Raw genomic sequence first — 56,655 nt, 5'->3', positions numbered from 1 at the left:
CCGCAACATCGACAGCTATCACTGTGAGCATGTGTTTGCCCTCGCTGAAGCGCTGTCCGGCGGGGTACTGCCAGGCCCAGTCGCCGGCCTCATCCGCGGTGACGCTGGCAATCGCGACCCCGCCGTCGTAGATGGTCACGAGGCTGCCGGCCTCGGCACGGCCGCTCATAGCCGGACGACTGTCATTTGTAAGGCCAGCGTCATCCGCCGGTAGTGGACCATTAACTCCACCAGAGACGGCATCAATAACCGTACTAATAATAGGCTGGGCGATAACGGTGTCCACGGTGATGATGAAGGGGTCGGAGCCGGCGGAGAGGTTGCCGGCGGCGTCCACGGCCCTGACCGTGAGCGTGTGTTCGCCCTCGCTGAAGCGCTGTCCGGCGGGGTACTGCCAGGCCCAGTTGCCGGCCTCATCCGCGGTGACGCTGGCGATCGCGACCCCGCCGTCGTAGATGGTCACGAGGCTGCCGGCCTCGGCCCGGCCGGAGAGGAGCGGGCGGGCGTCGTTGGTCAGCCCGGTGCCGTCGGCGGGCAGGGGGCCGCTGACGCCGCCGGCGGCGGCGTCGGTGACGCTGGCGATAGCGGGCTGGGCGATAACGGTGTCCACGGTGATGACGAAGGGATCGGAGCCGGCGGAGAGGTTGCCGGCGGCGTCCACGGCCCTGACCGTGAGCGTGTGTTCGCCCTCGCTGAAGCGCTGTCCGGCGGGGTACTGCCAGGCCCAGTCGCCGGCCTCATCCGCGGTGACGCTGGCGATCGCGACCCCGCCGTCGTAGATGGTCACGAGGCTGCCGGCCTCGGCCCGGCCGGACAGGAGCGGGCGGGCGTCGTTTGTAAGACCTACACCATCTTTAGAAAGAAAGCCCTCTGCACCACCTTCTACTGCATCAAACATGGTTTCAATTTGTGGTTTTAATATCTGAGTATCGACTGTAAAGTTAAAAGGCAAGGAGGGGATACTCATATTACCTGCCGGGTCGAACGCGCACATAATAAATTTGTATGGGCCGTCTATTAGAAATGTGTCTGGTTGCCATGACCATTTACCATCTACAGATACTATCACAGATCCAATATTTGTACCATTCAGCGTAAAGTCAATTCGCGTGCCGGGCTCGGCTGTGCCTGAGAATATCGGGCGGTTATCATCAGTGATGCCTCCGTTGGCTATAACGCCTTTATTTACCCCCGTACTATCAATCGCCTGGGTGAGTATAGGCTGCTCCGGTGCAATCAGATCAATATTAAGTTTAAATGGATTTGAAATGTCGCTAACAATACCCTTTACAGAAGTAGCTGTTGCATAGAAATTATGTGAGCCATGAGAAAGAGCAAAATCAGGCATCAAAGACCAGCTACCATCTTCTGCAACAATAGTTGAACCAACAACGATTCCGTCGGCATATAAAGTAATTAATTCACCTGGCTGGCTCAAATGCCCTTCAAATCGTGGTTGAGCGTCATCTGTAACGTTATTACTTTCAAGCATGCCAGTATGGGAACCAACGTTATCAACAGCCTGTATTATAATTGGTGCTGAAGGAGTTGCCTCATCTGGACCACTGTGTTGATTTTGCATAACACGAATTAGCCCACCAATACCAAGTAATCCGGCAAAAGCACTCATCGCCTTCCATGCACTACTGGTTGGTCCAGGTGGTGATGAGGGGGGGGGATTATCACTTAAGCTACTTAAATAAACATAAGCCTCATCGCCTTCATCCAGTTCGGTTGGTTTTTCTTCATTGGCATTAATGATTAAATTATGTACAAATCCATCTTCTCCAATACCTTGCAAGCGTGCTTCATTACTATAGTAATCATATATGATTAAGAGTGGCTCTTCATCGCCAGATAAAGACAGTTGAAGGTTTTTTCCGATGCGCTTTATTAAAAGTTTTCCGGGTTTACCACTCAACTGCGCTTCTGAAATAACTATACGCTGACCATGAGTTGCATTGATGTACATAGTTCCCTTACCCGGCGTCAAGACTAGCGGCTTAGAGGATTTGGTATCAACTGTATTGGTAACTGTTAAGACAGACTGAGACATAAAAGAATTCCTGTGTGAAGTAATAGCTTATCTGAAGAAATGCGGTAATTATCGAATAGTTTCAAAGGGAAAAATGCCAGAAATGTCTTGGAAAATTTCTAAAACACATATTTTTTCACAGCGTTCGAACCACTCGTGTCAGGTTCCACTCGCTAATCTTAGGACTTGTTGCTTAAGTTAAGAGAGCATCGTCTGACGAATGAGTATTAGTGGCTAACCAATCCAACGCACCTCTCTGATTGTTCATGCAAGGGCGTCACAACTTTGTCGATGCTTAAGGTATCGTTAAAAATTTATTAATAGTAAAGAATCTGCCGTAGTCAGAAAACACTTTCCAATTAAAGAGTTTATGTGAAAATAATAATGGCGAATAATTTACATGCATATGCTAATGCCTATATCACATGGCCTATAATTCCAATTAAATTGTTGTTCCTACAAGAAATACGATCCGAGTGGTAATTAGGTATAATTATCTTGAATGATCATGTGCATTAATTTTGATGCTTTAGGAATTTATGCGATGAGAACCTGGAGGGTGGTACTTTCATTCAGTAATCCAAAATAGATGAAGGTGCCTGAGGTTTAACTGCATTATGGGTGTAAACTATACTCTTTCGATTTCCATAGTGTTTTGTAAGTGCGTCTATAGAGCGAGGTAACACATTGATTTTTCTGTTTTTTTCAAGAATGTAAATGCCTATATCAATTATATTTCAGAGTTATTGTTCAGCCAGGCCGAAAAGGGGAAAAGAAAAAAATAATTTACTTTAAAACTCAGGGGGTAATAAATGGGTGGAATGCTTTTTCGCATGTTGATGGAGGGTGACTTAATTTTTTTTGCCTGGTTTCATTAGTTCTTAATGAATTGAAGTAAATCATGTTAGTCATTTGAATGTTTTTAAAAGCTATTTATTGTTTTTATTCGGGTGAGAAATTATATGATCATATAGTAAAGTGTGAAATACTGAAAAGGTGTTATTAAAATTCCTATTCTATTTAATTAACTGAGATTTTAAAATCTTAGGGAGAATTTCTATCCTCATGAATTTATCTCTTTTATGGAATTTCAATGACTCTAATTTATCAGTTAATATTCAACGATTTATTGATAATCAACAGAAAGAAGTATAGAAGAGGCTGCGCGCTATGCTGGTCAGCCATTGAACAGTCATGGATATCGCGCTGCGACTTCTGCCACTAACCGCTTGTTTTTCAGCTGAATATCTCGCCATAAAAACGATGCTAAGCGGTTTATCTGTTGCAAAGTATGAATATGTGCCTGATTGTGCGTATCCATTGGCTATGCTTTAAGCGGGTGTGGCGAAATATTACGCACCTGACCTGACACTGTTTGCGCAGTGAAATGTCTTCACCACCTATGCTCAATACCTGGAGGAAATGATGGCTCAACATCGTGGAGGATCAGGCAACTTCGCGGAAGATCGCGAAAGGGCCGCGGAAGCGGGTCGTAAAGGCGGTAAAAACAGCGGCGGGAATTTCAGAAATGATCCGCAGCGTGCTGCCGAAGCAGGTGAAAAGGGGGGACGCAGCCGCGCGAAAAAATAGTGCGTCTGTGACGGTATCCCCGGCCGCCGGGTACGCCCGGCGGTTACAATGATTGCAATTTGCCCGGCTAATCAGCAAAAATGTGCGCCAGTCCTCTATTCTGGTGCGTTATGTCTGCTTCCACTTCCCGCCTCAGCCTGCGTATTACGCGTCAGGAGCTGGTACTTATTTTTATCACTATGGTCTGGGGTGGCACCTTTCTGGTGGTGCATCGCGCCATGGCGCATTCGGGGCCGTTCTTTTTTGTCGGGCTGCGTTTCGCTACCGCCTCGCTGCTGCTGGCCTTTTTCTTTCGCCGCTATTTGCGTCACATTACCTGGCTGGAAATCAAAGCGGGTGCGCTGATTGGCGTGGCGATTGCCGGCGGTTACGGATTGCAAACCTGGGGTATGCAAACCATTTCCAGCAGCCAGTCGGCGTTTCTGACGGCACTTTACGTGCCGGTGGTGCCGCTGTTGCAATGGCTGTTTCTGCGCCGGCCGCCGGGCCTGATGGCGTGGCTGGGCATTTTGCTGGCGTTCACCGGTCTGGTGCTGGTGGCGGGTCCGCAGGATGGCAGCCTGACGCTGAATGCCGGTGAGATCGCCACGCTGCTCAGCACCCTCGCCATTGCCGCCGAGATCATTCTTATCAGCCGCTACGCCGGGCAGGTCGATGTGCGCCGCGTAACGCTGGTACAGCTGCTGGTGGCTTCGGCCTGCGCCTTCGTGCTGATGCTGCCCAACGGCGAATCTTTACCCACGCTATCGGCGCCGCTGTTGTTCAGCGCGCTGGGCCTCGGCGCGGCCAGCGCGCTGATTCAGGTCACCATGAACTGGGCGCAGCGCAGCGTCTCGCCGACGCGCGCCACAGTGATTTATGCCGGCGAGCCGGTGTGGGCCGGTGTGGTCGGACGTATTGCCGGCGAACGGTTACCGGCCGCGGCGCTGCTGGGCGGCGCACTGATTGTCTGCGGGGTGATTGTCAGTGAACTGCGCCTGCGGCGCAAAAAAGCGGTGCCGGAGCAGGCACCGCAGAAGCCTTAAGGCTGCGGGCGCGCCGCCGGCTGGGTCAGCGCGGCACCGCGCCGCTGCAGAATGGCGTTGAGGATGATGGCACCGAAGGTGGCCGTGCCGATGCCGCCGAGGGTAAAGCTGCCAATCTTCAGCGCAAAATCCCCGGCACCGAGCACCAGCGTGGTCGCCACCATAATCAGATTGCTGTTCTGGCTAAAATCGACATGGTTTTGCACCCAGATACGTGCGCCGGCCACGGCGATTAAGCCAAACACCACAATTGAAGCGCCGCCAATCACCGGGCCGGGAATGGTGTGGATGAGCGCGCCGAACTTAGGCGAAAAGCCCAGCACCAGCGCAATCAGCGCCGCAGCGACAAACGCCAGCGTGGAGTAGACTTTGGTCACCGCCATCACGCCAATGTTTTCGGCATAGGTGGTGACGCCGCTGCCGCCGATGGAGCCGGACAGCATGGTTGCCAGGCCGTCGCCGACGAACGCGCGTCCCATCCACGGATCGAGATTACGCCCGGTCATGCCCGCCACCGCTTTAATATGGCCGAGGTTCTCTGCCACCAGAATAATCGCCACCGGTGCGATCATCACGATTGCCTGCATATCAAATACCGGCGCGGTGGTGTGCGGCAGACCAAACCACGCGGCGCTGGCCACGCGGCTGAAATCCACCGGCTTGCCGAAGCCCATCACATTGGTCAGCAGGGCGTACAGCGCCCAGGCGACAATCAGTCCGACCAGAATCAGCAGCCGCTGCACCATGCCGCGGGTGAACACCGCCACCAGCCCGATGCACAGCACCGTCATCACCGCCATCCAGCTATCAAACATCGAGGCGGAGACGCTGTGCACCGCAATCGGTGCCAGATTAAGGCCGATGGCCATCACTACCGCACCGGTGACCACCGGTGGCATCAGCCGTTCAATCCAGCCGGTACCGACTTTCATCACCACCAGGCCAATCAGCGTGTAGAGCGCGCCGCAGGCAATAACGCCGCCCAGCGCCAGCGCCAGGTTGGGATTGAGCCCCTGACCGTTGAAGCCGGTAATGGCGATCACCACGCCGACAAACGCGGCGCTCGATCCGAGATAACTCGGCACGCGACCACCGGTAATGACAAAGAACAGCAGGGTGCCGATACCGGAAACCAGAATCGCCAGATTGGGGTCCAGCCCCATTAGCAGCGGCATCAGCACCGTTGCGCCAAACATTGCTACCGCATGCTGCAGGCCCAGCACGAACGTCTGCCCGAGCGGCAGGGTTTCGTCGGGGGCAATCAGCCCGTTATCGCTCATGGCTGACTTTTTCTGCCAGCGGGGGAACCAGGAACTCGCCATCGTCTTCTCCAGGGTAGTGGTCGAACCGGGCCGCACGGTGCGGCGTTAGCGGGCGTCCTGCCGTGAAAGGGCATGGTAGCGACGGTCAAACCACATCAGACCGGGCTGGGCATCATGGCGCTCCAGCGCCATCACGTTGCAAAACAGAATGTCGTGTGTCGCCACGCTGACGACCTGCGTGATGGTGCAGTCGAACGCCATCAGCGCCCCCTGCAGCAGCGGGGCGCCGCTGTGCTGCGTGTGCCAGTGGGCGGCGGCAAAACGTTCCGCCATCGGGGTTTTACCGCCAAACAGCGTTGACAGCGATTCCTGGCCAGCGGCCAGCGTGTTCACACACAGCACGCCGTTGTCGCGGAAGATCGGCCACACCGATGCATTACGATTGAGGCAGACCAGCAGCGTCGGCGGCGTATCACTGACGCTGCACACCGCGGTGGCGGTAAAACCGGCGCGTCCGGCCGGCCCGTCGGTGGTGATGATATTGACCGCCGCGCCCAGGCCGGACATGGCATCGCGGAAAGCCTGCTGGCTCACTTCGGGCAGCAGAGGCAGTTCATGTACGCTCATCATCGGCTCCGTGATTAGCTGGCGCGGCGAGCCGGCGTGGCGGTGTCCGCCAGCCAGCGCAGCAGCAGCGCATTAAAGTTGTCGGCATCGGTCACGCTCATGGCATGGCCGCCCCACGGCATCTCAATCAGGCTGCCGTTGGGCAGCGCCTGCGCCAGCTGCGGCGAGCAGCTCCACGGCACCAGCAGGTCATCCTGACTGCATATCGCCAGCACCGGCTGGGTGATTCGCGAGGCGTGCGGACGGAAATCGGCCGATTTCAGCGCGTGCAGACGCCGCAGCAGGTTCTCCATGCCCTGGAAATGCGCCACGTGATGCACATCCTCCGCGCTGATGCGTGACTGATGGCGTGCCAGCCATTCGGCCGGATAAAGAAACAGCGGCTGCGCGCGCACAAACGCTTCAACACCAACGTTGAGCAGCAGATCCTGACGCACCTGGAAGCAGCGTTCGGTGTGGGCATCCAGCGCCAGCCAGCCGTTGATCACCACTACGCGTCCGACGCGCTGCGGATAATCAAGCGCCAGCTGCAGGCCAATCAGCCCGCCAAGCGCATGGCCCACGATGTCATACTGTTCGATGCCGTGCTCCGCCAGCGCGTCGGCCAGTTCCGCTGCCATCATCGCCATGCTGTAACCTTCCGGCAGCGTATCGGGGCTGCGACCGGTGCCGCGCTGATCGTAGGTCACCACGCGATAGTGCGGCGTCAGTGCCGCCAGCTGCGGTTGCCAGAAAGCGGCCACGCCGCCCAGCCCGGACGACAGTACCAGCGTCGGCGCGTCGGGCGCGCTTAATCCCTGAATGTCCAGATGCATTACGCCTCCTGCCGGCCAATGTGTGCCACGCTGGCGATTTCAATCAGCGCATCGGGTTTCACCAGACCGCACTGAATACAGAAGCGCGCCGGTTTGTCGCCGGGAAAATAGTCGGCATACACCTGGTTTACCGCCGCGTAGTTGCTCCAGTCGGTGATGAAAATCGAGTTGAAAGTGACGTCCTGCAGGCTGCCACCGGCGGTCTCGATCACTTTTTTGATGGTTTCCAGCACGTGGCGGGTTTGCGCCGCCGCATCCCCGACGTGCACCACGTTGTTGTCGGCATCGAACGGCAGCGTACCGGAAACGTACACCACGGCATCGGCTAAAGTGCCGGGCACAAACGGAGCGATCGGCGTCGTGGTGCCGGGAGGAATAATCACTGTTTTAGGCATGACTCAGAGTCCTTATTATTAAGCGTGCAGGTGAAACGGCGGTTACGACTTCAGCGCCTCGCAGAAGGTGTCGGTATCGCTGACCCAGCCAAAAAAGGTTTCAATGTTGAACAGCGCCGCCTGCTGAGCAAACGACGGTCCGGCCTGATGGGTGGCATCGGCCAGCACCACGCCGAAATACTCGAGGAAAAAGCCGTCGCGCAGCGTCGATTCCACGCAGACGTTGGTGGCAATGCCGGTAAACACCAGATGACGAATACCGCGGCTGCGCAGCATGCTGTCGAGTGGCGTGTTGAAAAAGCCGCTGTAGCGCGGTTTGGGCAGCACGATATCGCCGGCTTGCGGTACCAGTTCATCCACCAGCGCATAATCCCAGCCGCCTTTTGCCAGCAGCGTGCCGTGCAGCTCCGGCCGCTGGCGCATGGTTTTCAGCGCGTTGGATTTATGGAAATTGGGCGAACCGGCGTCACCGGCTTCGACATACTGATTATCCCAGCCGTTCTGGAACCAGATGATCTGCATCCCTGCCGCGCGGGCGGCGGTGACCGCCTGATGAATCCGGGCGATAACCGGCTGCGTGGCGGAGACATCAAACCCGGCCAGATCGAGATAGCCGCCCTGGCTGGCGTAGGCGTTCTGCATATCCACCACAATCAGCGCGCTTTGCGCCGGCGGCAGGGCGATGGCTTCCGGGCGCGCCGGCAGAGTCACTGCAGGCTGGCTGGTGCTGTGGGCACAAACGACGGTATTCATTATGCAACCTCCTTGTGGGCGTCAATCAGCGCGCGGCGGCACGCCATCAGCGGCTGGATACGTTCACCAAAATCTTCAATGCCCTGCAGGAAATCATCAAAGGTCAGCAGCACGCCTTCGGTGCCTTCCACCAGCGCCACTTCATCCAGCATGCGTGCCACGCTGGCATAGGAACCGACCAGCGTGCCCATATTGATGTTGACGGCAGAGGTCGGATCCGCCATCTGGCGCACATTGGTGTCACTGCCGGATTTGGTGTCCTGCTGGCTCTGCGTGGTGAGCCAGGCGAGGGCTTCCTCGTCTGCGCCGGCTTTGTAGTGTTCCCATTTGGCGCGCGCGGCTTCGTCGCTTTCGGCGGCGATAATCATAAACAGCACGTAGGAACCGACGTCGCGCCCGGTTTTGTCCGCGGCCTGTTTCATGCGTGCGGCAGTGGGTGCAAAGGCGGTCGGGGTATTGACGCCCTTGCCGAAGCAGAAGTTGTAATCAGCGTATTGCGCCGAAAAGGCCATGCCGGCATCACTTTGACCGGCGCAAATCACCTTCATCGGCTTCTGCGGCTGCGGACTGACGCGACAGTCGTTCATGGTGAAGAACTCACCTTTGAAGTCGCTCTGGCCAGTGCCCCACAGGTCGCGCAGCACCGTGACGTACTCCGTCAGGTAGTTGTAGCGGCTGGCAAAATATTCATCGCCCGGCCACAGCCCCATCTGCTCATACTCCGGCTTCTGCCAGCCGGTGACCAGATTGACGCCGAAGCGGCCGCCGGAGATGGAGTCGATGGTGGCGGCCATGCGCGCCACGATGGCGGGCGGCAGCGTCAGGGTGGCGGCGGTGGCGTAGATTTCAATGCGTGAGGTCACCGCGGCCAGCCCGGCCATCAGGGTGAAGGACTCCAGGTTGTGGTCCCAGAATTCGGTTTTGCCGCCGAAGCCGCGCAGCTTAATCATCGACAGGGCAAAGTCGAAGTGATAGTGCTCAGCCTTGAGCACAATCGCTTTGTTGAGCTCAAAGGTCGGCTTGTATTGCGGGGCATGCGTGGAGATGAGCCAGCCATTGTTGCCAATCGGAACGAAAACGCCAATTTTCATGTGAAACCTCTCTGCATTGAACATGGATTGCTTCACGCGCTGCGTTGCTTCCTGCACGCATCCTGCGGGCGGCGCTCGATCACAAAATTGCAAAGCCTGTGCCACAATTTTAAAAGTGATACATAACAATCAGTTAAAATTGGCGACGTAATGAATCCTGAGTGACTGGTCCAAAACAGACCATCTGGTCAAAACAAATTGCACGTTTTTCATGCGTCACCTGAGCGAAAAAGGTGCAGGGCACAGCATTAGGCAGGAAACAGGGCGTTTGTTATGATGCGATTTCGCAGGATGGAAGAGGTAACAGTGTGAAAAGCGATGAAAAAAAGCCAGGACGCCGATCGCGGGCCGTTGCGGCGAAACGGGCAGCTATTCTGGAAGCGGCATTGGCCTTCTTCTCGCAGTTTGGCATTCACGGCACCAGTCTGGATAAGGTGGCTGAGCGCGCGGACGTCTCAAAAACTAACCTGCTTTACTACTATCCGTCAAAAGAAGTGCTGTATGTGGCGGTACTGAAAGAGATTCTTGATGTGTGGCTGGCGCCGCTGCGTGCGCTGCGTCATGACCAGGATCCGCTGGTGGCCATCCGCAACTATATTCGTCTCAAGCTGGAAGTGTCGCGTGACCACCCGCAGGCATCGCGCCTGTTCTGTCTGGAGATGCTGCAGGGCGCGCCGCTGCTGAAGGGCGAGCTGGCGGGGGATTTAAAAGCGCTAGTGGATGACAAAGCGGCGATTATCGAAAAGTGGATCGCCGAAGGGCGTATTGCCGGCGTGCAGCCGCAGCATCTGTTCTTTCTGCTATGGGCGACCACGCAGCACTACGCTGATTTCGCGTCCCAGGTGGAAGCCATCACCGGCCAGACGCTAAACGATGCGGAATTTTTTGCCCAGACGCTGGATAACGTTCAGCGCATGATTATTGAAGGGATCCGCGTGCGCTGATCCCCGTGGCTGACCAGGAGAGTGCATGGATTCGCTATCACAACTAACGCTGGGCGCGGCGGTGACCGTGGCCGTAATGGGCAAACGTGTGCCGCTGTGGCAGGCGGCGCTGGCGGGGGCGGTCGCGGGCACGTTGCCAGACCTCGACGTGTTTATCGACCACGGCGATGCCATTCGCAACATGACGCTGCACCGCACCGAGAGCCACGCGCTGCTGTGGCTGACACTGGTGGCACCGTTACCCGGCTGGCTGGTGGCCGGCGCGACGCGCAGCCGGCAGCACTGGCGCGCCTGGTGCCTCGCCATCTGGCTGGCATTGATCACGCATCCGCTGCTGGACCTGACCACGGTGTACGGCACGCAGCTCGGGCTGCCGCTGACCGATTACCCGTTCGCCATCGGCAGCATGTTCATCATCGATCCGCTCTATACGCTGCCGCTGCTGTTCGCCCTGATCGTCGCACTGTGGCGGCGGGATGCGTGCGGGCTACGCTGGAATCAGGCCGGATTGCTCATCAGCACACTGTACCTGGGCTGGAGTATGGTGGCGCAAAGTATTGCTACCCGGCATATTGAGCACCAGCTGACGCAGCAGGACGTGCAGCCGCAGCAACTGCTGGTGACGCCCACCGCGTTTAATACGCTGGTGTGGCGCACGGTGATTATCACGCCGCAGCGCTACGGGGAAGCCTGGTGGTCGCTACTGTCGCCCGATCGTCCCTTACAGATCCGCTGGTACGATCGCCATCCCGCGCTTTTTGCGCCGTTTAAAGGCCAGTGGCACGCGGAACGCGTTGCGTGGTTCAGCCATGGATTTTATGCCATGCGCCAGCAGGGCAACGATACGCTGATTGTGGATTTGCGCATGGGGGAAGAGCCGGATTACACCTTTACCTTTAATCTCGGTTCCGCCGCAGCGCCGGCAGCAGCACCACAGCGGGAAGATTCGCTGCGGCCGTCGCTGGCGCAGGCGTGGCACAAATTCACAGAGCGCTTATAACGAAAAAGGCCCGGATAACCTGGCCTTTTCGTTTAGGTGGATCAGGCTTTACGCCGGCGTAGCAGCCAGCCCATGGTCAGCACCACAAACCACAGTGGCGTCACCATCAGCGCCTGGCGGGTATCTTCCTGCAGGGTCAGCAGCACCAGCACAAAGGCAAAGAAAGCCATGCACACCCAGCACATCAGCTTGCCAAGTGGCATTTTGAAGCGTGACGCCGCATGACGCTGCGGATGCTGTTTGCGGTAGGCCAGGTAGCTGCACAGGATAATGGTCCAGACAAACATGAACAGAATCGCCGAAACCGTGGTCACCATGGTGAAGACCGTCATCACATCCGGAATCAGATAGATCAACGCCACGCCCGCCAGCAGACACAGGCAGGAGAAGAACAGGCCGGTGGTTGGCACCGCGCGCGCTGAGAGGCGACCAAACGCTTTATGCGCCACGCCCTGTTCCGCCAGGCCATACAGCATGCGGCTGGTGGAGAAGATGCCGCTGTTGGCTGAGGAGGCTGCGGAGGTCAGCACCACAAAGTTAACGATGCTGGCAGCGGCCGGCAGGCCAATCAGCACAAACATTTCAACGAACGGACTGCGATCCGGCATGACCTGGTTCCACGGCGTCACCGCCATGATCACCAGCAGCGCCAGCACGTAGAACATGATGATGCGCAGCGGGATCGCGTTGATGGCGCGCGGCAGAACTTTATGCGGATCTTTGGTCTCCGCCGCCGCCGTACCCACCAGTTCAATGCCGACAAAGGCAAACACCGCAATCTGGAAGCCGGCAAAGAAACCGCTCAGCCCTTTCGGGAACATGCCGCCGTGATCCCAGATATTGCTCAGCGCCGCGTGGCTCCCGTTCGGCGAAGGGTAGTGCAGGCTGACCAGCACAATCCCGGTGATGATTAACGCCACGATGGCGACAATTTTGATAATGGCGAACCAGAACTCCATCTCGCCAAACAGTTTTACCGTGGCGATGTTCAGGGCAAGGAAAACAAACACGCACAGCAGCGCGCTCATCCAGATCGAGAAGTCCGGGAACCACAGCTGGAAATAGGCGCTGATCGCCACCACGTCGGCGATGCCGGTCACCACCCAGCAGAACCAGTAAGTCCAGCCGGTGAAATAACCGGCCCACGGCCCGAGCAGGTCGGCGGCAAAGTCGCTGAAGGATTTGTACTCAAGGTTGGAGAGCAGCAGCTCACCCATGGCGCGCATCACAAAGAACAGCATAAAACCGATGATCATATAAACGAAGATGATCGACGGACCCGCCAGGCTGATGGTTTTACCGGAGCCCATGAACAGACCGGTGCCAATGGCACCGCCGATGGCGATAAGCTGGATGTGACGGTTATGCAGGTTGCGCCGGAGTTTTTCCGGCTGTTCGGCCTCAATGGGCGCCGCTTTAGATTGATCAACCATAAAAATATCTTTCCTGTCTTGATGTTGTGTCAGCTCTGCTGGCTGTTGAATAACGTGCTGTTGCACAGGGCAAGAGGGCATAAGATAGAGGAAAGGCGGCCACTCTCGGTAATGGTTTTTAAACCTTTGTGCCCTTTTGCGTGCTTTACCGTGTCAGTAAATATTTACATGGCGCGCCGTGCCGTCATTTTGCGTAAATGTTCTGCAAATGAGCCGCTTGCACCACGCAGCGCTGCGCAGGGTTCTACACTTGTCATTTCGATGAACCCGGAAAAAGTGAGGCAGCGTGCGCGCATTGCTCGCGATAGTGCTGCTGGCCCTGTGCGGCTGGTGGAGTTTACCCTGGCTGAAAACGCATCTGCCGCCACAGTGGAATCCGTTTATACCGCTCCAGGTTACCGATCCGCCGGGCTGGATGACGCGCTACAAGCTGCAGCGGCTGAGCAGCGATCCGGCCGCGTGTCTGGCGGTGATGCGTGCGGCCAGCGCGCAGGGCAGAGTCAGTTTCCGTGAGGTGCCGCCGCTGCAGGGCGATTGTCCGATTGATCAACCGCTGCGCATCAGCCGCTTCGGTGAGGTCACGCTGAGCAGCAGTTTTCTTGCCAGCTGTCCAATGGCGGTGGCCAGCACGCTGTATGTTACGCGCAGCAATGCGGCGCTGCAGCAGGCCGGCATTACCTCGCCGCTGCGCCGCATCGCGCACGTTGGCAGTTACGCCTGCCGCAATATTTATCACCGCCAGGAAGGACGCCGCAGTGAACACGCGACGGCGGAGGCGTGGGACATCACGGGGTTTCAGCTGGCGGACGGGCGCTGGCTACAGGTAGGCAAAAACTGGCAGCAACCGCCGCAGGCCGCTGCCGGTTTGCACGCGTTATGGCGCAACGGCTGTGCCAGCTTCGGTAATGCGCTGGGGCCGGATTACAATGCGGCGCATGCCAGCCATTTCCACCTTGGCATGCGCGGCGCAGGCTTTTGTCGCTAAACTACACCGCCGGGTTTAATCCGCGTTTGATGAGGAAATGATTTGCCGGCCAGGAGAAAATAAATCCGGTGAGCATCGCCAGCTGTAACATAAACCAGAAGGCGCTGAGCAGGGGATTGAGCTGTTGATTAAGCACATATTTTAGGGCCAGCGTCATAAAGATAAAGATTCCCGTTTGATAAATCAGCAGCGGAAAGGTTTCTGTTTTCAGCGCTAATAATAACGTACGGACAATAGAAAGTTGTTCCCGCTGGCGAATGGCCAGAAACTGAAAAAATAATCCCGCCAGTAACGAAATCATCACGCAAATAACCGCCTGTAACCACAGCGCGGGGCTAATTGCAAAATGCTTGAGCAGAGTGACTATTGGCAGGGTGATGATGTCGCCGAATATACAGGCGGCGGCAGAGAGCGAGGTGGAAATAAAAATGGTTTGCCAGCTGGCATAACCGGTTAATCCGGATGGCAGCAGCAGCGCCAGTTTTCGCTGACGTGACGGTTTACGCCCGAGATACCACCATGCCAGCCAGCCGAAAAACGGCATGTACAGCCCGGTGAGCGGCCAGATGATATTCATGACCGCCAGCGGATGCGGGTGACGCAACAGATCTTTAGCGATCATCAGGGCGGTACACACGCCCACGACCAGAAAGGGTAATGCCAGCTGGTTTAACATAGTCAGTCCCACTCAGTTTGCTGAAATCGCGCCAGCCTGCGGAGCTATGCTGGTGCCTGCCACCTTGCGCCTCTGCTAAAGCGTAGCTGGAAAAGACGGTGCCGGAAATGTCTGCCACAGGGGCACGGCAGGGAAACACTGCAGAAATAACTGGAATTAAGCCGCGCTGCGGACTTAATCAGCAGGAAGATTATGACGGGCGGTATAAAAAAGGGGAATGGCAAAGATAATAGCGATTAATGATGAGGCGAATGTTTTATCTGCGAAGTCTGGCGTTTAATCAACAGGACGATTGAAAATTCTTCAGAAAAATCTTATTCTGATTCGCACGACTTATCATCCTGATGGTGCCGCTGGCAAACGCACCATAGTTTAATTTCTCATTTGGGTAACATATTGACAACAAGGTAGTTATCACTTTTTGCCCGCAATGCCGCTCTGGTTTCAATCAATATTTTTTCTCTGGTTAATTTATTTTTTACATTAATCGGCACAGATATCCTGTTATGAATAAGGCGTGAAACAGCGCCAGGGCAATAATGACCATCGATAATTATTTCGTCTGGCGAGGCGAAACTGAAAAAGAATTTCAGGCGCTTTCCGAAGTGCTGCAATTGAAATCGCTGCTGCAAAAACATGTTGAGGCCCTTGGATTTGATGCTTTTGCCTTTTTGGTACAGCATCCGGTGCCTTTTACCCGACCGCGTATTTTTCTCTTTAGCACCTATCCGCAGAGCTGGGTGAAACGCTACGAGAGTGAAAATTACTATGCGGTGGATCCGGTGTTAATGCTCTGCCAGCAGCCCGGTCGCGGCGTGGAGTGGACGCGTGATTTATTTACCGGCGCAGGCAATTTATGGGCAGAAGCCAATGCCGCAGGGCTGGTAAGTGGCTTTTCATGCTCGGCAATGGCGCTAAATCGTGCCATTGGTATATTATCTATAGCATCGCAACAACCCAGCCAGACCCAGCACAGACGCGTTGAGCTGGAGGTGCAACTGCACTTCCTGGCGGAGCTGAGTTTGCGTGTGCTGGACCGTCTGAATGACGGCTCAATGGTGGTGTTATCGAATGATTTTAGTCAGCGCGAGCTGGAAATATTGAAATGGACAGCGGAGGGGAAAACCTCAGCCGAAATTTCCCTTATTCTGGCTATTTCTGAACACACGGTAAATTTTCACCAAAAGAATATGCAAAAGCGTTTTAATGTTTCCAATAAAACGCAGATTGCCTGTTATGCCGCAGCCATCGGCCTGATATAGCGAAAAGGCAACTACTAATTTTAGTAGTTCCTAAGCCGCAGTCAGTTGTCTACCCTGCGCCGGAAACTCCGCCAGGCTGGCGCTTAATAAATCATTGCAAACATGGGGATGTCAGGGGCGCATGATGAAAATAATTCAAACACAGCTAAAGGATATGCCGTCCTCTTTGCTGGCCGAGTTGGGCACCTATCGTTACAGCGTCTTTGCGCGTGGCGAGGGCTGGTCAATTCCGCCGCGACTCAGCACGCCGGGACAGGAGTATGATCGCTTCGATCGTTCCGATGTCACCTGGCTGATTGCCTGGACTGCGCGTCAGGGCATTTGTGGCTGCGCACGTCTGCTACCGTGGCACGAGCCGGAAGTGCCGGAGGGCATGGTGCTGCCTTTTGATCAGCAAAAAGTGTGGGAAATGTCGCGCTATTCGGCCCGCCTTGAAGTGGATGCCGAGCTGCCGCTGAACATCTTATGGCATTCGGTACAGCTGGCAGAGCTGAGCGGGATGGAGTATTTGATCAGTTCGGCCACGCCGATGCTGGAGAAGATGTTTGAGCAGCATCAGGTGGTGTACGAGCCGCTCTCGCCGGGACTGATCCAGTCAGAAGACAATCTGTTTGCCATTCGTATTCCGGTGCAGCAGCCGGCGCTGGCGGAGAAGTATCGCGGCACGCGTCGCTTCAGTCCGGAAGAAGTGCTGCCCTCGCTGGGCGTGTCGGTCAACTGGCAGTCACACAGCTAACGCCCCGCGCAGGATGCGCAGGGCACGCCGCTTACTGACGGTAGGCGGTTTTAATCTGGCGGATGGTGTTGCTGAACACCTCGGCCTGCGGTTTATCGGCCAGCGCGGACTGAACGTAGCGCTCCATGTTGATGATCACCTTACCGGCATCAGCCTGGCCCATACCTTTCAGGATCAGCGTCACCATCATTTTCAGGCAGGCAACTTCATCCGCCAGCGCCTGGGTATCGCGCGATGTTACGAAATCTTCATCACTCATCATTATCTCCTTTGTGGAATGACCTTGTGCGCACACATTCTTCCCGTGCATAAAAAACAGAGTATATCATACGCTTGATGGAAGAATTTAGGCCACATCATCGACCCGCGCGCAGACGGTTAATTAATTGCGCCGTTCGTTATTTTTTGTGCGCAAAAAACTTCCACGGAAAGATTATTTTTAGGTGCTGCCGGCGGGAAGAAGCGAAGGCGGGTTATAAATTATAACTTAATGATATTAGTCACATTTTAACAATTTTATTCCAGTATGGTATTGCATCAGCTAAAAAAAACAATCACCGCTGCCTGCTATTTGACATGGGTCATTGGTTTTGAGATTTATCTGGCGCCCCTGATGTTCTTTCCACGCGAAACCCGGTAAGATAACGCCCCTGAAATATATTTTCCCCCACTAACCTGCGGAGTACGTCCCGTTGATCAGCCTGCTTCTTGTTGATGACCATGAACTGGTACGCGCCGGTATTCGTCGCATACTGGAAGATATGAAGGGACTGGTGATTGCCGGGGAAGTGGCCTGTGGTGAGGATGCGGTAAAATGGTGCCGCACTCATCCTGTGGATGTGGTGCTGATGGACATGAACATGCCCGGCATTGGCGGACTGGAGGCGACGCGCAAAATCGTGCGCTTCAATCCGGATATCCGCATCATCATGCTGACTATCCACACTGAAAATCCCCTGCCAGCGAAAGTCATGCAGGCCGGTGCGGCAGGTTATCTCAGCAAAGGGGCGGCGCCGCAGGAAGTGGTCAGCGCCATTCGCTCGGTGCACGCCGGTCAGCGTTACATCGCCTCTGATATCGCTCAGCAGATGGCGCTGAGCCAGATTGAGCCGCAGCGCGCCGAATCACCGTTCAGCTGTTTGTCGGAAAGGGAATTGCAGATTATGCTGATGATTACCCGAGGGCAAAAGGTGACGGAGATTTCCGAGCAGCTTAACCTGAGCCCGAAAACCGTTAATAGCTATCGCTATCGCATGTTCAGCAAGTTGAACATTAGTGGTGACGTAGAGTTAACGCATCTGGCCATACGCCATGGCCTGTTCAATGCGGAGCCGTTAATCAGTAGTGAGTGACGTTTTCAATCCTAAAGCCTTTCTCAGCACCGTGACCAGTCAGCCCGGCGTCTACCGCATGTATGACGCGACAGGCACGGTGATCTATGTTGGTAAAGCCAAAGACCTTAAAAAACGCCTGAGCAGCTATTTCCGCACGCAGGTGGGGAGCCGCAAGACCGAAGTGCTGGTCAGCAACATCCATAATATTGATGTCACGGTCACCCATACGGAGACCGAAGCGCTGCTGCTGGAGCACAACTACATCAAGTTGTATCAGCCGCGCTACAACGTGCTGCTGCGCGATGATAAGTCGTACCCCTATATTTTCCTTAGCGGCGATCCGCATCCGCGCCTGGCGATGCACCGCGGTGCCAAACACGCCAAAGGCGAATACTTTGGTCCGTTTCCCAACGGCTATGCGGTGCGTGAAACCCTGGCGCTGCTGCAAAAGGTGTTTCCGATTCGCCAGTGCGAGAACAGCGTCTACCGCAACCGCTCGCGCCCGTGCCTGCAGTATCAGATTGGCCGTTGCCTCGGCCCCTGCGTCGCCGGCCTGGTGAGCGAAGAGGAATATGCGCAGCAAACCGACTATGTGCGGCTGTTTCTGGCCGGTAAAGACGATCAGGTAATTAATCAGCTGGTGCAGCGTATGGAGCAGGCCAGCGTGGGCCTGCGTTTCGAAGAGGCGGCGCGCCTGCGGGATCAGATTCAGGCGGTGCGGCGGATTACGGAGAAACAGTTCGTTTCCAATCAGGGCGATGATCTCGACGTGATGGGCGTGGCCTATGACGCCGGCATGGCCTGTCTGCACGTGCTGTTTATCCGGCAGGGCAAAGTGCTGGGCAGCCGCAGCTATTTCCCGAAGGTGCCCGCAGACACGGAACTCACCGAAGTGGTGCAGACGTTTGTCGGACAGTTTTATCTGCAGGGCAGCGAAGCGCGTACCTTACCGGCGGATATCCTGCTGGACTTCAATTTGCCTGAGCGGGAGCTGCTGGCCGCGTCATTGAGCGAACTGGCCGGGCGCAAAGTCAGTATTCAGAGCAAACCGCGCGGCGACCGTGCGCGCTACCTGAAGCTGGCGCGCACCAATGCCGCCACGGCGCTGACGACGCGGCTGGCGCAGCACTCGACCATTCAGCAGCGTCTGGCGGCGCTGGCGGCGTTCCTCAAACTGGAGCAGATTAACCGCATGGAGTGTTTCGACATCAGCCACACCATGGGCGAACAGACCATCGCGTCCTGCGTGGTGTTCAACCGTGACGGCCCGCTGCGCGCTGACTATCGCCGCTACAACATTGAAGGAATTACCCCCGGTGATGACTACGCGGCGATGAATCAGGTGCTGCGCCGTCGTTACGGCAAGGCGCTGGAACCGGAAAAGATCCCGGATGTGATCCTGATCGATGGCGGTAAAGGGCAGCTGGCGCAGGCGCAGCAGGTGTTTGCGGAACTGGATGTGCCATGGGATAAAAACCGGCCGATTCTGCTCGGCGTGGCAAAAGGCAGCGACCGTAAAGCCGGCCTGGAAACGCTGTTCTTTGCGGCGGAAGGCGAGGGCGTTTCGCTGCCACCGGACTCGCCGGCGCTGCATGTTATCCAGCACATTCGTGATGACGCTCACAATCATGCAATTTCGGGCCACCGGAAAAAACGCGCCAAAGTGAAGAACACCAGCGCGCTGGAGAGCATTGAAGGCGTCGGACCTAAACGGCGTCAGCAGCTGCTGAAGTACATGGGCGGCCTGCAACCGCTGATGAATGCCAGCGTCGATGAGATCGCTAAAGTACCGGGTATCTCCTTCGCCCTGGCGGAAAAAATCTACTACTCGCTGAAACACTAACATTGAAACAGGGTGGGCAATGTAGGAACATACGTTAAATCCTACTCACACCAGACAGTTACTGGCATATGCAATTTAACATTCCGACGTGTCTTACCCTGTTTCGAGTTGTTCTGATCCCGTTCTTCGTGCTGGCGTTCTATCTGCCATTTCACTGGGCTCCCTTCGCGACGGCGCTGCTGTTTGTCATTGCTGCGGTCACTGACTGGTTTGATGGCTTCCTCGCGCGTCGCTGGAAGCAGACAACACGTTTTGGTGCCTTTCTCGATCCGGTCGCTGACAAAGTGATGGTGGCGATGGCGCTGGTGCTGGTCGCCGAGTATTTCCACGCCTGGTGGATCACGCTGCCGGCCGCCACCATGATCGCGCGTGAAATCATTATCTCGGCCTTACGTGAGTGGATGGCGGAGATTGGCAAGCGCAGCAGCGTGGCGGTGTCGTGGATTGGCAAAGTGAAGACCACGGCGCAGATGCTGTCGCTGGTGGCGCTGCTGTGGCGTCCGGACGCGACCGTAGTAGGCGTTGGCGTGGTGGCGTTGTACATCGCAGCGGTGCTGACTTTCTGGTCAATGTTCCAGTATTTAAGCGCGGCACGCGGCGATTTGCTCGATAGCTGATCGATGCGATTTAAAAAGCAGCAAACGGACGCAGTGTGTGGATAATTCTATTGACTCGTTGCGTCAGATAAGTAGAATGCATCGCATCGAACGGCAGCAAGGCTGCAAGAAGCTGAATAAAATCAGCAAGTTCGGTGAAGCATAAGCAAATGCGGGAATAGCTCAGTTGGTAGAGCACGACCTTGCCAAGGTCGGGGTCGCGAGTTCGAGTCTCGTTTCCCGCTCCAGATATTGCAATACGTCGCAGACGGCTTGCACCTCAGATTAAAAGGCGCGTTGGCAGAGTGGCCATGCAGCGGATTGCAAATCCGTCCACCTCGGTTCGACTCCGGGACGCGCCTCCAGTTTACACCCTGCCCGGGTGGTGAAATCGGTAGACACAAGGGATTTAAAATCCCTCGGCTTATGGTCGTGCGGGTTCAAGTCCCGCCCCGGGCACCATATTTAATACCGAATAAAATCAAAGCAATAAGTAGCAATGTCGTGACCGCCCAAGGGCGGTTTTTTTTGTGTTTAGAGGTTTTTCATAATATCGCTTCATAATATCAAACGGTTTTCCTCTGCCCGCCAACCATAACCATTGGAACCATCACGATCTTTCGATCATGCGCAGCCAGTTGTTCAACATTTTGATGCTGAAAATGATGATAGAGATCGCAATTGATAGTGTGGAGGTGGGCACTTGTCCTCACTCGCCTTTACGACAAGGACGTTCAGAAATTATCTGCCGCCTATCGCTTACCCGCTCAAAGTTATGCTCCGGGGCGCAGATGAGGTGGGGGCACATGATTTGGGTTTGCTGATGACGCAACGGGGAGTAATCTTGAGTTGTCGCTCTGACATTCAGTGGTACTACCGCAAGTCTGTTAAAAACGAGGGAACGATGATGATTGCAGAAACCGCAACGAAAGAACCGGGTAGATATTACACCTTCCAGTCGCCATTACCGGCTGATGTATTTTTTGAACTTCGGCCCCGGACACTGCCGCATAACGCACAACCCATACTGGATGAAACCAGTGGCATGTGTATTGGTTATTCAGTCGCACAGGCCCCAGGACTGTGGCAGATATATGATACACAGGGTCACTTTCTGCGCCTGGAAGAGGCTCCTCTTGAAGCCCCCTTGATTGATCCCACCGATATTGCGCTTATCGCTTTTGGCGTTTTCCGTATTTTTCGCGCGGGCCGCGTACTTTTTGAAACTGCTACGCGCGCGGCTGTCAGGGTGAAACTTAGTCAGGCGACTATCATGTTTCTTCGTGCGCGGTTAAAAAGCGGTTTATCTGCTGGTAACCTTAAAATGACAGAAACAGCAGCTCGGCATATGTATGAACCGGGGCGCTATGTTCCATTACATATCCAGGAAAAAGCTATCCGTTACGGCAGGCGTATGGCGGATCCCCGTAAAGGCGAAGGGATGTTTCGCTATGAAACTGAGATGTATAAACTCAATCGCAAGCTAAACATAACCGAGTATAAAAAATACACTCTTGAGGTTGTGGTGCGAGAGTCAGACTGGACGATCACCCATTTTAAATATTTTGATTAACCGGCAGGAAAGCACGCATGTTTGATTTTAGAAATGAAGGATTCGTCTTCACGATCTCACCCTTTGAGCGTGTTGTTGATAACGAAACCGATCCGGTTAATCACGTCTGGGACTGGATTAAGTCTTATGTGGAGTTTTCCGTCAGCGGAGTGAAGGTGCAGTTTCAGACTGAGTTTACCGTCGGCGAACTGAGGGAGCTGCGCGCAACATTTTCTCGATACTACAAGGCGGTAATGGCCCGCCATGAAATTGAATCTTTTAGTTTTCGCAGCCAGCTCAACCAGCTCAATATGGTTCTGAGTAAGGTCACGGGTGATGATATCGTGATTATTGAATATGTTCTTCGTCCGGAAGACCATGCTGATAGCGTTCAGATAAAGGGCGAACTGGCTATTAATGAGAGTTACTTCCCGGACATTCTCAGGCAGCTGGAGGAGATGATCAGCTGGCCGGAATAAAATTCTGATTTATCCGCCATCTCTTGAAGTGGGCAATCGCAATCGGGATTTGCCAATTAGCAGCGAGATTACTGGGGAAGTTAAGGGCTTTTACATCGATTAACAGACGATCCAGCTCGTTAACCATGACTTCACTTATGTCGGAATTCATGGGGCCGACGTCTGGCAGTCAAATAAAAACGGGACATAACGTCTGTCCCGCTAATCTCAATCCTGTGGCTGGCCGACCGGGCCTTCGCCTTCGCTGGCGCCAGGTACTGACTGCTTGCTGGGCGCGTGTGGACGTCCGTCACTGCCCACCGCATCGTTGTGTTGCATACAGCCGGCCAGGGTAACCAATGTCAGGGCCGCTAAGGCTGCCTTCATCAAACCACTCATTTTGCTCTCCCTCTGTTACGAACCGCGTAATCGTTAACGCACTGAGAAATAAGCAAAGCCACGAATACGCCTTTACGCAAGCGAAGCGCGTACAGTTGTCTTCTTTACTCTTAGCGGTCCTGCGCCAGCGTTTCAACGCGACGTCGGTATTCTCCCGGTGTGCAGCCAAACTCACGGACAAACGCTTTGTGCAAGGAGGATTCGCTGGCGTAGCCGACGGCCAGAGCGATGTTGATTAACGGGGCTGTTTCGCGCGCCAGTCGCTGAGCGGCCAGTTGCAGACGAAGGGCGGTGAGCACGGCCAGCGGCGTGGTAGCGCTGAGCTGGCGGAACAGCAGCGCGAAGGAGGCGCGGGACATAAACACTTGCTGAGCCATGGCTTCTACCGTCCACGGTCTTTCCGGCGCGGCGCACAGCTGGGTGATTAAAGGACCAAGCCGTGGATGCAGAGCCAGGGAGAGTAAGCCAGGGTGCGCTGCGTGAGTTGAGAGCCCATGGCGCACCGCCAGTGTGAACAGGCTGCCAATCTGCTGGCTGCGAAGTGCGGCATCACCAGCAGTTGGCAGTGCGTCAGCACTCTGGGTGATGAACGGCAGCACCGCAGCCAGCCAGCGACCATCGCTGCTTGTGGGTTCGGGGGCCAGCATTAGCACTTCGGGCAGGGCGGTGAGGAAAGCATGCGCCGACGCGGGCAGTTCCAGCAGGCCGCATACCAGTTGGGTTGGCTGCGTATGGCGCTGATAAATACGATGCGCGGCGTTTTGCGGCAGAAATATGACGCTGCCAGCATTGAGTTCGACACCCGCAGTGACGGGCATATCCAGCATGACCGGGCCACCTGTGACCGTATGCCAGCGCACTGCGCACAGGTGCCCGGCGCTGTGCGGCAGTTGCCACTCACCGCTCAGCACGCAGTTCTTATCTATGCTGCCCTGTGGGTTATGCAGCAGCAGCAGTTGACTCAATGGATCCATCTGTTTTTTTCCTTATCCCTGAACTGCCCGCTTGATTCAGACGCAAAGACAAAAATACCAGCGTTGCGGCGAAATACGGCGCGGCAGCAAACCGTAAGCTTTGGGTGATGACTATTTTTGACGCTCATGGAGAACATCATGAACCATTATCAGGCAGCAATCATCGGATTTGGTAAAGCAGGTAAAACGCTGGCGGCCGCTCTGGGGCGCGCCGGATGGCGTGTCGCGATCATCGAAAAATCCCGCGAAATGTATGGTGGCACCTGCATTAATGTTGGCTGTATCCCAACGAAAGCACTGGTACACGATGTGCAACATCATGCCAGTTTTAGCGATGCCATGCAGCGCAAAGCGGCAGTATTAGAATTGTTGCGTGAGAAGAATTACCTCAACCTGGCCACTATTGCGCAGGTCGATATCATTGATGGTGAGGCGGAATTTGTGGATGCCCACACGCTGAAAATCACTTCCTCGCAGCAGGTCAGCCAGATTCATGCTGAGCGCATTTTTATCAATAGCGGTGCCGAAGCGGTGTTTCCCGCACTGGAAGGCTTAGTTGCCGGACCGCGCGTGGTTGACAGCAGCGGGATCCTGAATTTAACGCAACTACCGCAGCGGCTGGGGATCCTTGGCGGCGGTTATATTGGCGTTGAGTTTGCTTCCATGTTTGCCGGTTTTGGTAGCGAAGTGACGTTGTTTGAAAGTGCACCGCAATTTCTGGCGCGGGAAGATGATGATATCAGTGCGGCGATAGCCAGGATCCTGCAGGAGCAGGGCGTTAAGCTCGAGCTCAACACTGCATTACAGCGTGTTACCAGCGGTCGCGACAGCGTGACGCTGCATACCGCACAGGGCGATCGTGAAGTCGATGTGCTGCTGGTCGCCACGGGCCGTCGCCCGGCGACGAAGGCACTGAAACTGGAAAACGCGGGGGTGGTGACCGATGCGCGCGGCGCGGTGCGCGTCGATAAACAGCTTAAAACCTCTGTGGATCATATCTGGGCGCTGGGCGATGTTACCGGCGGACCACAGTTTACCTACATTTCGCTTGATGATTTTCGCATCGTTTACGATCAGTTGCTGGGTAAGGGCTCGCGCACCACCGAAGACCGCATTAACATCCCGTATTCCGTGTTTATGACGCCTGTGTTATCACGCATTGGTTTGACTGAAGCGCAGGCGCGCGCGCAGGGGCGGGATATTCAGGTGGTGACACTGCCGGTCGCCGCGATTCCGCGTGCGCGCGTTGTTGACGACACCCGTGGCATGCTGAAAGCCGTGGTTGATAATGGCAGCCAGCAGATTCTCGGCGTGGCGCTGCTGGCAGCGGACTCGCATGAAGTCATTAACATCGTGAAAACGGTAATGGATGCCGGGCTGCCGTATAGCGTGCTGCGTGACCAGATTTTTACCCACCCAACCATGAGCGAATCGCTCAATGATCTGTTTGCCCTGGTGAAATAATGCCGAACAGGACGCCCGCGTCGGGCGTCCCTATCGCACATCTAGCCGAGATTGCCGCTGAGGCGATCGCGGAAATCGCTGCTGCGGTTATCCAGGCCGGTGAAGGTGACGCTGGCGCCGTGCCGCTGGTAGCGGTACTCAATAGCGTCGAGCGCCGCCACGCTGGAGGCATCCCAAATCTGCGCGTGGGTCAAATCGATGGTGACGCGCTGCGGATCGTGGCCGTAGTCAAAATGCTCAAACAGATCGTTGCTGCTGGCGAAAAACAGCGGGCCGCGCACCGTGTAGTGCACCTGCTGGCCATCGTCGCTCAGCTGACGTTCGGCATCGATCACGTGAGCGATGCGGCGCGCAAACAGCATCATGGCGAGCATCACGCCCACCAGCACGCCAAGCGCGAGGTTACCGGTCCACACCGTGACGGCGACGGTCAGCACCATCACCAGCGTTTCCGACCACGGCATGCGTTTCAGCGTGGCCGGCTGCAGGCTGTGCCAGTTCACGGTTTTCACCGCGACCACCATCATAATGCCCGCCAGCACCACCATCGGAATCTGCGCCATGATTTGGCTCAGACCGGTGACCAGCAACAGCAGCACCAGCGCTGCGGCCACGGTGGACACCCGGGTACGCGCCTTGCCCAGCTCAACGTTAACAATGGTCTGGCCGATCATCGCGCAGCCGGCGATACCGCCGTAAAAGCCTGCCAGAATATTGCCGACGCCCAGCGCCCAGGATTCACGCCGCTTACCGGAAGGCGTATCGGTCATGTCATCCACCAGTTTGGCGGTCAGCAGGGATTCCATCAGGCCGACGAAGGCGACCGACAGCGCGGTGGGCCAGACAATCTGCAGCGTCTGCAAATTAAGCGGCACCAGCAGGGTATTGAAATCCGGCAGGCCGGCGCGCATTGGCCCTTCATCGCCGACGTTGGGCACGCGATAGCCCAGCAGCAGCGCGACAGCGGTGACAGCCACGATAGCCACCAGCGGCGAAGGCACGCTTTTAAGCACTTTGGGCAGCAGCAACACGATGGCCAGCGTGGCGGCGAACAGCAGCCACACCAGACCCGACTGGCCCCAGACGTGCGGCACCTGCGCAAAGAAAATCAGTATGCCCAGCGCGTTAACGAAGCCGATCATCACCGAGCGCGGAATATAGCGCATCATGCGCGACAGCCCGGCAAGGCCGAAAATGATCTGAATAAGACCGCCGAGGATCACCGCTGGCAGAATGTACTCCACGCCATGCGCGTGCACCATCGGTCCGATCACCAGCGCGACGGAACCGGCCGCCGCGGTGACCATCGCTGGCCGTCCTCCCAGAATCGACAGCGTCAGGCACAGCACCACCGAAGCGACAAGACTGACTTTAGGGTCGACGCCGGCAATCACGGAAAACGAAATCACTTCCGGTATCAGCGCCAGGGCGGTAATCACCCCGGCCAGGCACTCGCGGGTGAAAAGAGAAGGTGAACGCAGCACACGTGCGACCGTGATGTCGCTCGCTGTGGCTGCGGGGCGATCGGCAGTTTGACTCATCTGTTGCAGGCTCTTTTATTTGATGCGCATGCCGTCACGGCATAGCAATATTTAGTGGAAAAGTTAACGCGGGTGATGTTACCGGGGGATGACGCGAGGCGCCAGTAAAACGGGGCGATAGGGTTGATTCCATCCCTGGAATCCGCTGCGGCTACAGCGAAAAATCATCCGGAGTCTGGTGAACCACCAGCTCCAGCAGGTGACGGTAGACATCCAGCTGGACGACATCGGCTTCCTGCTCCAGCCGGCCAATCAGGGCGGCAATAATGGCCTTATTGGTCACCGGCATACCGCTGTGCAGGATTTCAGCAATGAGATGGCCCAGGACTTCCATCTCATTGGTTTCACTGTTAACGGCCTGTTTGAAATTGTCAGCGAGGACATCGCTGCTGTTGACGGCATTTTGCATGTGTAAGCCCTTAAGATTGGCTGATGGCCCAGCGGCCAGCACAACCAGGATGAAATATTTCCGCGCGGACAGGCGCGAAAAACCTGACTCACCACCCAACACAAAAAGACACCTCTGAAGGTGGAAATCCACAACACCTTCAGAGGCGACGCAACTGCATCATTCGTTACCGAATCGTTAACCGATTCATGGCGGCTAAAGTTATACAGTAACCCCTAATCTGTACAAGCGGCGGCTTGTGCATTTCGTGCTTATCAGGCTAATTTACTCAATATTATAGGGTATTTTGCCGAAAAAAGTTATACAGGCAAGCTGTACATACGACCTGACCGGGCCTTTTTGCGACTTAAGTGAAACTGGTAATCTGCGTGCAGCACGACTAAATTTGCTGATGTAAGCAAACTTTTCATTCGCACGTCGCTTAGCTTATAATAACCTTCCCATTTAGTTAGAACTCTAACCATTAGGCCGCTACGCTTTGACTGACCATCCACAACCGTTTTCCCGTCTGTTGCATCTTACTGCCCATGCGTGGCGGCTGGCGGTTGATCGTCGCCTGAAAGAGAGCGGTTTGAGTATGAGTAGCTGGCTGGCAATTGCCAGCGTAGCGACTGCCAGTGAACCGCCGACGCAAAAGGCGCTGGCACAGCTATTGGGGCTGGAGGAAGCCAGTGTGGTGCCGCTGGTCGATCGGCTGGTGAAACAGCAACTGCTGGCACGGGTGCAGCCAAAGGAAGATCGTCGCAAGCGCCTGCTGGTGTTAACCGAGCAGGGCAACGAGGCGTTCGCTACGGTAAAAACGCAGGCGGATGCGCTGCGCGCCCAGCTGCTGGCCGATATCGATCCCGCCGCGCTGGCAGTGACCGAAAACGTGTTGCAGCAGCTGCTTGAACGCTTAGGAAACGTATAGCCGTGGCGAAACGTAACCCGTACGCCCCCCGCGAATGGCTGCCGCACGAAAAGCCGATGCTGCCGGGATCGCCCTCGACACCGCTGCATGCGCCATCGAAACGCATCGCGTTTGGCCTGATCGGCCTGCTGATCTCCATTACCGGCGCGCTGAGTAATGCGCTGGTGACCGCCAACCTCACCAATCTGCAGGGCACCTTCGCTGCGTACAGCAACGAAATTGCCTGGCTGCCGGCGGTCTACGTGATGGGCAATATCTCCATTAATCTGTTGCTGGTGAAGTTCCGCCAGCAGTTTGGTCTGCGGCTGTTTACCGAAGCCTTTCTGGTGCTGTACGTCATCGTGGCGTTTTTTCACATCCTCGCGAACGATCTCAGCTCGGCGATTATCGTGCGTACCGCGCACGGCATGGTGGGCGCGGCGCTCAGCTCGCTGGGCATCTATTATCAGATCCAGGCCTGGCCGGCGAAGCACCGTCTCAAAGCGCTGGTGATTGGCATCACTGCCTCACAGCTGGCGATTCCGCTGGCGCGGCTGTTCTCCAGCGAGCTGCTGCAGCTGGAGGAGTGGCGCGGCCTCTATCTGTTTGAACTGGGCCTGGCGATGATTGCGCTGGGCTGCGTGCTGGTGGTCAAGCTGCCGCCGGGCGACCGCATCAAAGCGTTCGAAAAGCTCGATTTCGTCACCTTTATGCTGCTGGCACCGGGCATGGCGTTATTGTGCGGCGTGCTGTCGCTCGGGCGCATTGAGTGGTGGTTCAGCACCCCCTGGCTTGGCGTCTGTCTGGCGCTGGCGCTGGTGCTGATTGTCGCGGCGGTGGTGCTGGAGCATAACCGCGCTAACCCGCTGATTAACACCCGCTGGCTGAGCAATGGCATGATCGTGCGGCTCGGCATCGTGATGATCATGATGCGCATCGTGCTGGCCGAGCAGAATACCGGGGCGGTGGGCTTTCTGCAGCAGCTGGGCCTGCTCAACGATCAGATGCGCGGACTGGCGCTAGCGATCATTGCGGGCGTGATCTGCGGCATGATTGCCAGCGCGCTGACCATTAAACCCAACCATCTGAGCTGGCCAATCGTGGTCTCGCTGGCCGTAATGATTGTCGCCTCGCTGATGGATGCGCAATCCAGCCCGCTGACGCGCGCCAGCAATCTCTACTTCAGCCAGTTTCTGCTCGGTTTCAGCAGTGCTTTTTTCCTTGGGCCAGCGATGCTGCTTGGCATCGGCGGCGTGGTGACTCAGCCGAAAAATCTGGTGAGTTTTGTCGTGCTGTTTGGCATGAGCCAGAATCTTGGCGGGCTGATTGGCTCCGCCATTCTCGGCACCTTCCAGACGTGGCGTGAAAAATATCACTCCAGCCTGCTGGGCGATCAGCTGTCGCTGCTCGATCCCAATGTGGTGGATCGCCTCAGCCAGTACAGCGCGCTGTTTCGCAGCCAGCTGGCGGACAGCGGCCTGCTCAGCGCGCAGAGCAGCAGTCAGCTGCAAACCGTGGCCACGCTGCAGGCCAACGTGCTGGCTTATAACGATACCTATTTACTGACCGCCGCGCTGGCAATGATAACGCTGATGTGGGTGCTGTGGCGCCTGACGCGGCTGCGTTATCTCAACTGGCGCCAGGCGCGACATAATCTGACTGAGCAACAGCAGCAGGCTGCGCCAGCAAACCGAACGGAGACCCCATGAGTCAACAGGACGATCTACAGGCTGCGGAGCGCGAGCGCACCAACCGCCGACGCATTCTCTCTATCGCCGCCGGGAGCGGTATCGCCATCGTGGGCGTGCTGGTGATTTTATACGCCTGGCAGCTGTGGCCCTTTACCAGCACCATCCAGTCAACGGAAAACGCCTACGTGCGCGGCCAGGTGACCTTTATCAGCCCGCAGGTCAGCGGCTACCTGACGAACGTTGAGGTGGTGGATCTGCAGCCGGTGCGCAAAGGACAGCTGCTGATGACCATTGACGATCGTATCTATCGCCAGCGTGTGCATCAGGCGCAGGCACAGCTGGCGATGAAGATCGCCGCGCAGAATAACAACCAGCAGCAGCAGAAGAGTGCGGAAGCCACTATCGCCAGCAATAAAGCCGCGCTGGAGAATGCCAAAGCGCAGGCGCTGAAAAGCAGTCTCGATTTGAAGCGGGTGGAAAATCTGGCGGCTGATGGCTCGCTGTCGGTACGCGAGCGTGACGCCGCGCGCGCAGCCAATGCGCAGGCTCAGGCCCAGCTGCGCCAGGCGGCAGCGCAGGTGGCGGTCTCGCAGCAGAATCTGCAAACCACCATCGTCAACCGCGCGGCGCTGGCCGGCGACGTAGCCAGCGCGCAGGCGGCACTGGAGCTGGCCAATATCGATCTGGACAATACGCGCATTATCGCGCCGGACAGCGGCCAGCTCGGTCAGCTGTCGGTGCGCAAAGGCACCTACGTTACTGCCGGCACGCGGCTGACCTCGGTGGTGCCGGATAATAAATGGGTGATTGCCAACCTGAAGGAAACCCAGCTGGCGCGCGTGCGCCCCGGTCTGCCGGTGTCGATCCGCGTTGATGCGCTGGACGGCAAGCGCTTTGACGGCCGCGTTGAGTTTATCTCGCCCGCCGCCGGATCTGAGTTCAGCGCCATCTCGCCTGATAACGCCACCGGTAACTTCGTGAAAATCGCCCAGCGCATTCCGGTGCGCATCAAAATTCTTGGTGACGATCTGCAGCAGCTGCGGCCGGGGATGTCGGTGGAAGTCGACATTGATACCGCCGCCGAACCACACCGGGATGCGTTATGAAGCGGCCGTTACTCGCGGCGCTCATCGCGCTACTGCTGACCGGCTGCGCCCGCGACGTGGAGCAGGCGCCGTCGTCGCTGCCGATTCCGCCCGGCTGGCGCCAGCAGGTCGGGCCCGCCGCCGCGCCGGAAGCGCAGTGGTGGCGCAGCTTTGGTGATGATCGCCTCAACTGGCTGGTGAACCAGGCGCTACAGCACAACAGCGATATTCTCATTGCCCGGTCGCGCGTCGATCAGTATCGCGCCGAGCTGCGCGCTGCGCAGGGCGACAACTTCCCCACGCTGTCGGCGGGCGTGGCGGCAACCCATCAGCGTGCGCTGTCAGCGGCGACCGGTCAGCCGTACGAAAGTGCGGTTTTTCAGGGACTGCTGCAGGCGAATTATGAGGTCGACTTATGGGGCAGCCGCAGCAACAGCATCCGCGCGGCGGAAGCCACGCTGGCGGCGCAGCGTGCGGCGGCCTCGGCAGCCGAGCTGACGGTGGCCAGTTCGGTCGCGTCCGGTTACCTCAGCCTGTGCGCGCTCGACGAGCAGCTGCGTGTGACCGAGGCCACGCTGGAAACGCGGCAGAACTCGCTGAACCTGGCGCAGCGTCAGTTCGAAACCGGCTATACCTCGCGGCTCGAATGGATGCAGGCGGCGTCGGAGTATCAGACAGCGAAAGCGCAAATTCCTCAGCTGCAGCATCAGATCGCCCAGCAGGAGAACGCGCTCAGCATTCTGGTCGGCATGAATCCGCGCCAGATTGCACGCAGCAGCCAGTTCGACCAGCTGCGACCCCACGCACTGCCGGCGCTGCTGCCGTCGCAGCTGCTGAATCGCCGGCCTGACATAGTCCAGGCGCAGCGCCTGCTGCTGGCGAGCGACGCGTCGCTGGCGGCGGCGCAGGCACAGCTGCTGCCATCGCTCAACCTGACGGCGTCCGGCACGCTGCAGAGCAGCCAGCTACACGATCTGCTGGATAATCCGTTCCGCCTGTGGAGCATCGGCGGCAGCGTGCTGGCACCGCTGCTCAACCGCGAAGCGCTGACCGCGCAGGTGGATGTGGCGATGGCGTCGCGCAACCAGGCGCTGTACGGCTACGAAAGGGTGGTGCGCAACGCCTTTGCCGAGGTGGATAACGCGCTGGATGCCATTACGCGCAGCCAGCAGCAGCTGACAGAGTTGCAGGCGCAGGAGCGCTACGTTGCCGAGGCGTGGCAGATTGCGCGCAACCGTTATCAGAATGGCTATGCGTCCTATCTCGATGAGCTTGATGCGCAGCGCACGCTGTTCAGCACCCAGCTGAATATTGTGGCGGTGAAAAACACGCTGCTGCTGGCGCAAATCGATCTCTACCGCGCCCTCGGCGGCGGCTGGCAGGGTTAATCATCATGCCGCAGCCGCCTGGCTGCGGTTATAAATGACGTCTTAAGCCCGTTCACCCCGCTTTCACAACAGCACCAGCCCGAACTTAAGTGGTTCATGCTTTTTTTTACTTGTCTTTACAATTAGTGGTATTATCCGCGGCGCTTTACACAGTCTGAACGGAACTATGCAGGGGTTGTTGCCTGCACGGTCGCGTGGTTGCGCGGCTTGCCATGACAGGGGAAGAAAAGGAAATGATGAATAAAAAAGCCACGCTGGCACTGCTGGTTGCAGCGGTATTAATCACCGGCTGTGCATCGCGCACGGCACCGATCCAGAACGTCAGCCAGACGGTCGCACAGAGCTACAGCGATCAGCAGATGCAGCGGGCAATCGTGGAAGCTGGCGCGGCCAATCACTGGGTGATCTCACCGGCGGGTCCGGGCGTAATGAATGGTCTGCTGGCAGAACGCGGCCACACGGCGAATATCCGTATCACCTACACTGCTAACAGCTACCGCATTGATTACGTCAGCAGCACCAATCTGAAAGCAGGCAGTGGCCAGATTCACCGTAACTATAACCGCTGGATTCAGAACCTGAACCAGGGCATCCAGACCCGTCTGGCGGTGCAGGCGGTAAAATAAGTCATCACGCGCGCCGCTAACAGTTAATCGTAAAGTTAGCCGGCACGCTGCCGAAATAGAAACAGGCGGACCCGATGTCCGCCTGAGAACTCGGCGACATCCGCGTGAGGCGGATGACTGGAATAGAGAGCAGGGAAGGGATGCCGCGCAGCGAAAATCTGACCATCCCTGAGGCTGAAGAAAGAATGCAGGTATGAAACTCGCTTACTCCCTTGTTGACTGGCATGCCATCGCGCCGGGCCACAGCAGCGCCGAAGACTGGCAGCGCTGGGCGCAACACGCGCCGGTACTGGATGCCTGCCTGGCTATCGCCAAACCTCAGTTTTTACCGATGATGACTGCCCGTCGTCTCAGCCCCGGCAGCCGTGCCGCCGTTGAGTGCGGCCTTGCGCTGCTGGCCCGACAGTCGGTTGACGCCGTGGTGTTTACCAGCCGCCATGGCGAACTGGAACGCAATCTGCGTATTCTGCGTACGCTCGCGGACGGCCAGCCGCTATCCCCCACCGACTTCGCGATGTCGGTGCACAACTCGGCGGTCGGCAGCCTGACCATCGCCGCACGTCAGCCATTGGTGTCATCGTCAATTTCTGCCGGTATCGACAGCTTCCAGCAGGGCCTGCTTGAGATTACCACGCTGCATCAGGCCGGTTACCAGCAGGTGCTGCTGGTGGATTTTGACGGGCTGGTGCCCGACTACTACCGCCCGTGGCTGCCGGAGATCGCTACTTTTAATGCACCCTACGCGGTTGCGCTGCTGCTGCGCGCCGGCGAAGCGTGGCGCTGTACGGCGACCGCCGCCCGCTCTCAGCCCGATGCGCTGCCGCAGAGCCTGCAGTTTCTGCATGCAATGCTGAGCGAGACGGCGGATTTCACCCTGACCGGCGAGCGTCATCAGTGGCGCTGGAAGCGTGCTCATGGCGGATAACGCTATGCCGATGCGCCAGCGGCGCGGTGGCAACTATTACTGGCGGCTGGTGATGACCGCGCTTTGCTTCAGCCTGTTCAGCATTGGCGGTCTGTTGCTGTCGCTGATCTGGTTCAACCTGCTGCTGCTGATTCAGCGTGACGGTCTGCGCCGGCGGCAGATCGCGCGCCGCAGCATTGCGTGGAGCTTTCGCTGCTTTCTGCGCTTCTGCCGTTTTGTCGGCGTGTATGACTATCAGATGCTGGGCGCAGAAGCGCTGCGTCAGGATCGCGGTTGCCTGATTGTCGCCAACCATCCGTCGCTGATCGATTACGTGATGATCGCCTCGCTGTTGCCCGAGATGGACTGCCTGGTGAAGGCCGACCTGCAGCACAACATTTTCTTCCGCGGCGTCATTAAATCAGCCGATTACCTGATCAACAGCGAGGCGGAGACGCTACTGCCGGATAGCCAGCAGCGGCTGGCACGCGGCGATACCATTCTGATTTTCCCCGAAGGGACGCGCACCCGCTACGGCCAGCCGCTGCAACTGCAGCGCGGTGCGGCAAATATTGCGGTGCGCGCCGGATGCGATCTGCGCGTGATTCATATCACCTGTACCCAGCGTATGCTCGACAAGCAAAGCCGCTGGTATCAGATTCCGCTGGTTAAACCGGTTTTTACGGTACGCGTACAATCGCGTATTGCCAGCCACGCCTTTCACGAAGCGGATGAGGATGCGCAGCCGCTGGCCGCGCGCCGTTTGACGCGTTATCTGCAACAGGCGCTGGTGCCTGAAGAGACAAAGTAAGTTATGCAAGCACTGATTGACGACATTAAAACCATGATTATCGACACGCTGAATCTGGAAGATATCAGTCCGGATGATATCGATAGCGATGCACCGCTGTTTGGCGAAGGGCTGGGGCTCGACTCGATCGATGCGCTGGAGCTGGGACTGGCGGTGAAAAACCGCTTCGGCGTGCAGCTCTCCGCCGAGAGCGAAACGCTGCGGGCGCACTTTTTTTCCGTGGCCACGCTGGCCGCTTTTGTTGAACAACAGCAAGCCTGAGAACCGTCGACATGAATAAACAAGATATTTACCAGGAAGTGGCGACGCTGCTGACTACGCTGTTCGAAATTGATCCGGACGAGATTCGCCCGGACGCTCGCCTGTATGAAGATCTGGAACTCGACAGTATTGATGCGGTTGACATGGTGGTGCATCTGCAAAAACGCACCGGACGTAAGATCAAGCCAGAAGCCTTCCGCGCGGTGCGCACCGTACAGGACGTGGTTGACGCCGTCGACCAGCTGATGCGCGACCAGGCCTGATAAACGCCATGCACAGGCTGTTGCAGCTGCTGAACGCGCTGGCGCTGATCGCCTGGCCATTGCTGGTATGGCTGGCGCTGACTCACCCGCAGTGGCGCGGCGTGCTGGTGCTGCTGGCGCTGGTGTTTGCGGCGCGCATCTGGAGTCTGCGTCAGGCGCAGGGCGCGCTGAACCGCACGCTGCTGCTGCTGGCGCTGATCGGCTGCCTGCTGTCTCTCGCCAGTATCGTGTTGCGGGCGCAGCATCTGCTGCTGTGGTATCCGGTGGTGGTGAATGGCCTGTTGCTTCTGCTGTTCGCCGCGTCGCTGTTCAGCCCGATGCCGCTGGTAGAGCGCCTGGCGCGCCTGCGTGAACCTCAGCTGCCGCCGCGTGCCGTTCGTTATACCCGACGCGTGACGCAGGTGTGGTGCGGGTTTTTTATTTTCAACGGCAGCGTGGCCCTGACTACCTGCCTGCTGAGTCATATCCGGCTATGGACACTCTGGAACGGGTGCATCAGCTATGTGCTGATGGGCGCGCTGATGGGCGGCGAATGGCTGCTGCGTCAGCGCATGAGGAAACACGCATGAAGGCCTTGGCGATTCGCGACTGGCTGCACGGCGCCGATCGTCTCGTAGCCTGGCAGGGGCAACAGCAGCATACGCTGGCGCAGATGCGGCAGCAGGTGCTGGGCTTAACCCATCAGCTACAGGCGCAGCCTGGCGCACGCTGGGCGCTGTGCTTTGACAACAGTTACCACTTTACCGTGGCGCTGCTGGCGAGCTGGTACGCCGGCAAAACGCCGGTCATCCCGGGCCACTGCCGCGCAGCGCAGCTGGAAGAGATGCACGACAGTCTTGATGGCGTGATCAGCGATATGCCGCTGGCGGTCACCCTGCCACAGCTACGCTGGGACGGCGCGCTGGCGCAGGGCGCCCTGCCAGATATAGCGGCGCAGGCGAGTCTGGTGCTGTTCACCTCCGGCTCAACCGGAACGCCTCGTTGCGTGGTCAAATCACTGCGCGCCATGGATCTGGAAGCTCAGTGGCTGGCCGATCTGTGGGGCACGCGTCTGCAGGGGTGTCACGTCATTGCCTCGGTAAGCCATCAGCATCTGTATGGCCTGAGTTTTCGCATTATTCTGCCGATGGCGCTCGGCCTGCCGTTCGCCGCGCAGCAAATTTTTTATGGTGAGCAACTGGCGGATCAGCGTGCCGATCGCCGCTACGCCTTTATCAGCAGTCCGGCATTTTTGCGCCGGCTGGACACGGCGCTGGTGGCGCCGCCTTGTGCACTGATTGTCTCCGCGGGCGGCGCGCTGCCGGGCGCGGATGCGCAACGCGCGCAGCAAACGCTGGACTGCGCGGTGGATGAAATTTACGGCAGTACCGAAACCGGGGTGATCGCGTGGCGCCGGGCCAGCGATGACGCTGCGCTGTGGCAGTGCTTCCCCCACGTCTCGCTGCGCGAGATCGCGCCGCAGCGCTGGCAGGTCTTCTCCGATCTGCTGGAGAGCCGCGCGGGCTGTGCGCTGGACGACCGTATCGTGCAGCAGCCGTCGGGCCGGTTTCAGCTGGCAGGGCGCCAGGATCGGGTGGTGAAAATTGAAGACAAGCGCGTGTCGCTGAGCGAAGTAGAGCGTCGCCTGCTGGCGCTGCCTGGTGTGGAAGATGCCGCCGCGCTGGCGATTCAGCGTCACGGCCGCCATGCCATCGCGGTGGTGCTGGCGCTGCCGCAGCTGCCAGACGCCGCCACGCTGCACCAGCGTAAACAACAATGGAAACGCGCGCTGCAACCCTGGCTGGAGCCGGTCGCCATGCCGCGCTACTGGCGGGTGGTAACGACGATTCCTGTCACCGCGCAGAGCAAACGCGCATGGCCGCAGATAGAGGAACTGTTTGATGTTACCGGTTGAATTAGAGGCGCAACAGCAGGATGGCACGCTCACCCTGCGCCTGCTGGTGGCTGCCGACCTGCTGTGGTTTCGCGGCCACTTCCCGACGCTGCCGATTCTGCCGGGAGTGGCGCAGCTTGACTGGGTGCTGCACTACGGCCTGACGCGCCTCGCGCCGGATAAGAGTTTTGCCTCGATTGAAAACATCAAATTCCAGCAGCCGGTGCCGCCGGATGCGCAGCTGGAGCTGCAGTTGCAGTGGCTGCCGGAAAAGTCGCTGCTGAGTTTTCGCTACGCGCTGCTGCGCGGTGCGCAGGCTGAGGTCGCCAGCAGCGGGAAGATTCGCCTGTGCTGAGTGCCTCTTTTGCGCCCTGCGTGCTGATTCCCTGCTACAACCACGGTGCCATGCTGGCGTCGGTGCTGGCGCGGCTGGCCCCGTTCAACCTGCCGGTGATCGTGGTCGACGACGGCAGCGATGCCCGGACCAAACAGCACATCGCTGCGCTGGATGCGCCGCAGCTCCGGGTGCTGACGCTGCCGCACAACCAGGGTAAGGGAGCGGCGGTGATTGCCGGACTGCGCGCCGCCGCGGCTGCGGGCTTCAGTCATGCGCTGCAGCTGGACGCCGACGGACAGCATCAGGTGGAGGACACACCGCGCATGCTGGCAGAGGCCGAACGCTATCCGCACTGCCTGATCTCCGGCCAGCCGCAGTACGATGCCTCAATCCCGAAATCCCGGCTCTATGGTCGCTACATCACCCATTTCTGGGTATGGGTGGAAACGCTGTCGTTCTCGCTGAAAGACAGCATGTGCGGTTTCCGCGTCTATCCGCTGGCAGCCTCGCTTGAGCTGTGCGATCGCCGCGCTATTGGCCAGCGCATGGATTTTGACACCGAGATCATGGTGCGCCTCTACTGGCAGGGCACGCCGAGCCGGTTTATCCGCACGCGCGTGACCTATCCGCCGAGCGGCGTCTCACACTTTGACGCGCTGCACGACAACCTGCGTATCTCGTGGATGCACACCCGCCTGTTCTTTGGCATGCTGCCACGCATCCCGCAACTGCTATCCCGCCGGCGTCAGCAGGCGCACTGGGCAGCGACGCCAGAGCGCCGCGGCCAGTGGGGGCTGCGCTTTATGCTGTGGCTGTACCAGCGTGCCGGCCGCCTGCCGTTTATTCTGCTGCTGTGGCCGGTGGTGGCGGTGTACTGGCTCAGCGGTCGCGCGGCGCGGGCGGCGTCGCAGCAGTGGCTGACGCGCGTACAGGCCGTGGCGCATCAACAGCAGATTGCGCTGCCGCAGCCGCTCAGCAGCTATCGCCACTTCCTGCGTTTTGGCAACAGCATGCTGGATAAAGTCGCCAGCTGGCGCGGTGACCTGCAATGGGGACGCGATATCGACTTCGCGCCCGGTGCGGAAACGGTGATTCGCGCCGCTGAAGGCAAAGGTCAGCTGATTCTCGCCTCGCATCTGGGCGATATCGAAGCCTGCCGGGCGATGGCGAAGCAGGTCAGCGGTCTGGTGATCAACGCGCTGGTGTTCACCGACAACGCCCAGCGCTTCCGCGCGGTGCTGGAGAGCATTGCGCCGCAGGCGGGCGTCAATCTGCTGCCGGTCAGTGATATCGGCCCGGACACCGCAATTTTACTGCAGCAAAAGCTGGATGCAGGTGAGTGGGTGGCCATTGTTGGCGACCGCACCGCCGTGCAGCGTCAGCGCGGCGGCGAACGGCGCGTGGTGTGGAGTGAATTCATGGGCCAACCGGCACCGTTCCCGCAGGGACCCTTTGTGCTGGCGGCGGCGCTGCGTTGTCCGGTGCTGCTGATGTTCGCGCTGCGCCAGCAGGGCAAACTGCGCGTGCACTGCGAGGCCTTTGCCGATCCTTTACCGCTGCCGCGCAATGGGCGACAGCAGGCGCTGCAGGCGGCGGTCGATCGCTATGCTGCGCGCCTGCAGCATCATGCCCTGCTGGCACCGCTGGACTGGTTTAACTTTTACGATTTCTGGGCTCTGCCCGAAGAGGAGCAACGCGATGCGTGACGCAAGCTGGCGCGCGGAGATTGAACGGGTGGTCTCGTTTCATGACTGCGATCCGATGGGCGTGGTGTGGCACGGCAACTATTTCCGCTACTTCGAAGTGGCGCGTGAAGCGCTGCTGCGCAGTATCAACTACAGCTATGCAGAGATGAGCGCCAGCGGCTACGTCTGGCCGGTGGTCGATACCCGGGTTAAATACCGCCTGCCGCTGCGCTGTGAAGAGGCCATTCGTGTTGAAGCCAGCATCAGCGAATATGAGAACCGGCTGCGCATCGATTATGTCATCCGTAACGCTGCCGGGCAGGTGACCACCAAAGCGCACACGCTGCAGGTGGCGGTCAGCGCCAGCACGCAGGAGATGTGCTTTGTCTCGCCGGATATTCTGCTGCAGCGTTTGGGGGTGTCATCATGATTCGTCTGGTCTGCCTGCTGCTGACGCTGCTCAGCGCCAGCGCCAGCGCGGTGACGCTGGAACAGCTACAGCAGCGCTTTGCCAGCCAGCCGGTGATTCGCGCCAGCTTTGTTCAGGTACGCAGCATCGCTGGAATGGCGCAGCCGCTGGTGTCGCGCGGCCAGCTGTTGATTGCTCAGCAGCAGGGGCTGTGGTGGCACCAGGCGACACCGTTTCCGATGACGCTGATTCTGGATGATCACCGCATGGTGCAAAGCATGAGCGGCCAGCCGCCGCAGGTGATCACCGCAGACAGCAATCCGCAAATGTTCCAGTTTAACCATCTGCTGCGCGCGCTGTTCCAGGCGGATGAGCAGGTACTGCGCGAGAATTTTGTGCTCGATTTCCGCGATGATGGTGGCGACGGCTGGCAGCTGAGCCTGACGCCGAAAGCGGCACCGCTGAATAAGATCTTCAACCGCATCGATCTGCAGGGCGCGGCGTATCTCAACCGCATTACGCTGGATGACCGCCAGGGCGATAAAACGGAAATCACTCTGAGCGATACCCGTACGCAGCCCGGCCAACTGACTGATGAAGAGCGAGCCCGTTTTGCCGCAGCGCAGTGAGATTTTTGCCGCGCGCGCGTGGCTGGCCGTCTGTCTGATGCTGATGCTGGCGCTGGCCTGGTTACTGCCGCGCAGCCACATTAACAGCAGCGTGCTGGCTCTGCTGCCGCAGCAGAATCTTGGCCAGGCACCGGCAGAGATTCAGCAGGGCTTTATGCAGCGGCTCGACCGCCAGCTGGTGTGGCTGGTGAGTGCGCCCGGTGCGGACGGTGACGCCGCCGCTGCGTGGTGGCAGGCGCAGCTCCGGGCACTGCCGATGCTCAGTGAGGTCAGCGGCGCGCTGGATGATGATCAGCTGCAGCGCTGGGGAAGCTTTGCTTATCAGCATCGCAACGGGTTGATCGATCCGCTGACGCGTGCGCGACTGCAGCACGGCGGCGGCGCGCAGGCCGACTGGATTCTGGCGCAGCTGTTTTCGGCGTTTGCCGGGGTGAGCAGCAAAGAGCTTGCCGGTGACCCGCTGCTGCTGGTGCGTGGCGCGCAGCTGGCGCTGCAGCAGAACGCCAGCAAAATGGTGCTGCACAACGGCTGGCTGACGGTCAGCGATGCGCAGCAGCGCCGCTGGTATTTTCTGCACGGCGAACTGGTACATAACGCCTTCAGCATGGCGCAGAGCCATCAGCTGGTCAGCGCGCTGCATCAGCTTGAGCAGCAGTTGAAACAGCGCTGGCCGCAGGCGCAGCTGCTGACGCGCGGCACGGTGCTGTTCAGCGACGATGCCAGCCAGCGCGCGCAGCATGATGTTGCCACGCTGGGCAGCGTGACGCTGGGCGGTTTGCTGCTGCTGGTGTGGCTGGTGTTTCGCTCACTGCGGCCGCTGGCGCTGAGCGCGCTGTCGGTGGCCATCGGGGCGATGGCCGGCACCGTGTTCACGCTGCTGTTTTTTGGTGAGCTGCATCTCACCACGCTGGTGATGAGTCTCAGTATTGTCGGCATCTCGGCCGATTATACGCTGTACTACCTGACGGAACGCATGGTGCACGGTGAGCACGCCACACCGTGGCAGAGTCTGCATAAAGTGCGCGGTACGCTGCTGCTGGCGCTGGGCACCACGGCGATCGCCTGGCTGCTGATGCTGCTGGCACCGTTTCCCGGGCTGCGCCAGCTGGCGGTATTCGCCGCCAGCGGCCTGAGCGCCTCGTGCCTGACGGTGATCTGTTTCTATCCGTGGCTGGTGCGCGGCCTGCCGGTGCGACCGGTGCCGATGATGGTGTGGCTGGCGCGCTGGCTGGCCGCGTGGCGCCGCCAGCGCGGGCTGCGCGTCGGGTTACCGCTGCTGGTGGCCCTATACGCGCTGAGCGGCATCTTACAGCTGCGCGTCGACGATAATATTGCTCATCTGCAGAGCGCGCCGGCGCAGCTGCTGGCGCAGGATCGCCAGCTGGCGCAGCTCACCGGGCAGCAGGCCGATCAAACCTGGTTTGTGGTCTGGGGTGATAACGAGCAGCAGGTGTTGCAGCGGCTTAATGCGCTGGCGCCCGAACTGCAGCGCGCGCAGCAGCAGGGCTGGCTGGCGAGCTATCGCCTGCTGCCGCTCAGCACGCTGGAACAGCAGCAGCAGGATGTCGCGCTGTTACAGCAGGCGGCCCCGACCATCATGGCGCGTCTGCAACAGGCCGGTATCCATCTGGCGCAGGCCAGTCTGCAGCCGATGCCGGTCAGCGTGCAGGCGTGGCTGGCGAGTCCGCTGAGTGAAGGCTGGCGGCTGCTGTGGCTGTCGCTGCCTGACGGACGCAGCAGCGTGCTGGTCCCGGTGAGCGGCGTGCAGAACAGTGCCGCGCTGCAAAAGCTGGCGACAGCGCAGGCAGGCGTGAGCTGGGTTGATCGCAAGGCCCGTTACGATGAGCTGTTTGGCTTCTGGCGCACGCTGCTAAGCGGCCTGCTGGCGCTGGCGCTGCTGCTGATCACCGTCAGCTACACCCTGCGCCTTGGCCTCAAAGCCGGGCTACGCAGCGCGCTGCCGTCATGGCTGTCGCTGGCGGCCGCGCTGGCCACGCTCGGCTGGCTGGGGGCCAGTCTGAATCTGTTTGCGCTGCTGGCGCTGATTCTGGTGCTGGGCATTGGCATCAATTACACGCTGTTTTTCAGTAATCCACGCGGCACGCCGCTGACATCGATGCTGGCGGTGACGCTGGCGATGATGACCACGCTGCTGACGCTGGGCATGCTGGTATTCAGCAGTACCAGCGCTATCAGCAGCTTTGGTACCGTGCTGTGCAGCGGAATTTTTTGTGCATTTTTACTGGCGCCGCTGGCGCTGGCGGGCGGAAAAAGGAAATCACGATGAGAATGGGTGCGTTACTGCTGGCGCTCAGCCTGCTGCTGAGCGGATGTGCGTCTCACCATGACGAGTCCAGCCGGCCCACGGCCTGGCTCAAACCTGGCGTGCGCGTCACGCTGCCGGCACCGGGCATCTCACCCGGCTTTCAGCAGCAGCAGTTGCTGACCGGGCGCGTGAAGGGCAAAACCCAGTCATTGCTGGTGCTGCTCAGCGCGGATGCGCAGCAGATCTCGCTGGCCGGGCTGTCGTCGCTTGGCATCCGGCTATTCCGCGTCACTTACGATCAACAGGGGATTCATACCCAGCAGATGATGGCGCTGCCCGACCTGCCGCCAGCCAGCCAGGTGCTGGCCGATATTATGCTGAGCTACTGGCCGGTCAGCGCGTGGCAGCCGCAATTGCCGTCCGGCTGGACGCTGCGCGATGTGGGCGACCGGCGCGAATTGCGCGATGCTTCCGGCCAGCTGATCAGCCAGATTCATTATCTGCAGCGCGGGGAACAGCGTGAGCCGATTAGCGTCGATCAGCGCGCCTTTGGCTATCAGATTCACATCCAGCATCTGGACGCCTCCTCATGATTTACCTGTCGGCTTTTGGCATGGTCAATGCGCTGGGCAGCAGCCTGGCGCAGATTGCCGCCCAGCTACAGCAGGGCACAGCGCCCGGCATGCAGCCGCGTGACGGCTGGTTAGCGCAGGGCAAGCGCTGCTGGCTGGGTGAAGTGCCGGGCGCGCTGCCGCCGGTACCGGCTGCACTGGCGGCGCATGATACGCGCAACAATCGTTTGCTGCTGGCGGCGCTGCAGCAGTGTCAGCCGGCGCTGGATGAGGCGATTACGCGCTATGGTCGCGCCCGCGTGGCCATCGTGCTGGGCACCAGTACTTCCGGCGTGGATGAGGGCGATCGGCAGACGGACGGCGGCCATGCCGGTTATGACTACCGGATGCAGGAACTGGGCGATCCGTCGCGCTTTCTGGCGCACTATCTGCAGCTGGATGGCCCGGCGTACACGATTTCTACGGCCTGCTCCTCCAGCGCGCGCGCCATCATCAGCGGGGCGCGGCTGATTGCTGCCGGTCTGGCCGACGTAGCACTGGTGGGCGGTGCGGACTCGCTCAGCCGCATGCCGATTAACGGCTTTGCCAGCCTTGATTCGCTGTCGGAACATCACTGCGCACCGTTCAGCGCCGGGCGCGACGGAATTTCGATTGGCGAAGCAGCGGCGCTGCTGCTGCTGACGCGCGAGCCACAGCCACTGGCGCTGCTGGGCTGCGGTGAATCGTCAGATGCCTGGCACATGTCAGCGCCGCATCCGCAGGGCGTGGGCGCGGAAGCCGCCATGCGCATGGCGCTGCAGCAGGCCGGTTTGCAGCCGCACGAGGTGGGCTATATCAATCTGCACGGTACCGCCACGCCGCTCAACGATCAGGTTGAAGCGGCGGTGATTCACCGTCTGTTCGGTGACGCCGTGCCGTGCAGTTCCACTAAGCACCTCACCGGCCACACGCTGGGCGCAGCAGGCGCCACCGAAGCCGCGCTGGCGGCCCTGATTATCCAGCAACAGTTGTCGCTACCGCCGCAGGATTTTTCGCACGCGACGCAGGATAGTACGCTGCCGCCCTGTGGACTGCTGACTGTGGCACAGCCGCTGGCGCGCCCGGTGATTGCCTCCAACTCATTTGCCTTTGGCGGGAACAATACCTGCCTGATTGTAGGATCTTCGCATGAATGATTTTTTGCCGGTGGGCGATTACCTGCCGCACCGCGCGCCGCTGCTGCTGCTTGAGCGCGTGCTTGACGTCACGCCAGACAGCGTTGTCTGTGCGGTCACGGTGAGCCCGCACGGCGTGCTGGCACCGTTTCTCACGCCGCAGGGCGAGCTGCCGGCGTGGTTTGGCGTCGAGATCATGGCGCAGACCGTGGGCGTCTGGTCCGGCTTTCATGCCCGCCAGCGCGGCGCCAGTGACATCCGCCCCGGCATGCTGCTGGGCGGGCGCGGCTATCGTGCCAGTGCGCCCACCTTCGCGGCACACAGTGAGTTGCAGATTGAGATGCACCTGCTGATGCGCGATGACAAGCTGGGCAGTTTTGAGGGCGAGATCCGCTGCGGCACCAGCCTGCTGGCCAGCGGACGACTGAACACCTACCAGCCCGACGACGACGAATTAACCCGATTAGCGCAACAAGGAACCGAGTGATGACCCGCAGCGTATTAGTAACCGGGGCCAGTAAAGGTATTGGCCGTGCCATGGCTTTACGTCTGGCCGCCGACGGATTTGATATTGTGGTGCATTACCACCGCGACGCCGCCGGTGCGCAGCAGACGCTGGCGCAGATCGTTGCCGCAGGCGGCCGCGGCCGCACGCTGCAGTTTGACGTGGCACAGCGGGAAGCCACGCGTAACGCGCTGGAGCAGGATATCGCCGCGCACGGGGCTTATTATGGTGTGATCAGCAATGCGGGCATTACCCGCGACGGCGCTTTTCCGGCGCTCACCGAAGATGAATGGGACAGCGTGATCCACACCAACCTCGACAGTTTCTACAACGTGATTCATCCCTGCGTCATGCCGATGATCGGCCTGCGCCAGGGCGGACGCATCATTACCCTCTCTTCGGTATCTGGCATGATGGGCAACCGCGGGCAGGTCAACTATAGCGCGGCCAAGGCCGGCATCATCGGCGCCACGAAAGCGCTGGCGATTGAACTGGCGAAACGCAAAATCACCGTTAACTGTATCGCGCCAGGTTTGATCGATACCGGCATGACCGATCTTGAGCCACAGGTAATCGACGAAGCGCTGAAAATCATTCCGATGAAACGTATGGGCGCGGCAGACGAAGTCGCTGGCCTGGCCAGCTATCTGATGTCGGATATCGCTGGCTACGTTACGCGGCAGGTGATTTCCATCAACGGAGGAATGTTGTGATGCAGCGGGTAGTGGTTACCGGTATGGGCGGCGTCACCGCTTTCGGTGAGAGCTGGAGCGCGGTGGCGCAGCGCATTAAACAAGGCCAGAATGCGGTACGTAAAATGCCGGAGTGGCAAGTCTATGATGGGCTGCACACGCTGCTGGGCGCGCCGATCGATGACTTCACGCTGCCGCCGCACTACACGCGTAAACGCATCCGCGCCATGGGCCGCGTCTCACTGCTGGCGACGCGTGCCACCGAGCTGGCGCTGGAGCAGGCCGGCCTGATTGACCATCCGGTGCTGACCAGTGGTGAAACCGGCATCGCCTATGGGTCTTCGACCGGCAGCACCGGTCCGGTGAGCGAATTCGCCACCATGCTGACGGAAAAGCACACCAACAACATCACCGGCACCACCTACGTGCAGATGATGCCGCATACCACTGCGGTTAACGCCGGACTGTTTTTTGGTCTGCGCGGTCGCGTGATCCCCACGTCCAGCGCCTGCACTTCCGGCAGCCAGGCGATTGGCTACGCGTGGGAAGCCATTCGCCATGGCTATCAGACCGTGATGGTCGCGGGCGGGGCAGAGGAGCTGTGCCCCTCGGAAGCCGCCGTGTTTGATACGCTGTTTGCCACCAGCCAGCGTAACGACGCGCCGCACACTTCGCCGGCACCGTTCGATCAACAGCGCGACGGTCTGGTGATTGGCGAAGGGGCGGGCACGCTGATTCTGGAATCGCTGGCACATGCGCAGGCGCGCGGCGCGACCATCTATGCGGAGCTGGTCGGTTTTCACACTAACTGTGACGCGGCCCATATCACTCAGCCGCAGCGTGAAACCATGCAGATTTGTATTCAGCGCGCGCTGGACAGCGCAGGGGTGACGGCAGCGCAGATTGGTTACATTAACGCACACGGTACCGCCACCGATCGCGGCGATATTGCCGAAAGCCAGGCGACGGCAGCAATTTTTGGCAATCGTACACCCATCTCTTCGCTGAAAAGCTATTTCGGTCACACGCTGGGTGCCTGCGGCGCGCTGGAAGCGTGGATGAGTATTGAGATGATGCGTGAGGGCTGGTTTGCGCCCACGCTGAATTTGACGCAGCCCGCCGCCGAATGCGGTGAGCTGGATTACATCACTGGCGCGCCCCGGCAGCTACAGACCGATTACGTTCAGTCAAACAACTTTGCTTTTGGCGGTATCAACACCTCGCTGGTGTTTAAACGCTGGCGCGACGCCTGAGTCTCTCCGTTTACCCCTCATTCCCGTCGCCCGGCGGGAATCTTCCTCCCCGATGATGCCTCTGGCGGTGATACACCGCCGGATTTCGCTTGCATTTAGCTGTACGCTGCGCATAATCGCAAACCGCAATAATAATGATTCTCAGTATAATTTACATCAGGGGATAACCATGCGCAGAACGCCTTTCAATCCCGGAATGAAACCGACGCTGCTGGCCATGCTGGTCAGCGCCGGTTGTTTGCCAGTGATGGCTGCTACCACTAACACCAGTAACGCACCTCAGGGCGCTAACGAACAGCAGACGCTGACCGTCACCGCCACGCCGCAGAGTGAATTCAAACCCGGCGGCAACGACTTAGTACCGGCCTTTCTCGATGGCCAGATTGCCCACGGCGGTCGCCTCGGCATGCTGGGCGAGCAAAACGCCATGGACGTGCCGTTCAACGTCATCGGCTATACGGCAAAAATGATTCAGGACCAGCAAGCGCAAACCATCGCCGATGTGGTGCGCAACGATGCGGGCGTGCAGAACGTCAAAGGTTACGGCAATTTTGCTGAAACTTACCGCATTCGGGGTTTCACTCTCGACGGCGATGATATGACCTTCGGCGGTCTGCCGGGCGTGGTGCCGCGCCAGGTGATGGACGCTTCGCTGATCGATCGTGTGGAGATCTTCAAAGGCGCCAACAGTCTGGTTAACGGCGCAGCCAGTTCCGGCGTCGGCGGTATGATTAACCTCGAGCCGAAACATGCCGAAGATACGCCGATCAATCGCGTGGGCCTCGATTACACCTCCTCGTCTCAGGTTGGTGGAACGCTGGACGTGGGGCGTCGCTTTGGCGATAACAATCAGTTTGGCGTGCGGGTTAATGCCGTGCATCGCGAGGGTGAAACCGGCGTTGACGGCGAGAAAAAACGCACCACGGCGGCCTCGGTCGGTCTTGATTATCGCGGCGACCGGCTGCGCACCTCGCTGGACGTCGGCTATCAGAAGAAAACCTTCCATGACGGCTTACAGGGCGTGAAATTCGCCAGCGCCGGGGTGATCCCGGCGGTGCCGTCAAATTCGCACAACTACAGCCAGAAATGGGTGTACAGCGATATGGAATCTGAATTCGGTATCGCCAAAGCAGAATACGATATTACCGACAGCTGGACGGCCTATGCCGGTCTCGGCGCACAGCACGCTCATGAAACCGGCAACTACGGCGCGCCGACCATTACCAACAGCAACGGTGACGGTACCATCAGTAGCTTCTACTCCAACCGTATTCAGGACAACATGAGCGGTATGGTGGGGCTGCGCGGTGAGTTCCACACCGGTTTTGTCAGCCATAAAGTCAACGTGGGTTACTCGGCGCTGACCACCAATGCGAAAAATGCCTACGACATGTCGCTGGTGGGCACGCCGTTTAATATCTACCACAGCGGTGACGTGGCGGAACCGGCGGCCACCTTCGCCGGCGGCAAGTTCTCCGATCCGCTCACCACGTCGCGCACCCGCACCCAGGGCTATCTGCTGAGCGATACGCTCGGATTACTGGACGATACGCTGCTGGTGACCGTTGGTGCTCGCCATCAGAAAGTGGTGGTGCGCAGCTATAACTACAACACCGGCGCGGAAAGCGTTGATTCGCGCTTCACCAACGACCGCTGGATGCCAACGTACGGCGTGGTTTACAAGCCATGGAAAGAAGTGGCGCTGTACACCAACCATACGGAAGCGCTGCAGCCTGGTGAAGTGGCCCCTAAAGACGCCGTCAACTATGGCACCGTGACCGGTGTGGCGCACTCGAAGCAGAATGAGATCGGTGTTAAAACCGATTTCGGCCGCATCGGCGGCTCGCTGGGGCTGTTCGAAATCCAGAAACCGTCCGGCCTGATCAACAGTGACAATGTCTACGTCATGGATGGCGAGCAGCGCCATCGCGGCGTGGAAGCCAACGTGTTTGGTGAGCCGGTGCTGGGCCTGCGCCTCAACGCCAGCGCCACCTGGATCGATCCGGTGATGAAGAAAACCGCCGGCGGCACTTACGATGGCAAACAGGCGATCGGCGTGCCGCGCTACACCTACGTGCTGGGCGCGGAGTATGACATCAAGCCGGTGGAGGGTCTGACGGCCACGGCGCTGCTCAACCACAGCGGTGCTCAGTACGCCAACTCGGCCAACACCCTCAAGCTGGACAGCTATACCACGCTGGATCTTGGTATGCGTTACCGCATGAAGGTGAATCAGAACGATCTGGTGTGGCGCGTGGCGGTCGAAAACGTCACCAATGAGAAGTACTGGTCAAACGTTGATGACACCGGCACCTATCTCGCGCAGGGCGACCCGCGCACGCTGAAAATCAGCATGAGCTACGATTTCTAAGCGGCCACCACGGGGCGTAGTGACGCTCCGTGGTCTTTTCCGACAGAAATAGTGCTGTACGTTGGCCGCTATTCCATTACACTCTGTGCGGCAATCCCGCTGAAAAACGCCTCTTTCCTGTTGAGTCATCATGAGTTCACCCGCGCCACCTGACGATCACGACGAACCTTTACGGCAACCGCTGGATGATGCGCACTTCGCCATTGTGGTACTTGCAGTGACCTCGGTTACCCTTATAATCTTCGTCCTGATGCTTACATTATGGATGAGCTGAGGCCAGCAACCGACTACGGACGCCCGCAAGGAGATGTCGATGGAATCCCGGGATGACAAACTGATCGCCATCATTGGACTGCTTTCCGCCTGCCTGATCGGCGTAGTGTTCCTTTTCACCATGACCTGGCTGACGGACGTGCGCCATCCAGCCGATCCGTCACTGGATGTACAAACCTGCCCGCCCAAAACCGCCAGCCCGGTGCAGCACTCTTAATCCTGGGTGCGCCATTTAATCTGCTGACTGCGTAACTCCAGCGCCAGCGCTTCATGCAGGGTGCGATTGCCATTGGGATCGCCCAGACCAAACAGCGCGCCAGGCGAGCGCCGATCGTCGGCCCACGCCGGATACTCCACCACCGGATAGAGCGAAATGCCTTCCAGCGCCACGCCCTGCGCTAAGGCCAGCCGCGCTTCATCACTGACATGCCGCAGCCAGGGCGCGCGCGCGTCGCCTTCCGCGCCGGTTTCCGCCAGCAGCAGCGGGCGCTGATAACGCTGCCAGCACTGCATCAGCAGCCGGTGCAGCGGCTGACGCTGCGGGTGGTCGGGCGGAATGGTGTCGCCGGAGAAGAACCAGTGGTTGTCGGGATAATAGTTCAGCCCCAGGATGTCGAGAAAATCGGGCTGACCACCCAGCTCCGGCGCATCGCGTCCTGCCAGCCAGTCCCAGGCTTCAAACTGCGCCTGATGCTGGCTGTCGGCATAAGGTTTGCTGTCGGGGTTATGCGGATCGGCGGCGATCTGCACCAGCGGGTCGGTCAGCACGAAGCGGGCATCCGGATAGACGTCGCGAATGGCGTGCATGGCCGCCAGCGAGGCGCGCACCAGCTGACGTTTCAGTTCGCGACCGCGCGCGCTGGCGTAGGGATCGAGCCACGAGACATCGGCGCCGGCCCAGGACCAGAAGGATATCTGGTTGATGGGCGTAAAGAACGGCTGCTCCACGCCCTCATCCCGCATCAGCTCAGCCATGGCGCGTGCGAAGCGGCCAAAGTGCTCCACAAACGCCGGCTTCCAGATATCGAGATGATCGGGGTAGCCAAAGTGCGCCAGCTCCCAGATGATTTGTAAATCATGGCGCGCCGCCGCGTGAATCATCGGCAGAAAGGTGCGCCAGTCGTATTCACCTGGTGTGGCTTCAATCAGGTGCCAGCGGGCGCCGTCGCGCGCGGTGCGCAATCCCTCCTGCGCCAGCGCGGCGTAATCTTTCTCCAGCAGCATGTCGTGGCCGCTGCTGATGACCATATCCAGTCGTCGCCCGCCGCTGCGGCAGGCGGTAGAGCAGGGGAAGCTGCCCTGAAAAAAGCTGCGAAATAGCCGGGGCTGATGGCGCGGGGATAGCTGAGTCATGATCTTCTCCTCACGAAGAACGCCGGATGCAGAACGCCTGGCTAAGTCTAGACTAAATTAACGCCGCACCCGACGCGGAAGTAGACGGCTCTGATTGCCTTTACGTGCGGTGATACCAACAATAACAGCTTCAGGGTAAGCAGGGATTGAGTATGAGCGAAGCGGCACTGCGTTCCTCACGCGAACGGCCGGGCGACGGGCTGAGAGAACATGCGCAACAGCAATGTGCCCGTCATCCGGGACTGAGCGGCATTCATCCGCTGAACGATGGGCTGGATGCGTTTGCGGCACGCTATCTGCTGATGGGCATGGCGCAGCACACCATCGACGTCCAGTATTACATCTGGCACAACGACATGTCGGGACGCCTGCTGTTCAGCGCGTTGCTGGATGCGGCGGAGCGCGGCGTGCAGGTGCGCCTGTTGCTGGATGACAATAATACGCCCGGGCTGGATGAAACGCTGGCCGAACTCGATCGGCATCCGAATATCGCCGTGCGGCTGTTTAATCCCTTCTCGTTTCGAACCCTGCGCGCGCTGGGCTATCTGACTGACTTCGCACGCCTGAATCGCCGGATGCACAACAAAAGCCTGACCGTGGACGGCGCGGTAACGCTGGTGGGTGGCCGTAACATCGGCGACGAATATTTTGGCACCGGCAATGAGCCGCTGTTTACCGATCTCGACGTGCTGGCGCTGGGACCGGCGGTAGATGAAGTGGCGGAAGATTTTGCCCGCTACTGGCACAGCAAAGCGGTATCGCCATTGCGCAGCGTCGTGGACACCGGCGCACCGCCGCATGAAGCGGTGCGTTTACCGCCGGAGTGGCAGCAGAGCGAGGCGGTGCAGCGCTATCTGGCGCGGCTGGAGAAATCTTCGTTTGTCAGCCAGCTGGAGCAGGGCTCGTTGAGCATGACCTGGGCACACACGCGGCTGTTAAGTGACGATCCGCGCAAAGGGCTGGGCAAAGCGAAGCGCTCCTCTTTGCTGCCGCAGCGCATGCTGGAGGTGATCGGCACGCCGCAGCAGCAGTTCGATATCATCTCGGCCTATTTTGTCCCGACCCGTGCCGGCGTGGCGCAGCTGCTGGCGCTGAAGCGGCGGGGCGTTAAGATCGCCATCTTAACTAACTCGCTGGCCGCCAATGATGTCACCGTGGTTCACGCCGGCTATGCGCGCTGGCGCAAGAAGCTGCTGCGTCACGGCATTGCGCTCTACGAACTGAAGCCGCAGGCCAATGCCGCGGATGCCCCGCACGATCGCGGTCTGACCGGGAATTCCGGCTCCAGCCTGCACGCCAAGACTTTCACCGTCGATAACCGCAAAGTGTTTATTGGCTCGTTTAATTTCGATCCGCGTTCGGCGGTGCTGAATACGGAGATGGGGCTGGTGATTGAGAGCGAAGCGCTGGCGCAGCAGACCCATCAGCGCTTCAGCAGCGGCATGCGCGACCGCGCCTGGGCACTGCGACTGGATAAGTGGGGCCGCGTTAACTGGGTGGAGTACAGCGGCGAAGCGCGGGAAGTGGTGCATAAGCACGAGCCGCAGTGCACACTGTTGCAGCGTTTGCTGGTGCGGCTGGTATGGCGTCTGCCGGTGGAGTGGCTGCTATAGCCGGGCTGCACCGCGCGCAGCCCGGCGGGTAAGCACGCCGTTACGTCTGCGCGGAGGTCTCTGGTTTGCGCTGCGGCTTGCCGGAGAACAAAAAGCGCAGCAGCGGGATACGCAGATGAATCTCGTACAGGGCAAAGGCAACGCCAAACACCATCAGCAGTCCGACAAAGAAGCCCAGCGTATTACTGCTGATGTGTGGCGTAACGTAGATGCCGTACAGGATGGTCAGCGGATGGTGCACCAGATAAATAAACAGCGACGCGTTCACCAGATACATGATGCGCGGCGAGTGGCTGTTCAGCAGCTTGTGGCCGAAGCTAAAGCAGACGTTCAGCATACACAAGCCCATCAGCGTAGAAATGATGGCATCAAGCTCGTACAGCCAGCCTTCACCGCTGCTGTAGCGCTGATTCAGGCTGTACGCGATAAACACCGCAATGGCACCAAAGCACATCACCGGATTAAAACGCACAAACAGCGCTTTCAGCGCCTGATGTTTCCAGCTCAGCGCACCCAGCATAAAGAACGGCAGGAAGAACAGCGACTGCATTACCGCAATGCTGAACAGGCCATCCATTAACAGCGCGGGAGCAAAGTGGAAAATCAGCCGGCGGAAGGCGCACCACACCAGCGCATAGGCCAGCAGGGCCAGCGTCAGCTTGCCCCAGCCAACCTGCTGATAATCGATGCGGCGCTGCTGATCGCGCAGCCAGCGGAAGCTCAGCATGCCAAACGCGGTGAGAATCACCAGTACCAGTAAAAACCACAGGTGCGAAATCAGATCCCACATCAGCGCGTTGTACTTGTCATACAGCGAGAAGTTTGCCCAGTCGCCGACTTTGCTGGTGAGATTTTTCAGCATAAAAAACTGTGGCAGGGTAATGAGCGGCACCGCAGTTAACAGCGGAATGCCGACGCGCTCCAGCCGCACCTTCAGCCAGCGGTTGGGCTGATAGCGCAGATAGAGCATATATGAGAAATAACCTGAAATAACAAAGAACACCTGCATGCGGAAGGCGTGAATAAAATCATTCAGCACCGTCAGCCACAGTGAGGCGTCCTGGCTGTTAACCGACCAGCGTTGGGTCGAGTAAATCAGCGAGACGTGGAAAGGCACGCCCAGCAGCATTAAATACGCTCGAATCGAGTCGAGGAAATATTCACGTTCGGGTTTGGCTGAACTCATAAGCTTCCGGTTTGTCAGTTTACTTGCCGGTTTCACCCTGAAACCGGATTATGCCGGACGAAATTCTACCGGCTGTAAACAGCGTATACTATCAGGTGAATCTGTTTCTTAATCTTCCGGGTTTAATTATCCGAAAAGTACACTTTCGGCTTACGAATCAGGGGAACAATCTTTTACATAAGCTGTCGGAAAACCGAATAATCCTTTAAGATAAATGGGTTTGATCTAAGCACACGAAAGGGGGGGATGTGCTGACTAAAGTGAAGAATAATGGCGGGCTGGTGAAGATGCGCTGGGTAGGCGCAGCAGTTCTGCTGGCGTTGTACGCCAACAATAGCTGGGCGTTCAACATTGATGATGTGGCAAAGCAAGCTAAGGCGCTGGCAGGGAAAGGTTTTGAAGCGCCAAAAAGCAATTTACCCTCTCAGTTTCGTGAAATGAAGTTTGCTGACTATCAGCAGATCCAGTTTAACCACGACAAAGCATACTGGGGCAAACTGCGCACGCCGTTTAAGCTCGAGTTCTATCATCAGGGCATGTATTTCGACACGCCGGTGAAAATCAATGAAGTCACCGCGTCTTCGGTACGTGAAATCAAATATAACCCTGACTACTTCAATTTCGGCAACGTGAAACACGATGCCGATGCGGTGAAAAACCTCGGTTTTGCCGGTTTCAAGGTGCTGTATCCTTTAAATAAAAAGGGTAAAGACGATGAGATTACCAGCTTCCTGGGTGCCAGCTATTTCCGCGTGATTGGCGAAGGCCAGGTGTATGGCCTGTCGGCGCGTGGTCTGGCGATTGATACCGCGCTGCCTTCCGGTGAGGAGTTCCCGCGCTTTAAAGAGTTCTGGATCGAGCGGCCGAAGCCGCAGGATAAACAGCTGGTGATTTATGCGCTGCTGGATTCTCCGCGCGCCGCCGGTGCCTATCGCTTTGTGATCCAGCCGGGCAAAGAGTCCACCGTGGACGTGCAGTCTAAAGTGTATCTGCGTGACAACGTCGGCAAACTCGGCGTAGCCCCACTCACCAGTATGTTCCTGTTTGGCGCTAACCAGCCGTCGCCGGTCAGCAACTTCCGTCAGGAGCTGCATGATTCGAACGGCCTGTCGATTCACGCCGGAAATGGCGAGTGGATCTGGCGTCCGCTCAATAACCCGAAACACCTGGCGGTCAGCACCTTTACCATCGAAAACCCGAAAGGCTTCGGTCTGCTGCAGCGTGGCCGTGACTTCAGCCATTACCAGGACCTGGACGACCGCTATGATCTGCGTCCAAGCGGCTGGGTTGAGCCGCAGGGCGACTGGGGCAAAGGCCGCGTAGAGCTGGTGGAGATCCCGACGGCAGATGAAACCAACGATAACATCGTGGCCTTCTGGACGCCGGAGAGCCTGCCAGAGCCAGGCAAAGAGATGAACTTCAAATATCGTCTGCACTTTACGCGTGATGAAAACCAGCTGCATCAGGACGATGTAGCCTGGGTGAAAGACACGCTGCGTTCTGCGGGCGATGTGAAGCAGTCTAATCTGGTGCGTCAGCCGGATGGTTCCATCGCCTTTACCGTGGACTTTGTCGGTAAAGCGATGAGCAAGCTGCCGGAAAACACCCAGGTGGCACCGCAGGTCAGCGTCGGTAACAACGCCGACGTGGTCGAGCAGAGCGTACGCTACAACCCGGTCACCAAAGGCTGGCGTCTGGTGCTGCGTCTGCGCGTCAAAGACAACAAGCAGCCGACCGAAATGCGTGCGGCGCTGGTGAGCGGCGACAAGACATTGACGGAAACCTGGAGCTATCAGTTACCTGCCAATGAATAAATCGACTTATTTACCTCAATCTTACGTGGAGGCGCTGCCGCTTGATGCGGCAGCACGCGCCACGCTCAGCGCCTCGCTGCAGAATGCGCAGGCGTTTCATGCCATTCACAGCGCGCTGGGGCAGGATATCGCCGCCAGCGAACGGCCGGACGATGCGCCGCTGAAATCGGTCTCGTCGCGCGTATCCATGGCGTGGCCGGATTCGCTCGCCGATGGCCAGCAGCTAAGTAAAGATTATCTCGACCGCACCACGCTGAAGGCGATGCCGCCAGTGAAGCGTTCGCTGATGTTCCCGGAAGCCTGGCGGACTAACCCGATCGCGCGCGCCTGGGATTCCCTGCGCGGGCAGAAAGGCAACCCACGCTATGCCACGGTGGAAGAGCAGAAAGCGGAAGACAAATGGCGCCACGTAGGTTCCATGCGTCGCTACGTGCTGCTGATTCTGACCATTCTGCAGACCGTGGTCGCCACCTGGTACATGAAAACCATTCTGCCGTATCAGGGCTGGACGCTGCTCGATCCGGTCGAGCTGTTTAACCAGAACTGGCTGCAGTCGGTGGAGCTGATCCTGCCGTATATTCTGCAGACTGGCATCCTGTTCCTGTTTGCCATCCTGTTCTGCTGGGTATCGGCTGGTTTCTGGACCGCGCTGATGGGCTTCCTGCAGCTGTTGATCGGTCGCGATAAATACAGCATCTCGTACTCGACCACCGGGGATGAGCCGCTCAATCCGGAACATCGCACCGCGCTGATCATGCCAATCTGTAACGAAGACGTGGAACGCGTGTTCGCCGGTCTGCGCGCCACCTGGGAGTCGGTGAAACGCACCGGTAACGCGGAGCATTTCGACGTTTACATCCTGAGCGACAGCTACGATGCCGACATCGCCATCGCCGAGCAAAAAGCGTGGATGGAGCTGGTGCGGGATGTCGGTGGGGCGGGCAAGATCTTCTATCGCCGTCGTCGCCGCCGCGTGAAGCGTAAAAGCGGCAACATTGATGACTTCTGCCGTCGCTGGGGCAGCAACTACAGCTACATGGTGGTGCTGGACGCCGACAGCGTGATGAGCGGTGAGTGTCTTACCGGTCTGGTGCGCATGATGGAAGCGAACCCGAACGCCGGTATTATCCAGTCCTCGCCAAAAGCGTCAGGCATGGATACGCTGTATGCGCGCTGTCAGCAGTTCGCCACCCGCGTTTACGGGCCGCTGTTTACCGCCGGTCTGCACTTCTGGCAGCTGGGCGAATCGCACTATTGGGGGCACAACGCCATCATTCGCGTGCAGCCGTTTATTGAACACTGTGCGCTGGCGCCGCTGCCGGGTGAAGGCTCCTTCGCCGGTTCGATTCTGTCACATGACTTCGTGGAAGCGGCGCTGATGCGTCGTGCCGGCTGGGGCGTGTGGATCGCCTACGATCTGCCGGGTTCTTATGAAGAGCTGCCGCCGAACCTGCTTGATGAGCTGAAGCGTGACCGTCGCTGGTGCCACGGCAACCTGATGAACTTCCGCCTGTTCCTGGTAAAAGGCATGCACCCGGTGCACCGCGCGGTGT

The 56,655-nt window shown here is 58.5% G+C and carries 55 protein-coding genes and 3 tRNA genes (2 of these 58 only partly in view); 42 read left to right on the top strand and 16 right to left on the bottom strand.

Annotation, left to right across the window (positions count from 1 at the left end; translation table 11 throughout):
• Positions 1-2,056 carry the 5' portion of an Ig-like domain-containing protein gene (locus AC6I7J_RS12410; protein ID WP_498005805.1) on the bottom strand. 1,475 nt of this gene lie to the left of the window's left edge, so the window shows 2,056 of its 3,531 coding nt (coding positions 1-2,056); the start codon lies at positions 2,054-2,056; its stop codon lies off the left edge, out of view.
• Positions 2,057-3,460: 1,404 nt separating this feature from the next.
• On the opposite strand from AC6I7J_RS12410, the gene AC6I7J_RS12405 reads away from it, so the two are divergent.
• Positions 3,461-3,625, top strand: coding sequence for a con-10 family general stress protein (locus tag AC6I7J_RS12405; RefSeq protein ID WP_010616548.1), 165 nt, complete (start codon positions 3,461-3,463; stop codon positions 3,623-3,625).
• 110 nt (positions 3,626-3,735) lie between these two features.
• On the top strand, positions 3,736-4,650 hold the full coding sequence (locus AC6I7J_RS12400; protein WP_021508290.1) for a DMT family transporter: 915 nt from the start codon (positions 3,736-3,738) through the stop codon (positions 4,648-4,650).
• Here the strand turns inward: AC6I7J_RS12400 and rutG are convergent.
• From rutG to rutA, 6 genes are read right to left on the bottom strand one after another with little or no spacing between them, the layout of a single operon-like run.
• Positions 4,647-5,972 (bottom strand): pyrimidine utilization transport protein G, encoded by a 1,326-nt coding sequence (rutG, locus tag AC6I7J_RS12395; protein ID WP_021508289.1) that lies wholly within the window; start codon positions 5,970-5,972, stop codon positions 4,647-4,649. The two genes, AC6I7J_RS12400 and rutG, sit on opposite strands and share 4 nt — an antisense overlap.
• A 45-nt stretch (positions 5,973-6,017) precedes the next feature.
• Positions 6,018-6,539, bottom strand: coding sequence for an NADH-dependent FMN reductase RutF (gene rutF, locus AC6I7J_RS12390; RefSeq protein ID WP_166710250.1), 522 nt, complete (start codon positions 6,537-6,539; stop codon positions 6,018-6,020).
• A gap of 14 nt (positions 6,540-6,553) precedes the next feature.
• On the bottom strand, positions 6,554-7,354 hold the full coding sequence (rutD, locus tag AC6I7J_RS12385) for a pyrimidine utilization protein D (protein ID WP_021508287.1): 801 nt from the start codon (positions 7,352-7,354) through the stop codon (positions 6,554-6,556).
• Positions 7,354-7,749, bottom strand: a complete 396-nt coding sequence (rutC, locus tag AC6I7J_RS12380) for a pyrimidine utilization protein C (RefSeq protein WP_152391145.1) — start codon at positions 7,747-7,749, stop codon at positions 7,354-7,356. The genes rutD and rutC overlap by 1 nt, the downstream gene beginning before the upstream one ends.
• A 42-nt stretch (positions 7,750-7,791) precedes the next feature.
• The gene (gene rutB / locus AC6I7J_RS12375; RefSeq protein WP_058769585.1) at positions 7,792-8,502 is read right to left on the bottom strand and encodes a pyrimidine utilization protein B; all 711 of its coding nucleotides are present in this window, start codon (positions 8,500-8,502) and stop codon (positions 7,792-7,794) included.
• The gene (gene rutA / locus AC6I7J_RS12370) at positions 8,502-9,593 is read right to left on the bottom strand and encodes a pyrimidine utilization protein A (protein WP_058759710.1); all 1,092 of its coding nucleotides are present in this window, start codon (positions 9,591-9,593) and stop codon (positions 8,502-8,504) included. Before rutA ends, rutB begins: the two co-directional genes overlap by 1 nt.
• Before the next feature lie 308 nt (positions 9,594-9,901).
• Between rutA and rutR the strand changes: the two genes are divergently transcribed.
• A complete protein-coding gene (gene rutR, locus AC6I7J_RS12365) occupies positions 9,902-10,537 on the top strand; it encodes an HTH-type transcriptional regulator RutR (protein WP_498005803.1) in 636 nt (211 codons plus the stop codon).
• Positions 10,538-10,562: 25 nt separating this feature from the next.
• The gene (locus AC6I7J_RS12360) at positions 10,563-11,537 is read left to right on the top strand and encodes a metal-dependent hydrolase (protein ID WP_394516243.1); all 975 of its coding nucleotides are present in this window, start codon (positions 10,563-10,565) and stop codon (positions 11,535-11,537) included.
• A gap of 41 nt (positions 11,538-11,578) precedes the next feature.
• On the opposite strand, the gene cycA is transcribed toward AC6I7J_RS12360, so the two are convergent.
• A complete protein-coding gene (cycA, locus tag AC6I7J_RS12355) occupies positions 11,579-12,970 on the bottom strand; it encodes a D-serine/D-alanine/glycine transporter (protein WP_021508281.1) in 1,392 nt (463 codons plus the stop codon).
• A 286-nt stretch (positions 12,971-13,256) separates the two neighbouring features.
• On the opposite strand from cycA, the gene AC6I7J_RS12350 reads away from it, so the two are divergent.
• Complete coding sequence (locus tag AC6I7J_RS12350; protein WP_058769587.1) at positions 13,257-13,955, top strand: extensin-like domain-containing protein; 699 nt, start codon at positions 13,257-13,259, stop codon at positions 13,953-13,955.
• Between the two features lies 1 nt (position 13,956).
• On the opposite strand, the gene AC6I7J_RS12345 is transcribed toward AC6I7J_RS12350, so the two are convergent.
• Positions 13,957-14,631, bottom strand: a complete 675-nt coding sequence (locus tag AC6I7J_RS12345) for a DUF4396 domain-containing protein (RefSeq protein WP_058759707.1) — start codon at positions 14,629-14,631, stop codon at positions 13,957-13,959.
• Positions 14,632-15,170: 539 nt separating this feature from the next.
• Between AC6I7J_RS12345 and AC6I7J_RS12340 the strand changes: the two genes are divergently transcribed.
• On the top strand, positions 15,171-15,893 hold the full coding sequence (locus AC6I7J_RS12340; RefSeq protein ID WP_021508278.1) for an autoinducer binding domain-containing protein: 723 nt from the start codon (positions 15,171-15,173) through the stop codon (positions 15,891-15,893).
• Between the two features lie 124 nt (positions 15,894-16,017).
• Entirely contained in the window at positions 16,018-16,629 is a 612-nt protein-coding gene (locus tag AC6I7J_RS12335; RefSeq protein WP_031279842.1) for an acyl-homoserine-lactone synthase, read from the top strand.
• A 31-nt stretch (positions 16,630-16,660) separates the two neighbouring features.
• Here the strand turns inward: AC6I7J_RS12335 and AC6I7J_RS12330 are convergent, their stop codons facing one another.
• Positions 16,661-16,888 carry a DUF2594 family protein gene (locus AC6I7J_RS12330; RefSeq protein ID WP_010616664.1) on the bottom strand — a complete coding sequence of 76 codons (228 nt, stop codon included), beginning with the start codon at positions 16,886-16,888 and terminating at the stop codon, positions 16,661-16,663.
• A gap of 433 nt (positions 16,889-17,321) precedes the next feature.
• On the opposite strand from AC6I7J_RS12330, the gene uvrY reads away from it, so the two are divergent.
• The 8 genes from uvrY (at position 17,322) to AC6I7J_RS12290 (ending at position 22,433) form a co-directional block, all read left to right on the top strand.
• Positions 17,322-17,981: a UvrY/SirA/GacA family response regulator transcription factor gene (gene uvrY / locus AC6I7J_RS12325; RefSeq protein WP_021508277.1), complete on the top strand. Its 660-nt coding sequence runs from the start codon at positions 17,322-17,324 to the stop codon at positions 17,979-17,981.
• A complete protein-coding gene (uvrC, locus tag AC6I7J_RS12320) occupies positions 17,974-19,806 on the top strand; it encodes an excinuclease ABC subunit UvrC (RefSeq protein ID WP_021508276.1) in 1,833 nt (610 codons plus the stop codon). Before uvrY ends, uvrC begins: the two co-directional genes overlap by 8 nt.
• Before the next feature lie 68 nt (positions 19,807-19,874).
• Positions 19,875-20,423: a CDP-diacylglycerol--glycerol-3-phosphate 3-phosphatidyltransferase gene (gene pgsA / locus AC6I7J_RS12315; protein WP_021508275.1), complete on the top strand. Its 549-nt coding sequence runs from the start codon at positions 19,875-19,877 to the stop codon at positions 20,421-20,423.
• A 151-nt stretch (positions 20,424-20,574) separates the two neighbouring features.
• Positions 20,575-20,650 (top strand) — tRNA-Gly (locus AC6I7J_RS12310).
• A gap of 43 nt (positions 20,651-20,693) precedes the next feature.
• A tRNA-Cys gene (locus tag AC6I7J_RS12305) sits at positions 20,694-20,767 on the top strand.
• A gap of 11 nt (positions 20,768-20,778) precedes the next feature.
• A tRNA-Leu gene (locus tag AC6I7J_RS12300) sits at positions 20,779-20,864 on the top strand.
• 241 nt (positions 20,865-21,105) lie between these two features.
• The gene (locus AC6I7J_RS12295) at positions 21,106-21,975 is read left to right on the top strand and encodes a hypothetical protein (RefSeq protein WP_498005800.1); all 870 of its coding nucleotides are present in this window, start codon (positions 21,106-21,108) and stop codon (positions 21,973-21,975) included.
• 17 nt (positions 21,976-21,992) lie between these two features.
• Positions 21,993-22,433, top strand: coding sequence for a WapI family immunity protein (locus AC6I7J_RS12290; protein WP_498005798.1), 441 nt, complete (start codon positions 21,993-21,995; stop codon positions 22,431-22,433).
• Between the two features lie 207 nt (positions 22,434-22,640).
• Here the strand turns inward: AC6I7J_RS12290 and AC6I7J_RS12285 are convergent, their stop codons facing one another.
• A complete protein-coding gene (locus tag AC6I7J_RS12285) occupies positions 22,641-22,799 on the bottom strand; it encodes a hypothetical protein (protein ID WP_278426562.1) in 159 nt (52 codons plus the stop codon).
• Positions 22,800-22,921: 122 nt separating this feature from the next.
• The gene (locus AC6I7J_RS12280; RefSeq protein WP_498005796.1) at positions 22,922-23,785 is read right to left on the bottom strand and encodes a helix-turn-helix domain-containing protein; all 864 of its coding nucleotides are present in this window, start codon (positions 23,783-23,785) and stop codon (positions 22,922-22,924) included.
• Positions 23,786-23,923: 138 nt separating this feature from the next.
• Between AC6I7J_RS12280 and rclA the strand changes: the two genes are divergently transcribed.
• Complete coding sequence (rclA, locus tag AC6I7J_RS12275) at positions 23,924-25,249, top strand: reactive chlorine resistance oxidoreductase RclA (protein WP_498005794.1); 1,326 nt, start codon at positions 23,924-23,926, stop codon at positions 25,247-25,249.
• Positions 25,250-25,290: 41 nt separating this feature from the next.
• On the opposite strand, the gene AC6I7J_RS12270 is transcribed toward rclA, so the two are convergent.
• Both AC6I7J_RS12270 and AC6I7J_RS12265 read right to left on the bottom strand, forming a co-directional pair.
• Positions 25,291-26,790: a SulP family inorganic anion transporter gene (locus AC6I7J_RS12270; protein WP_498005792.1), complete on the bottom strand. Its 1,500-nt coding sequence runs from the start codon at positions 26,788-26,790 to the stop codon at positions 25,291-25,293.
• A 151-nt stretch (positions 26,791-26,941) separates the two neighbouring features.
• The gene (locus AC6I7J_RS12265; protein WP_058759735.1) at positions 26,942-27,199 is read right to left on the bottom strand and encodes a biofilm/acid-resistance regulator YmgB/AriR; all 258 of its coding nucleotides are present in this window, start codon (positions 27,197-27,199) and stop codon (positions 26,942-26,944) included.
• A 478-nt stretch (positions 27,200-27,677) separates the two neighbouring features.
• On the opposite strand from AC6I7J_RS12265, the gene AC6I7J_RS12260 reads away from it, so the two are divergent.
• From AC6I7J_RS12260 to AC6I7J_RS12150, 23 genes are all read left to right on the top strand, one after another.
• Entirely contained in the window at positions 27,678-28,109 is a 432-nt protein-coding gene (locus tag AC6I7J_RS12260; protein WP_058759700.1) for a MarR family winged helix-turn-helix transcriptional regulator, read from the top strand.
• Between the two features lie 2 nt (positions 28,110-28,111).
• Positions 28,112-29,797: an MFS transporter gene (locus tag AC6I7J_RS12255; protein ID WP_132465245.1), complete on the top strand. Its 1,686-nt coding sequence runs from the start codon at positions 28,112-28,114 to the stop codon at positions 29,795-29,797.
• On the top strand, positions 29,794-30,885 hold the full coding sequence (locus AC6I7J_RS12250) for an HlyD family secretion protein (RefSeq protein WP_088516450.1): 1,092 nt from the start codon (positions 29,794-29,796) through the stop codon (positions 30,883-30,885). The genes AC6I7J_RS12255 and AC6I7J_RS12250 overlap by 4 nt, the downstream gene beginning before the upstream one ends.
• Positions 30,882-32,252, top strand: coding sequence for an efflux transporter outer membrane subunit (locus AC6I7J_RS12245; RefSeq protein WP_498005789.1), 1,371 nt, complete (start codon positions 30,882-30,884; stop codon positions 32,250-32,252). Before AC6I7J_RS12250 ends, AC6I7J_RS12245 begins: the two co-directional genes overlap by 4 nt.
• A gap of 236 nt (positions 32,253-32,488) precedes the next feature.
• On the top strand, positions 32,489-32,878 hold the full coding sequence (locus AC6I7J_RS12240) for a hypothetical protein (RefSeq protein ID WP_058759697.1): 390 nt from the start codon (positions 32,489-32,491) through the stop codon (positions 32,876-32,878).
• 193 nt (positions 32,879-33,071) lie between these two features.
• Positions 33,072-33,803 carry a beta-ketoacyl synthase chain length factor gene (locus AC6I7J_RS12235; protein WP_498005787.1) on the top strand — a complete coding sequence of 244 codons (732 nt, stop codon included), beginning with the start codon at positions 33,072-33,074 and terminating at the stop codon, positions 33,801-33,803.
• Positions 33,793-34,593 (top strand): lysophospholipid acyltransferase family protein, encoded by an 801-nt coding sequence (locus AC6I7J_RS12230; RefSeq protein WP_021508264.1) that lies wholly within the window; start codon positions 33,793-33,795, stop codon positions 34,591-34,593. The genes AC6I7J_RS12235 and AC6I7J_RS12230 overlap by 11 nt, the downstream gene beginning before the upstream one ends.
• A 3-nt stretch (positions 34,594-34,596) precedes the next feature.
• A complete protein-coding gene (locus AC6I7J_RS12225) occupies positions 34,597-34,854 on the top strand; it encodes a phosphopantetheine-binding protein (RefSeq protein WP_021508263.1) in 258 nt (85 codons plus the stop codon).
• An 11-nt stretch (positions 34,855-34,865) separates the two neighbouring features.
• Positions 34,866-35,117 carry an acyl carrier protein gene (locus AC6I7J_RS12220; protein WP_021508262.1) on the top strand — a complete coding sequence of 84 codons (252 nt, stop codon included), beginning with the start codon at positions 34,866-34,868 and terminating at the stop codon, positions 35,115-35,117.
• A gap of 8 nt (positions 35,118-35,125) precedes the next feature.
• Positions 35,126-35,686: a COG4648 family protein gene (locus tag AC6I7J_RS12215; RefSeq protein WP_021508261.1), complete on the top strand. Its 561-nt coding sequence runs from the start codon at positions 35,126-35,128 to the stop codon at positions 35,684-35,686.
• Positions 35,683-37,011, top strand: coding sequence for an AMP-binding protein (locus tag AC6I7J_RS12210; RefSeq protein WP_498005785.1), 1,329 nt, complete (start codon positions 35,683-35,685; stop codon positions 37,009-37,011). The genes AC6I7J_RS12215 and AC6I7J_RS12210 overlap by 4 nt, the downstream gene beginning before the upstream one ends.
• Positions 36,998-37,345, top strand: a complete 348-nt coding sequence (locus AC6I7J_RS12205) for a 3-hydroxyacyl-ACP dehydratase FabZ family protein (protein WP_152391134.1) — start codon at positions 36,998-37,000, stop codon at positions 37,343-37,345. Before AC6I7J_RS12210 ends, AC6I7J_RS12205 begins: the two co-directional genes overlap by 14 nt.
• Positions 37,339-39,033 carry a glycosyltransferase family 2 protein gene (locus AC6I7J_RS12200; RefSeq protein WP_498005783.1) on the top strand — a complete coding sequence of 565 codons (1,695 nt, stop codon included), beginning with the start codon at positions 37,339-37,341 and terminating at the stop codon, positions 39,031-39,033. Before AC6I7J_RS12205 ends, AC6I7J_RS12200 begins: the two co-directional genes overlap by 7 nt.
• Positions 39,026-39,442 (top strand): acyl-CoA thioesterase, encoded by a 417-nt coding sequence (locus AC6I7J_RS12195; RefSeq protein WP_021508257.1) that lies wholly within the window; start codon positions 39,026-39,028, stop codon positions 39,440-39,442. The genes AC6I7J_RS12200 and AC6I7J_RS12195 overlap by 8 nt, the downstream gene beginning before the upstream one ends.
• Positions 39,439-40,050, top strand: a complete 612-nt coding sequence (locus tag AC6I7J_RS12190; protein ID WP_152391132.1) for an outer membrane lipoprotein carrier protein LolA — start codon at positions 39,439-39,441, stop codon at positions 40,048-40,050. The genes AC6I7J_RS12195 and AC6I7J_RS12190 overlap by 4 nt, the downstream gene beginning before the upstream one ends.
• On the top strand, positions 40,016-42,337 hold the full coding sequence (locus AC6I7J_RS12185) for an MMPL family transporter (protein WP_498005780.1): 2,322 nt from the start codon (positions 40,016-40,018) through the stop codon (positions 42,335-42,337). Before AC6I7J_RS12190 ends, AC6I7J_RS12185 begins: the two co-directional genes overlap by 35 nt.
• On the top strand, positions 42,334-42,909 hold the full coding sequence (locus AC6I7J_RS12180) for a DUF3261 domain-containing protein (protein ID WP_059010480.1): 576 nt from the start codon (positions 42,334-42,336) through the stop codon (positions 42,907-42,909). Before AC6I7J_RS12185 ends, AC6I7J_RS12180 begins: the two co-directional genes overlap by 4 nt.
• Positions 42,906-44,063, top strand: a complete 1,158-nt coding sequence (locus tag AC6I7J_RS12175; protein ID WP_394516234.1) for a beta-ketoacyl-[acyl-carrier-protein] synthase family protein — start codon at positions 42,906-42,908, stop codon at positions 44,061-44,063. The genes AC6I7J_RS12180 and AC6I7J_RS12175 overlap by 4 nt, the downstream gene beginning before the upstream one ends.
• Complete coding sequence (locus AC6I7J_RS12170; protein ID WP_260641305.1) at positions 44,056-44,529, top strand: hotdog family protein; 474 nt, start codon at positions 44,056-44,058, stop codon at positions 44,527-44,529. Before AC6I7J_RS12175 ends, AC6I7J_RS12170 begins: the two co-directional genes overlap by 8 nt.
• Positions 44,529-45,260, top strand: a complete 732-nt coding sequence (locus tag AC6I7J_RS12165; protein WP_058759685.1) for a 3-ketoacyl-ACP reductase FabG2 — start codon at positions 44,529-44,531, stop codon at positions 45,258-45,260. Before AC6I7J_RS12170 ends, AC6I7J_RS12165 begins: the two co-directional genes overlap by 1 nt.
• A complete protein-coding gene (locus tag AC6I7J_RS12160) occupies positions 45,260-46,492 on the top strand; it encodes a beta-ketoacyl-ACP synthase (protein WP_058759684.1) in 1,233 nt (410 codons plus the stop codon). The genes AC6I7J_RS12165 and AC6I7J_RS12160 overlap by 1 nt, the downstream gene beginning before the upstream one ends.
• Before the next feature lie 169 nt (positions 46,493-46,661).
• The gene (locus AC6I7J_RS12155) at positions 46,662-48,863 is read left to right on the top strand and encodes a TonB-dependent receptor (RefSeq protein ID WP_498005777.1); all 2,202 of its coding nucleotides are present in this window, start codon (positions 46,662-46,664) and stop codon (positions 48,861-48,863) included.
• A 313-nt stretch (positions 48,864-49,176) separates the two neighbouring features.
• Entirely contained in the window at positions 49,177-49,353 is a 177-nt protein-coding gene (locus AC6I7J_RS12150; RefSeq protein WP_021506450.1) for a hypothetical protein, read from the top strand.
• Here AC6I7J_RS12150 and AC6I7J_RS12145 read toward each other — a convergent pair.
• Complete coding sequence (locus AC6I7J_RS12145) at positions 49,350-50,489, bottom strand: glycoside hydrolase family 1 protein (RefSeq protein WP_058780764.1); 1,140 nt, start codon at positions 50,487-50,489, stop codon at positions 49,350-49,352. The two genes, AC6I7J_RS12150 and AC6I7J_RS12145, sit on opposite strands and share 4 nt — an antisense overlap.
• 152 nt (positions 50,490-50,641) lie before the next feature.
• Between AC6I7J_RS12145 and AC6I7J_RS12140 the strand changes: the two genes are divergently transcribed.
• On the top strand, positions 50,642-52,102 hold the full coding sequence (locus AC6I7J_RS12140; protein WP_021506448.1) for a phospholipase D-like domain-containing protein: 1,461 nt from the start codon (positions 50,642-50,644) through the stop codon (positions 52,100-52,102).
• 40 nt (positions 52,103-52,142) lie between these two features.
• Here AC6I7J_RS12140 and mdoC read toward each other — a convergent pair whose 3' ends face one another.
• Complete coding sequence (gene mdoC / locus AC6I7J_RS12135; RefSeq protein WP_021506447.1) at positions 52,143-53,288, bottom strand: glucans biosynthesis protein MdoC; 1,146 nt, start codon at positions 53,286-53,288, stop codon at positions 52,143-52,145.
• Between the two features lie 278 nt (positions 53,289-53,566).
• Between mdoC and AC6I7J_RS12130 the strand changes: the two genes are divergently transcribed.
• Together AC6I7J_RS12130 and mdoH are read left to right on the top strand one after the other, a co-directional pair.
• Positions 53,567-55,102 carry a glucan biosynthesis protein G gene (locus tag AC6I7J_RS12130; RefSeq protein ID WP_182688977.1) on the top strand — a complete coding sequence of 512 codons (1,536 nt, stop codon included), beginning with the start codon at positions 53,567-53,569 and terminating at the stop codon, positions 55,100-55,102.
• A protein-coding gene (gene mdoH / locus AC6I7J_RS12125; RefSeq protein ID WP_058780762.1) for a glucans biosynthesis glucosyltransferase MdoH crosses the window boundary here: on the top strand, positions 55,095-56,655 show its 5' portion. The gene runs 992 nt beyond the window's last position; only the first 1,561 of its 2,553 coding nucleotides appear in the window; its start codon is at positions 55,095-55,097; the stop codon falls past the right edge of the window. The genes AC6I7J_RS12130 and mdoH overlap by 8 nt, the downstream gene beginning before the upstream one ends.

The organism is Type-C symbiont of Plautia stali (genome assembly GCF_059730935.1).
This window is presented reverse-complemented; position numbering and strand designations above follow the sequence as displayed.

What these genes read in the sequence shown, in the direction of transcription:
- AC6I7J_RS12175 (WP_394516234.1), top strand. Translation starts at nt 42,906, where the DNA reads ATGATTTACCTGTCGGCTTTTGGCATGGTCAATGCGCTGGGCAGCAGC.
- AC6I7J_RS12245 (WP_498005789.1), top strand. Translation starts at nt 30,882, where the DNA reads ATGAAGCGGCCGTTACTCGCGGCGCTCATCGCGCTACTGCTGACCGGC.
- AC6I7J_RS12165 (WP_058759685.1), top strand. Translation starts at nt 44,529, where the DNA reads ATGACCCGCAGCGTATTAGTAACCGGGGCCAGTAAAGGTATTGGCCGT.
- AC6I7J_RS12155 (WP_498005777.1), top strand. Translation starts at nt 46,662, where the DNA reads ATGCGCAGAACGCCTTTCAATCCCGGAATGAAACCGACGCTGCTGGCC.
- AC6I7J_RS12190 (WP_152391132.1), top strand. Translation starts at nt 39,439, where the DNA reads ATGATTCGTCTGGTCTGCCTGCTGCTGACGCTGCTCAGCGCCAGCGCC.
- rutD (WP_021508287.1), bottom strand. Translation starts at nt 7,354, where the DNA reads ATGCATCTGGACATTCAGGGATTAAGCGCGCCCGACGCGCCGACGCTG.
- rutG (WP_021508289.1), bottom strand. Translation starts at nt 5,972, where the DNA reads ATGGCGAGTTCCTGGTTCCCCCGCTGGCAGAAAAAGTCAGCCATGAGC.
- AC6I7J_RS12270 (WP_498005792.1), bottom strand. Translation starts at nt 26,790, where the DNA reads ATGAGTCAAACTGCCGATCGCCCCGCAGCCACAGCGAGCGACATCACG.
- AC6I7J_RS12195 (WP_021508257.1), top strand. Translation starts at nt 39,026, where the DNA reads ATGCGTGACGCAAGCTGGCGCGCGGAGATTGAACGGGTGGTCTCGTTT.
- AC6I7J_RS12185 (WP_498005780.1), top strand. Translation starts at nt 40,016, where the DNA reads ATGAAGAGCGAGCCCGTTTTGCCGCAGCGCAGTGAGATTTTTGCCGCG.
- cycA (WP_021508281.1), bottom strand. Translation starts at nt 12,970, where the DNA reads ATGGTTGATCAATCTAAAGCGGCGCCCATTGAGGCCGAACAGCCGGAA.
- AC6I7J_RS12335 (WP_031279842.1), top strand. Translation starts at nt 16,018, where the DNA reads ATGAAAATAATTCAAACACAGCTAAAGGATATGCCGTCCTCTTTGCTG.
- AC6I7J_RS12265 (WP_058759735.1), bottom strand. Translation starts at nt 27,199, where the DNA reads ATGCAAAATGCCGTCAACAGCAGCGATGTCCTCGCTGACAATTTCAAA.
- AC6I7J_RS12250 (WP_088516450.1), top strand. Translation starts at nt 29,794, where the DNA reads ATGAGTCAACAGGACGATCTACAGGCTGCGGAGCGCGAGCGCACCAAC.
- rutF (WP_166710250.1), bottom strand. Translation starts at nt 6,539, where the DNA reads ATGAGCGTACATGAACTGCCTCTGCTGCCCGAAGTGAGCCAGCAGGCT.
- mdoC (WP_021506447.1), bottom strand. Translation starts at nt 53,288, where the DNA reads ATGAGTTCAGCCAAACCCGAACGTGAATATTTCCTCGACTCGATTCGA.
- AC6I7J_RS12215 (WP_021508261.1), top strand. Translation starts at nt 35,126, where the DNA reads ATGCACAGGCTGTTGCAGCTGCTGAACGCGCTGGCGCTGATCGCCTGG.
- AC6I7J_RS12220 (WP_021508262.1), top strand. Translation starts at nt 34,866, where the DNA reads ATGAATAAACAAGATATTTACCAGGAAGTGGCGACGCTGCTGACTACG.
- AC6I7J_RS12280 (WP_498005796.1), bottom strand. Translation starts at nt 23,785, where the DNA reads ATGGATCCATTGAGTCAACTGCTGCTGCTGCATAACCCACAGGGCAGC.
- AC6I7J_RS12235 (WP_498005787.1), top strand. Translation starts at nt 33,072, where the DNA reads ATGAAACTCGCTTACTCCCTTGTTGACTGGCATGCCATCGCGCCGGGC.
- rutC (WP_152391145.1), bottom strand. Translation starts at nt 7,749, where the DNA reads ATGCCTAAAACAGTGATTATTCCTCCCGGCACCACGACGCCGATCGCT.
- AC6I7J_RS12210 (WP_498005785.1), top strand. Translation starts at nt 35,683, where the DNA reads ATGAAGGCCTTGGCGATTCGCGACTGGCTGCACGGCGCCGATCGTCTC.
- AC6I7J_RS12345 (WP_058759707.1), bottom strand. Translation starts at nt 14,631, where the DNA reads ATGTTAAACCAGCTGGCATTACCCTTTCTGGTCGTGGGCGTGTGTACC.
- AC6I7J_RS12140 (WP_021506448.1), top strand. Translation starts at nt 50,642, where the DNA reads ATGAGCGAAGCGGCACTGCGTTCCTCACGCGAACGGCCGGGCGACGGG.
- AC6I7J_RS12405 (WP_010616548.1), top strand. Translation starts at nt 3,461, where the DNA reads ATGGCTCAACATCGTGGAGGATCAGGCAACTTCGCGGAAGATCGCGAA.
- AC6I7J_RS12160 (WP_058759684.1), top strand. Translation starts at nt 45,260, where the DNA reads ATGCAGCGGGTAGTGGTTACCGGTATGGGCGGCGTCACCGCTTTCGGT.
- AC6I7J_RS12145 (WP_058780764.1), bottom strand. Translation starts at nt 50,489, where the DNA reads ATGACTCAGCTATCCCCGCGCCATCAGCCCCGGCTATTTCGCAGCTTT.
- AC6I7J_RS12180 (WP_059010480.1), top strand. Translation starts at nt 42,334, where the DNA reads ATGAGAATGGGTGCGTTACTGCTGGCGCTCAGCCTGCTGCTGAGCGGA.
- AC6I7J_RS12290 (WP_498005798.1), top strand. Translation starts at nt 21,993, where the DNA reads ATGTTTGATTTTAGAAATGAAGGATTCGTCTTCACGATCTCACCCTTT.
- pgsA (WP_021508275.1), top strand. Translation starts at nt 19,875, where the DNA reads ATGCAATTTAACATTCCGACGTGTCTTACCCTGTTTCGAGTTGTTCTG.
- AC6I7J_RS12330 (WP_010616664.1), bottom strand. Translation starts at nt 16,888, where the DNA reads ATGAGTGATGAAGATTTCGTAACATCGCGCGATACCCAGGCGCTGGCG.
- AC6I7J_RS12150 (WP_021506450.1), top strand. Translation starts at nt 49,177, where the DNA reads ATGGAATCCCGGGATGACAAACTGATCGCCATCATTGGACTGCTTTCC.
- rutB (WP_058769585.1), bottom strand. Translation starts at nt 8,502, where the DNA reads ATGAATACCGTCGTTTGTGCCCACAGCACCAGCCAGCCTGCAGTGACT.
- AC6I7J_RS12170 (WP_260641305.1), top strand. Translation starts at nt 44,056, where the DNA reads ATGAATGATTTTTTGCCGGTGGGCGATTACCTGCCGCACCGCGCGCCG.
- AC6I7J_RS12225 (WP_021508263.1), top strand. Translation starts at nt 34,597, where the DNA reads ATGCAAGCACTGATTGACGACATTAAAACCATGATTATCGACACGCTG.
- AC6I7J_RS12360 (WP_394516243.1), top strand. Translation starts at nt 10,563, where the DNA reads ATGGATTCGCTATCACAACTAACGCTGGGCGCGGCGGTGACCGTGGCC.
- AC6I7J_RS12205 (WP_152391134.1), top strand. Translation starts at nt 36,998, where the DNA reads ATGTTACCGGTTGAATTAGAGGCGCAACAGCAGGATGGCACGCTCACC.
- rclA (WP_498005794.1), top strand. Translation starts at nt 23,924, where the DNA reads ATGAACCATTATCAGGCAGCAATCATCGGATTTGGTAAAGCAGGTAAA.
- AC6I7J_RS12400 (WP_021508290.1), top strand. Translation starts at nt 3,736, where the DNA reads ATGTCTGCTTCCACTTCCCGCCTCAGCCTGCGTATTACGCGTCAGGAG.
- AC6I7J_RS12230 (WP_021508264.1), top strand. Translation starts at nt 33,793, where the DNA reads ATGGCGGATAACGCTATGCCGATGCGCCAGCGGCGCGGTGGCAACTAT.
- rutA (WP_058759710.1), bottom strand. Translation starts at nt 9,593, where the DNA reads ATGAAAATTGGCGTTTTCGTTCCGATTGGCAACAATGGCTGGCTCATC.
- AC6I7J_RS12285 (WP_278426562.1), bottom strand. Translation starts at nt 22,799, where the DNA reads ATGAAGGCAGCCTTAGCGGCCCTGACATTGGTTACCCTGGCCGGCTGT.
- AC6I7J_RS12340 (WP_021508278.1), top strand. Translation starts at nt 15,171, where the DNA reads ATGACCATCGATAATTATTTCGTCTGGCGAGGCGAAACTGAAAAAGAA.
- AC6I7J_RS12240 (WP_058759697.1), top strand. Translation starts at nt 32,489, where the DNA reads ATGAATAAAAAAGCCACGCTGGCACTGCTGGTTGCAGCGGTATTAATC.